The sequence below is a fragment of the Klebsiella sp. JB_Kp042 genome (assembly GCF_040065275.1).
Lineage (GTDB): Bacteria > Pseudomonadota > Gammaproteobacteria > Enterobacterales > Enterobacteriaceae > Klebsiella > Klebsiella quasipneumoniae.
In genome coordinates this window covers 1-57,671 of sequence record NZ_JBEAJL010000093.1, presented here as the reverse complement: position 1 = coordinate 57,671, position 57,671 = coordinate 1, and the positions used below count along the sequence as shown (strand labels likewise).

The 57,671-nt window shown below is 61.3% G+C and carries 51 protein-coding genes and 1 other annotated feature (1 of these 52 running past the window's edge); of the genes, 31 read left to right on the top strand and 20 right to left on the bottom strand.

Going from position 1 to position 57,671, the window contains the following annotated elements:
* On the bottom strand, positions 1–42 hold the 5' portion of the coding sequence (locus tag ABLV54_RS17815; protein WP_049013771.1) for an HPP family protein. The gene continues 690 nt to the left of window position 1, outside the view; 42 of the gene's 732 nt are visible here — the first part of the coding sequence; its start codon is at positions 40–42; the stop codon falls past the left edge of the window.
* Positions 43–241: 199 nt separating this feature from the next.
* Between ABLV54_RS17815 and ABLV54_RS17810 the strand changes: the two genes are divergently transcribed.
* Entirely contained in the window at positions 242–1,351 is a 1,110-nt protein-coding gene (locus ABLV54_RS17810) for an adenosylhomocysteinase (RefSeq protein ID WP_004203536.1), read from the top strand.
* 44 nt (positions 1,352–1,395) lie between these two features.
* On the opposite strand, the gene cobT is transcribed toward ABLV54_RS17810, so the two are convergent.
* The 6 genes from cobT to dacD all read right to left on the bottom strand — a co-directional run bounded on the left by cobT (position 1,396) and on the right by dacD (position 7,013).
* A complete protein-coding gene (cobT, locus tag ABLV54_RS17805) occupies positions 1,396–2,463 on the bottom strand; it encodes a nicotinate-nucleotide--dimethylbenzimidazole phosphoribosyltransferase (RefSeq protein ID WP_044524049.1) in 1,068 nt (355 codons plus the stop codon).
* Between the two features lie 27 nt (positions 2,464–2,490).
* Positions 2,491–3,231, bottom strand: coding sequence for an adenosylcobinamide-GDP ribazoletransferase (gene cobS / locus ABLV54_RS17800; protein ID WP_248860775.1), 741 nt, complete (start codon positions 3,229–3,231; stop codon positions 2,491–2,493).
* A 311-nt stretch (positions 3,232–3,542) separates the two neighbouring features.
* On the bottom strand, positions 3,543–3,866 hold the full coding sequence (locus ABLV54_RS17795; RefSeq protein WP_002911883.1) for a DUF496 family protein: 324 nt from the start codon (positions 3,864–3,866) through the stop codon (positions 3,543–3,545).
* Positions 3,867–4,033: 167 nt separating this feature from the next.
* Positions 4,034–5,092 carry an FUSC family protein gene (locus ABLV54_RS17790; protein WP_004203544.1) on the bottom strand — a complete coding sequence of 353 codons (1,059 nt, stop codon included), beginning with the start codon at positions 5,090–5,092 and terminating at the stop codon, positions 4,034–4,036.
* Between the two features lie 98 nt (positions 5,093–5,190).
* A complete protein-coding gene (sbmC, locus tag ABLV54_RS17785) occupies positions 5,191–5,664 on the bottom strand; it encodes a DNA gyrase inhibitor SbmC (RefSeq protein WP_048336055.1) in 474 nt (157 codons plus the stop codon).
* Between the two features lie 185 nt (positions 5,665–5,849).
* Positions 5,850–7,013, bottom strand: a complete 1,164-nt coding sequence (gene dacD, locus ABLV54_RS17780) for a serine-type D-Ala-D-Ala carboxypeptidase DacD (protein ID WP_050533861.1) — start codon at positions 7,011–7,013, stop codon at positions 5,850–5,852.
* Positions 7,014–7,193: 180 nt separating this feature from the next.
* Between dacD and sbcB the strand changes: the two genes are divergently transcribed.
* Together sbcB and ABLV54_RS17770 are read left to right on the top strand one after the other, a co-directional pair.
* Positions 7,194–8,618, top strand: coding sequence for an exodeoxyribonuclease I (gene sbcB, locus ABLV54_RS17775; protein ID WP_248860774.1), 1,425 nt, complete (start codon positions 7,194–7,196; stop codon positions 8,616–8,618).
* Positions 8,619–8,747 (top strand): hypothetical protein, encoded by a 129-nt coding sequence (locus tag ABLV54_RS17770; protein ID WP_256555546.1) that lies wholly within the window; start codon positions 8,619–8,621, stop codon positions 8,745–8,747.
* A 221-nt stretch (positions 8,748–8,968) separates the two neighbouring features.
* Here ABLV54_RS17770 and fusA read toward each other — a convergent pair whose 3' ends face one another.
* A complete protein-coding gene (gene fusA, locus ABLV54_RS17765; protein WP_032453436.1) occupies positions 8,969–11,071 on the bottom strand; it encodes an elongation factor G in 2,103 nt (700 codons plus the stop codon).
* 240 nt (positions 11,072–11,311) lie between these two features.
* On the opposite strand from fusA, the gene ABLV54_RS17760 reads away from it, so the two are divergent.
* Positions 11,312–11,620 carry a helix-turn-helix domain-containing protein gene (locus tag ABLV54_RS17760; protein ID WP_023290335.1) on the top strand — a complete coding sequence of 103 codons (309 nt, stop codon included), beginning with the start codon at positions 11,312–11,314 and terminating at the stop codon, positions 11,618–11,620.
* A 19-nt stretch (positions 11,621–11,639) separates the two neighbouring features.
* Here ABLV54_RS17760 and nifJ read toward each other — a convergent pair whose 3' ends face one another.
* Positions 11,640–15,152 (bottom strand): pyruvate:ferredoxin (flavodoxin) oxidoreductase, encoded by a 3,513-nt coding sequence (gene nifJ, locus ABLV54_RS17755; protein WP_248860773.1) that lies wholly within the window; start codon positions 15,150–15,152, stop codon positions 11,640–11,642.
* A gap of 403 nt (positions 15,153–15,555) precedes the next feature.
* On the opposite strand from nifJ, the gene nifH reads away from it, so the two are divergent.
* The 14 genes from nifH (at position 15,556) to nifM (ending at position 29,212) form a co-directional block, all read left to right on the top strand.
* Positions 15,556–16,437 carry a nitrogenase iron protein gene (nifH, locus tag ABLV54_RS17750; RefSeq protein ID WP_004203553.1) on the top strand — a complete coding sequence of 294 codons (882 nt, stop codon included), beginning with the start codon at positions 15,556–15,558 and terminating at the stop codon, positions 16,435–16,437.
* 16 nt (positions 16,438–16,453) lie between these two features.
* The gene (gene nifD, locus ABLV54_RS17745) at positions 16,454–17,902 is read left to right on the top strand and encodes a nitrogenase molybdenum-iron protein alpha chain (RefSeq protein ID WP_023290337.1); all 1,449 of its coding nucleotides are present in this window, start codon (positions 16,454–16,456) and stop codon (positions 17,900–17,902) included.
* Between the two features lie 55 nt (positions 17,903–17,957).
* Positions 17,958–19,520: a nitrogenase molybdenum-iron protein subunit beta gene (nifK, locus tag ABLV54_RS17740; RefSeq protein ID WP_048297850.1), complete on the top strand. Its 1,563-nt coding sequence runs from the start codon at positions 17,958–17,960 to the stop codon at positions 19,518–19,520.
* A 39-nt stretch (positions 19,521–19,559) separates the two neighbouring features.
* Positions 19,560–19,778 (top strand): putative nitrogen fixation protein NifT, encoded by a 219-nt coding sequence (gene nifT / locus ABLV54_RS17735; protein ID WP_004203557.1) that lies wholly within the window; start codon positions 19,560–19,562, stop codon positions 19,776–19,778.
* Positions 19,779–19,788: 10 nt separating this feature from the next.
* Positions 19,789–20,451 (top strand): NifB/NifX family molybdenum-iron cluster-binding protein, encoded by a 663-nt coding sequence (locus ABLV54_RS17730; RefSeq protein ID WP_087848922.1) that lies wholly within the window; start codon positions 19,789–19,791, stop codon positions 20,449–20,451.
* Positions 20,452–21,076: 625 nt separating this feature from the next.
* Positions 21,077–22,450, top strand: coding sequence for a nitrogenase iron-molybdenum cofactor biosynthesis protein NifE (gene nifE, locus ABLV54_RS17725; protein ID WP_032454924.1), 1,374 nt, complete (start codon positions 21,077–21,079; stop codon positions 22,448–22,450).
* Positions 22,451–22,459: 9 nt separating this feature from the next.
* Positions 22,460–23,845: a nitrogenase iron-molybdenum cofactor biosynthesis protein NifN gene (gene nifN, locus ABLV54_RS17720; RefSeq protein WP_248860772.1), complete on the top strand. Its 1,386-nt coding sequence runs from the start codon at positions 22,460–22,462 to the stop codon at positions 23,843–23,845.
* Positions 23,832–24,302 (top strand): NifB/NifX family molybdenum-iron cluster-binding protein, encoded by a 471-nt coding sequence (locus ABLV54_RS17715; protein WP_248860771.1) that lies wholly within the window; start codon positions 23,832–23,834, stop codon positions 24,300–24,302. The genes nifN and ABLV54_RS17715 overlap by 14 nt, the downstream gene beginning before the upstream one ends.
* A 194-nt stretch (positions 24,303–24,496) precedes the next feature.
* Positions 24,497–25,336, top strand: coding sequence for a Fe-S cluster assembly protein NifU (gene nifU / locus ABLV54_RS17710; RefSeq protein WP_032454927.1), 840 nt, complete (start codon positions 24,497–24,499; stop codon positions 25,334–25,336).
* A gap of 15 nt (positions 25,337–25,351) precedes the next feature.
* Positions 25,352–26,554, top strand: coding sequence for a cysteine desulfurase NifS (nifS, locus tag ABLV54_RS17705; protein WP_044524059.1), 1,203 nt, complete (start codon positions 25,352–25,354; stop codon positions 26,552–26,554).
* Between the two features lie 15 nt (positions 26,555–26,569).
* Positions 26,570–27,712, top strand: coding sequence for a homocitrate synthase (nifV, locus tag ABLV54_RS17700; RefSeq protein WP_065812882.1), 1,143 nt, complete (start codon positions 26,570–26,572; stop codon positions 27,710–27,712).
* Positions 27,713–27,714: 2 nt separating this feature from the next.
* On the top strand, positions 27,715–27,972 hold the full coding sequence (locus tag ABLV54_RS17695) for a nitrogenase-stabilizing/protective protein NifW (protein WP_023290346.1): 258 nt from the start codon (positions 27,715–27,717) through the stop codon (positions 27,970–27,972).
* Positions 27,969–28,412 (top strand): nitrogen fixation protein NifZ, encoded by a 444-nt coding sequence (locus ABLV54_RS17690; RefSeq protein WP_023290347.1) that lies wholly within the window; start codon positions 27,969–27,971, stop codon positions 28,410–28,412. The genes ABLV54_RS17695 and ABLV54_RS17690 overlap by 4 nt, the downstream gene beginning before the upstream one ends.
* Complete coding sequence (gene nifM, locus ABLV54_RS17685; protein WP_286129641.1) at positions 28,412–29,212, top strand: nitrogen fixation protein NifM; 801 nt, start codon at positions 28,412–28,414, stop codon at positions 29,210–29,212. Before ABLV54_RS17690 ends, nifM begins: the two co-directional genes overlap by 1 nt.
* A 22-nt stretch (positions 29,213–29,234) precedes the next feature.
* On the opposite strand, the gene ABLV54_RS17680 is transcribed toward nifM, so the two are convergent.
* Entirely contained in the window at positions 29,235–29,765 is a 531-nt protein-coding gene (locus ABLV54_RS17680; RefSeq protein WP_023290349.1) for a flavodoxin, read from the bottom strand.
* Positions 29,766–30,084: 319 nt separating this feature from the next.
* On the opposite strand from ABLV54_RS17680, the gene nifL reads away from it, so the two are divergent.
* From nifL to ABLV54_RS17660, 4 genes are all read left to right on the top strand, one after another.
* A complete protein-coding gene (nifL, locus tag ABLV54_RS17675) occupies positions 30,085–31,569 on the top strand; it encodes a nitrogen fixation negative regulator NifL (protein ID WP_193125616.1) in 1,485 nt (494 codons plus the stop codon).
* Positions 31,566–33,140: a nif-specific transcriptional activator NifA gene (gene nifA, locus ABLV54_RS17670; protein ID WP_004203574.1), complete on the top strand. Its 1,575-nt coding sequence runs from the start codon at positions 31,566–31,568 to the stop codon at positions 33,138–33,140. The genes nifL and nifA overlap by 4 nt, the downstream gene beginning before the upstream one ends.
* 164 nt (positions 33,141–33,304) lie before the next feature.
* Positions 33,305–34,711, top strand: coding sequence for a nitrogenase cofactor biosynthesis protein NifB (gene nifB / locus ABLV54_RS17665; protein ID WP_248860769.1), 1,407 nt, complete (start codon positions 33,305–33,307; stop codon positions 34,709–34,711).
* Positions 34,711–35,226, top strand: coding sequence for a nitrogen fixation protein NifQ (locus tag ABLV54_RS17660; protein WP_248860768.1), 516 nt, complete (start codon positions 34,711–34,713; stop codon positions 35,224–35,226). The genes nifB and ABLV54_RS17660 overlap by 1 nt, the downstream gene beginning before the upstream one ends.
* Before the next feature lie 1,297 nt (positions 35,227–36,523).
* Here ABLV54_RS17660 and plaP read toward each other — a convergent pair.
* The 3 genes from plaP to ABLV54_RS17645 form a co-directional block, all read right to left on the bottom strand.
* Positions 36,524–37,882 (bottom strand): putrescine/proton symporter PlaP, encoded by a 1,359-nt coding sequence (gene plaP / locus ABLV54_RS17655; RefSeq protein WP_004203583.1) that lies wholly within the window; start codon positions 37,880–37,882, stop codon positions 36,524–36,526.
* A gap of 288 nt (positions 37,883–38,170) precedes the next feature.
* Entirely contained in the window at positions 38,171–39,061 is an 891-nt protein-coding gene (locus ABLV54_RS17650; RefSeq protein ID WP_248860767.1) for a LysR substrate-binding domain-containing protein, read from the bottom strand.
* A gap of 38 nt (positions 39,062–39,099) precedes the next feature.
* Positions 39,100–39,924 carry an SDR family oxidoreductase gene (locus ABLV54_RS17645; RefSeq protein ID WP_004152513.1) on the bottom strand — a complete coding sequence of 275 codons (825 nt, stop codon included), beginning with the start codon at positions 39,922–39,924 and terminating at the stop codon, positions 39,100–39,102.
* A 176-nt stretch (positions 39,925–40,100) separates the two neighbouring features.
* Between ABLV54_RS17645 and hisL the strand changes: the two genes are divergently transcribed.
* The 9 genes from hisL (at position 40,101) to hisIE (ending at position 47,337) form a co-directional block, all read left to right on the top strand.
* The gene (gene hisL, locus ABLV54_RS17640; protein ID WP_004899375.1) at positions 40,101–40,151 is read left to right on the top strand and encodes a his operon leader peptide; all 51 of its coding nucleotides are present in this window, start codon (positions 40,101–40,103) and stop codon (positions 40,149–40,151) included.
* Positions 40,127–40,249: a sequence feature (His leader region), on the top strand. Its footprint overlaps the gene before it by 25 nt.
* A 47-nt stretch (positions 40,250–40,296) precedes the next feature.
* Positions 40,297–41,196 (top strand): ATP phosphoribosyltransferase, encoded by a 900-nt coding sequence (gene hisG / locus ABLV54_RS17635; protein WP_023290356.1) that lies wholly within the window; start codon positions 40,297–40,299, stop codon positions 41,194–41,196.
* A gap of 39 nt (positions 41,197–41,235) precedes the next feature.
* A complete protein-coding gene (gene hisD, locus ABLV54_RS17630) occupies positions 41,236–42,540 on the top strand; it encodes a histidinol dehydrogenase (RefSeq protein ID WP_248860766.1) in 1,305 nt (434 codons plus the stop codon).
* Positions 42,537–43,598: a histidinol-phosphate transaminase gene (hisC, locus tag ABLV54_RS17625; RefSeq protein ID WP_248860765.1), complete on the top strand. Its 1,062-nt coding sequence runs from the start codon at positions 42,537–42,539 to the stop codon at positions 43,596–43,598. The genes hisD and hisC overlap by 4 nt, the downstream gene beginning before the upstream one ends.
* Positions 43,595–44,662 carry a bifunctional histidinol-phosphatase/imidazoleglycerol-phosphate dehydratase HisB gene (gene hisB, locus ABLV54_RS17620; RefSeq protein WP_017899706.1) on the top strand — a complete coding sequence of 356 codons (1,068 nt, stop codon included), beginning with the start codon at positions 43,595–43,597 and terminating at the stop codon, positions 44,660–44,662. Before hisC ends, hisB begins: the two co-directional genes overlap by 4 nt.
* The gene (gene hisH, locus ABLV54_RS17615) at positions 44,662–45,252 is read left to right on the top strand and encodes an imidazole glycerol phosphate synthase subunit HisH (RefSeq protein WP_002912227.1); all 591 of its coding nucleotides are present in this window, start codon (positions 44,662–44,664) and stop codon (positions 45,250–45,252) included. Before hisB ends, hisH begins: the two co-directional genes overlap by 1 nt.
* Positions 45,252–45,989, top strand: coding sequence for a 1-(5-phosphoribosyl)-5-[(5-phosphoribosylamino)methylideneamino]imidazole-4-carboxamide isomerase (hisA, locus tag ABLV54_RS17610; protein WP_032453443.1), 738 nt, complete (start codon positions 45,252–45,254; stop codon positions 45,987–45,989). The genes hisH and hisA overlap by 1 nt, the downstream gene beginning before the upstream one ends.
* Complete coding sequence (gene hisF, locus ABLV54_RS17605) at positions 45,971–46,747, top strand: imidazole glycerol phosphate synthase subunit HisF (protein WP_248860764.1); 777 nt, start codon at positions 45,971–45,973, stop codon at positions 46,745–46,747. Before hisA ends, hisF begins: the two co-directional genes overlap by 19 nt.
* Positions 46,741–47,337 (top strand): bifunctional phosphoribosyl-AMP cyclohydrolase/phosphoribosyl-ATP diphosphatase HisIE, encoded by a 597-nt coding sequence (gene hisIE, locus ABLV54_RS17600; RefSeq protein ID WP_023290360.1) that lies wholly within the window; start codon positions 46,741–46,743, stop codon positions 47,335–47,337. Before hisF ends, hisIE begins: the two co-directional genes overlap by 7 nt.
* A gap of 38 nt (positions 47,338–47,375) precedes the next feature.
* On the opposite strand, the gene wbdC is transcribed toward hisIE, so the two are convergent.
* The 7 genes from wbdC to rfbK all read right to left on the bottom strand — a co-directional run.
* Positions 47,376–48,491, bottom strand: coding sequence for an N-acetyl-alpha-D-glucosaminyl-diphospho-ditrans,octacis-undecaprenol 3-alpha-mannosyltransferase WbdC (gene wbdC, locus ABLV54_RS17595; RefSeq protein ID WP_044524108.1), 1,116 nt, complete (start codon positions 48,489–48,491; stop codon positions 47,376–47,378).
* Positions 48,492–48,500: 9 nt separating this feature from the next.
* Positions 48,501–49,646 (bottom strand): glycosyltransferase family 1 protein, encoded by a 1,146-nt coding sequence (locus ABLV54_RS17590; protein WP_080819959.1) that lies wholly within the window; start codon positions 49,644–49,646, stop codon positions 48,501–48,503.
* 46 nt (positions 49,647–49,692) lie between these two features.
* Entirely contained in the window at positions 49,693–52,215 is a 2,523-nt protein-coding gene (gene wbdA, locus ABLV54_RS17585) for a polymannosyl GlcNAc-diphospho-ditrans,octacis-undecaprenol 2,3-alpha-mannosylpolymerase WbdA (RefSeq protein WP_049014735.1), read from the bottom strand.
* A gap of 10 nt (positions 52,216–52,225) precedes the next feature.
* Complete coding sequence (locus tag ABLV54_RS17580) at positions 52,226–54,352, bottom strand: methyltransferase domain-containing protein (RefSeq protein WP_060590469.1); 2,127 nt, start codon at positions 54,350–54,352, stop codon at positions 52,226–52,228.
* Positions 54,353–54,371: 19 nt separating this feature from the next.
* Positions 54,372–55,667: an O9 family O-antigen export ABC transporter ATP-binding subunit gene (gene wzt / locus ABLV54_RS17575; protein WP_050533857.1), complete on the bottom strand. Its 1,296-nt coding sequence runs from the start codon at positions 55,665–55,667 to the stop codon at positions 54,372–54,374.
* A 2-nt stretch (positions 55,668–55,669) separates the two neighbouring features.
* Complete coding sequence (gene wzm / locus ABLV54_RS17570) at positions 55,670–56,455, bottom strand: O9 family O-antigen export ABC transporter permease subunit (protein ID WP_004203602.1); 786 nt, start codon at positions 56,453–56,455, stop codon at positions 55,670–55,672.
* A gap of 5 nt (positions 56,456–56,460) precedes the next feature.
* Positions 56,461–57,671: O9 family phosphomannomutase RfbK (gene rfbK, locus ABLV54_RS17565; protein ID WP_348814206.1), on the bottom strand; the 1,211-nt coding region annotated here is incomplete at its 5' end.

The window sequence follows — 57,671 nt, the reverse complement described above, 5'->3', positions numbered from 1 at the left end:
CCGCAGCCGTGAAAACAGGCCTGCGGGAATAACACTCAACATCGCTTTATCGCTCAGATCATAGGAGTTACTTATATTTTATTTTCTTTTTTTAACCTTACATTAACAACCCTGTATTTAGCAGGGGATCGCGCGGGCGGCGATTTCCGGGCGGCGCAGGGCTGTGAATTCTCGCCCGGGCTGATAGAATCCCTTTTCTGTCAGGGGGATACCCCTTTTGCGAACTGAAGGTCATAACCCAGTGAATAATAAAATCTCTTTAGCGAAAGAAGTGGCATGGGCCAGCCAGAATATGCCGCGTACCCTGCGTCAGGTCGCCGCCCTGCCCGACCTCAGCGGCGTCCGCCTTGCCTGCTGTATGCACCTCGACATGAAAATGATCCCGCTGGTGCAGGGGATCCTCGACAAGGGCGCTCAGGTCTTTTTAACCACCTGTAACCCCACCACCGTGCAGGACGACGTGGTGGCCTGGCTGGTGGAGCGCGGCGCCGAGGCCTGCGCCTGGCGCAATATGAGCGATGCCGACTGGCAACAGTCGTGGGAAAAAGCGATCGCCTGGCAGCCCACTCACCTGTGCGAAATGGGGGCCGATATCACTACCCTCCTCCACCAGCGCGGCGAGTTCGGCAACATCGTGGCGGGTCTGGAAGCCACCGGCTCCGGCGTCAATCGGCTGGGGGATATTCAGCCCGGCTATCCGATCTTTAACTGGGACGATCTGCCGGTCAAAGAGGGGCTGCATAACCGCCATATGGTCGGACTCACCGCCTGGCACACCTTCTTCCAGACCACTCATCTCACCCTGCATGAGAAAAAAGTGCTGGTGATCGGCTACGGCCTGGTTGGCCAGGGCGTCGCGGCGGCGGCAAAAGCCTTTGGCGGCCAGGTGATGGTGGCGGAGATCGATCCTGCCCGTCGGCTGCAGGCGGCCTATGACGGCTGGCACGTGGTCGATCTCCAGGAGGCTATCGCCTCGGCGGACGTGGTAGCCACCGCGACAGGCGGTAAAAACGTGGTTAATCGCCAGGCGCTGGACCGGGCGAAAGCGGGCGTGTTTATCCTTAACGTCGGCCACGTGGCGGAAGAGATCGACGGCGAGTACCTGCGCCAGTACCCTCAGGAAGAGGTGATGCCGTATATCAACGCCTACCGCATGGCTGACAAAACCGTCTACCTGATGGCCAATGGCTCGATGCTCAACCTGACCGCCGGCTTCGGCGACAGCCTTAACGCCTTTGACGTCACCCTGGCGGTGATGGCCAGCGGTATCGGCCATATTGTCAGCGACGGTATGCGCGCCCCGGCGCAGGTTTACCTGCTGCCGCAGGCGGTCTGGCAGCAGGCGCTGTAAACCCGGCGCACCGTCCCCCTTCCTCGAGACGATGCGCTTTATCATCAGGACGCTGGCGCGCTGTCGGGCAGCACAATGTTGCTCTGCGCCAGGGTCCCCATCTGGTGGTACATCGCGCTGGCGGCATCCAGCAGGTGCATGGCCAGCGCGGCGCCGCTGCCCTCCCCCAGGCGCATGTCCATATCGAGATACGGGCGCAGACCCAGCGCGTCGAGGGCGATCCGCGCCCCTTTCTCCGCCGACAGGTGCGAAGGGATAAGATACGGGTGCGCCGCCGGGGCCATGCGGCAGGCCGCCAGAGCCGAAGCGTAGGAGAGGAAGCCATCCAGCACCACCGGCAGGCCGCAGGAGGCCGCGCCGAGGATCACCCCGGTCATACCCACCAGATCAAAACCGCCCACCTTCGCCAGCACGTCCAGCCCGTCCGCCGGGTTCGGCTGGTTATGAGCGATCGCCTGGCGCACCACCGCCACCTTATGGCCCCGCTGCGCCAGCGGCAGATTGGCCCCGCAGCCCACCACCGCGTCGGGGTCGCTGCCGGTCAGGACGCTGATCGTCGCAGCGGCCGGGGTGGTATTGGCCATCCCCAGCTCCCCCACGCCAAAGACGTTCACCCCGTCGGCGGCGAGCTGGCGGGCGAAACGCATGCTGGCCAGCAGCACCGTCTCCGCCTGCTGACGGCTCATCGCCGCCGTCCGGGCGATATTCCCGCTGCCGCGGGCCACCTTGAGGTTGATCAGGCCCGGCAGCGGCTCGGCGTCGATGCCGACATCCACCACCTCCACTCTCACGCCAGCCTGCGCCGCCAGCACGCAGACGCCGGTATTGCCCCGCACCATATTGCCGGCATGAATGGCCGTCACCGCCTGCGGGGAAGGGGTCACGCCTTCATGCCAGACGCCGTGGTCGGCGCACATGACCACGATGGCTTTTTCAGTCAGCGCCAGCTGCCCCTGCAGCCCCGGCAGACCGGCCAGCTGTACCGCCAGGCTCTCCAGACGGCCAAGGCTGCCGGGCGGCTTTAACAGGCCATCAATATGCTGCTGCGCGCGCGCCATGCCCGTCACATCGGGCTGCGGAATGGCAGCCAGTAACGCCGAAAGTGTTTCCATTCTGTTCCTCACCGTTGATGCCAGGCCTTACAGTAGCGCCAGTAAAAAGAGTAATTCACCCAGCTCGATCGCCGCTCCGAGGGTATCCCCGGTCTGTCCGCCGAGGGTTCGCTTCAGCGCCCACCCCAGACCCCAGATCAGCACCAGGGCAATCAGCGCGGCGCGCAGCCCCTGCAGCCCCAGCAGGGCGGTGGCCAGCGCGATCGCCAGCGCCATCGTCACCAGCGTCTGCTGCAGGCTAATTTTGCCAATAAACAGATTGCCCAGCCCTTTTTCCCGCGCATAGCGATGGCGATACATCAGCAGCACCGCCATTCCGCGACCGACGGCGCAGGCCGCCGCCAACGCCGCGATGGGGTTGACATCGCGCAGTAGCAGTTCGCCGACCACCAGCACCTTCGCCACCAGCACAAAAATCAGCGCCAGCCCGCCGTGGGTACCCAGCCGGCTGTCGCGCATGATCTCCAGCATTCGATCGCGGGTGCGGGCGGAGAAGATGCCGTCGCAGGTATCGGCCAGCCCGTCAAGGTGAAATCCGCCGGTGAGCAGCGCCAGCGCCAGCACGCCGAACAGCGCCGCCAGCGGGACGCCGCACCACGGCTGCAGGAGGTACACCACCGCGCCGGCGATGGCGCCGAGCAATAAACCGACCAGCGGGAAGGTGACGATACTGCGCTGGTACTGTTCGATCTCCAGGCCCTGAGATAACCGCGCCGGGACCGGCAGACGGCTGATAAACGAGAGTGCGGCAAAGAATGACTTAATCACGTGGGGTTGACTCCTGTCGGCGAAAGCAGCGGAAGAGATTCTGTCGCGCCCGGTCAGCACCTGAGTTTGTCTTCTGGCGAATCGATCGTCGGAGAGGTGAGAGGTGTTGAGATATCGCCCTGACGCCGCTGCGTCAGATGCCCGGCCAGGATGAGAGAAACCTTTCCGATATCAATACGTTTTCGCGGGGCAGTATAGCAAAGAGTCGGTGCAGAGAGGCAGTTGCCGGGACAAAGTTTTCGCAGAAAAAGAGACGGGAGGTGGTAGTGCAGAACAGCCCGGCGACGCTGACCGCCGCCGGACAGCTGGGATTAGCCTTCGACTTTGGCTTCACCCATCACTTTCAGTTTTTTAGAGATGTCGCGGCGCTCTTTGGACAGCTCGGCATTCTTGATGATGTAGTCATCAACGCGGTCTTCATAATCGCTCTTCATGCTGGCGATGATGCCCTGGATAGCTTCCACGCTCATGCCCGGTTTGATGTAGTCGCTGAGGTTGTCCAGCAGCAGAACGCGCTTCTGGTTATCACGGATCTTTTTCTCAACGTCCTGAATTTCACGCTGCAGTTTGTTCTTACGACGGTACAGACGAACAAACTCCAGTACGTCCTGGAAAGAAGGCTTAGTTGTTTCCATTTTTACACCCCTAATAATTGAGATTCGGATTCGTAAAGCGACTGCGTTATAGGGCTAACATAACTGCTAGCAGTCGCTGATGACAATGTTTTTTCCTTTGCGTTTATCATAACCCTAAACGCTGCTGAATCGAAACAACCCATGCAGTTACCCGGTGCATCTGGTGCTTATTTGCGCAACGCGCGGCAGATCAGATGCGACAGCAGCTCCAGCTGGCGCGCCAGTTCAATAGAGAGCCAAACATAGCCATGGATCGGGGTTTCCGCCAGGCTATCGTCACCCTGCTCTTTCATCAGCTGGCGCAGTTCGAGAACGATTTCATTCAGCTTTTCATTGTTGGCGCGCACAGGCTGAGGGTTCCCTTCATACAAGGCGTGGGCGATGGCCAACAGCGTCTGCTGGGTCATCTGCTGCGTCTCCCGCAGAGTGTGCGCGTTCAGCATGACGAAGTGGCCCGGACGGGTTGCCCACCAGGCGTTGATCTGCAGCTCCAGCATGCACACGAGGTTGCGGCTGACGGTCTGGATAGCCTCGAAGATCGCCTTCTGGATGTGCGTCTCTTTGCTGGCGGGGGTGATTAGCCCGCGCATTTTGACGACGTCGTTGAGCGCCTGTTGGAGATGCTTTTCCAGCCGCGGCCGATCCACCAGATTTGGCGAGAAGCCGGCCTGGTAGAGGCGGTTGAAGTTGGTGACATAGCTGGCCATCTGGATGCGCCAGTGGATAAACGCCCGCTGCGGCCAGATACCGGTAAACAGCATCGCCAGCAGCGAGCCGAAGATCACGTCGCCGCTTCGCCACAGGGCGGTATGCATATCGCCCGGCGGCGCCCCGACCACCACCGACAGGGTGATGCCGATCAGCAGCGCCTGATAGGGTTTCTTGCCCAGCGCCAGCCAGCCGCAGAGGAACATCGCCGCCGCGCACCAGAGGACCATCAGCGGCAGGGAGATAAGCTCAAGCTTGAGCGCCACCAGCCCCAGCGCCGAGCCGAGGATCGTGCCGCCGATGCGCTGAAACGCCCGCGGCACGACGTTGCCCCAGAAGGAGATCGGCCCCATTACCACCACCAGGGTGATGAGAGGCCAGGTCCCCTCAGGCACGTTCAGCAGCCGCACCAGCAAAAAGGTGAGCACAAAGGCCAGCGCAATCCGCACACCATGCACCACACGATAATGGCGATACAAGCGGATCTCAAATGGCTTGAGTGATTTATCAGCGCGCACAACCCTCTCCGGCAAAACGAAAAGGCCAATTGTAACTGCTTTTTCGCCCGGAGCGTGCCGGGAATGTAAAAATCCTTGTCCGGAACAGGGGTAAATCGCTACGACGCGACGCGGGCGACGGGAACATACATGTCGATATCCCAGTAGCCGTCGTGGTTGCCGTCGTTAAGATAGACCTCAAAGCAGGGCTGAGGGGCGATGCGATACGCCGTGCTCTGCAGCAGGCTGTCGAAAAACTGCCTCCACGGGGTGGCGAAGTCGTGATCCACCACCCGCGCGCGGGCGCAGGCGTAATCCCCGCCGGCAATCGCCGTTATGATCACCCCTTCGCTGTTGGCGGGAATGACGTAATCCTCGTCAACGGCGACCACGGTGGCGCAGCGCAGTTTTTCCGCCGGCACGTCCTCCGGGTTATCGTAGTAGACGGCAAGCCACTCGCGGGCGGGCACCTGCCGGCCCTCAACCCACATCATCAGTTGCTCAAACCCCTGCCTGACGGTTTGATCCCAGGGCCCGACCAGATGGAAACCGGCAATGGTTTTCTTGCCGAGGGGGGTGACGCTGTAGTTCATCTTGCCTCCTTTGGAGATAAATGACTGTATGAATATACAGTTAATTTAACAGGAGATCCCCCCTCAGTATGTGCGCGAATTCACAGAGTCGCCATTGCGGCTGATGAAAAAAACGGCGATGTTGTCGCCGCGTCTGCCGGGCGGCAGGCGAAAAAAAACCGCCTGCAAAGAGGCGGTTGGCGTGGTTACAGCTCGTGGTGCAGGTAATCGCTCATTCGCGAGAACACCCCGCCTTTATTAATGCTTTCGAGGGTGACCAGCGGATAGTGGCCCACGATCTTGTCGCCGTCATACAGCGAAATCTCGCCGACCCGCTGGTTGGCGGCGATCGGCGCCTCCAGATCCTTTTTATCCAGCACGTATTTCGCCTTAATCCGCGACACTTCCGCCTTCGGCAGCGCTAACCAGAAATCCTGATCGGTGCCGAGCTTAATCTGCTCTTTATCGCCGTACCAGATGCGCTCGCTGCCGACCTTCTGCCCCTTCTGCAGCACCTGCACGGTGTCGAAGTTTTGCTGCCCCCAGTGCAGCAGTTTCGCGGCCTGCTGCTCGCGGCCTTTCGGGCTGTCGGCCCCCATCACCACGGCGATCAACCGACGCTGGCCATCCACCGCCGAGGCGATCAGGTTGAACCCGGCGCCCGACGTGTGTCCGGTTTTCAGGCCATCGACGTTCAGGGTTTTATCCCACAGCAGACCGTTACGGTTTTGCTGGGTAATGCCGTTCCACGTTAGGCTTTTCTGGCTGTACATGTGGTAGACGTCAGGCTCGCCATGGATAATCGCCCGCGACAGCACCGCCAGGTCATAGGCCGAACTGTGCTGGCCCGGGGCATCGAGGCCGTGGACGGTTTCGAAATGGGTATCCTGCAAATGCAGTTTTTCGACATACTGATTCATCAGGGCGACAAACTGCGGCTGACCGCCGGCGACATAGTCGGCCAGCGCGACGCAGGCGTCGTTGCCGGAGTCGACAATCAGCCCGCGGCTGAGGTCGCGGACGCTGACGCGATCCCCTGGCTTTAAGAACATCAGGGATGACCCGTCGAACACCGGGTTGCCCTTCGCCCAGGCGTCTTTCCCCACGGTGACGATATCGTCAAAGGTGATACGATGGCTGTCGATGGCGCGATCGACCACGTAGCCGGTCATTAATTTGGTCAGGCTGGCAGGATTGCGCTGCTGATGTTCGTTACCCGCGGTCAGTACCTGACCGGTGGTGTAATCCATCAGCACCCAGGAGCCAGCCTGAATGGAAGGCGGCGCGACCGTAGCAGGTAAGTCGACGGCAAATGCGCAGGAAACGCTCGAAGCGAGCAAAGATACAGCAATAAACAAACGGCCTTTCAACGGCATATCCTCTAGATTTACAGATCCGCCGTCCTTTTTACGGAACTTCGCGTTTCATATCAGGGTTTAATTGCAAGAAAATATGACACGGCGGAGGATGTTGCTTGCCGTTACCCTTCTGATGACCGGGCAAATCGTTTACCATACCGGTCGCACGCCACCACGGATAATGAACAGACTATGCAAGACAGCGTCAACCAGCCCGGATTTTTATTCCACGATTATGAAACCTTCGGCACCAGCCCTTCCCTTGACCGGCCGGCGCAGTTCGCCGCCATCCGCACCGACGCGGAGCTGAACGTGCTGGGCGAGCCCGAGGTGTTTTACTGCAAGCCCGCTGACGATTACCTGCCGCAGCCGCAGGCGGTAATGATCACCGGGATCACCCCGCAGGAAGCGCTGGCCAAAGGGGATAACGAGGCCGCGTTTGCCCGCCGCATCCACGATCTGTTCACGGTGCCGCAAACCTGCATCGTCGGCTATAACAATGTGCGCTTTGATGACGAAGTGACGCGGAATATCTTCTATCGCAACTTCTATGACCCTTATGCCTGGAGCTGGCAGCACGATAACTCGCGCTGGGATCTGCTCGACGTGATGCGCGCCTGCTATGCCCTGCGTCCGGAAGGGATCGCCTGGCCGGAAAATGACGAGGGTCTGCCGAGCTTCCGCCTTGAACATTTGACCGTCGCCAACGGTATTGAACACCAGAACGCCCATGACGCGATGGCCGACGTGTACGCCACCATCGCCATGGCGAAGCTGGTGAAAACCCGGCAGCCGCGGCTGTTTGACTATCTCTACAGCCACCGCAATAAGCGCAAGCTGGCGACGCTCATCGACGTACCGCAGATGAAGCCGCTGGTGCATGTCTCCGGCATGTTCGGCGCCGCGCGCGGCAACACCAGCCTGGTGGCGCCCCTGGCCTGGCATCCGGAAAACCGCAATGCGGTGATTATGGTCGATCTGGCGGGGGATATGGCGCCGCTCCTGGAGCTGGATGCGGACGCCCTGCGCGAGCGGCTTTACACCCCGCGCGCCGAGCTTGGCGATCTGCCGGCGGCGCCGATCAAGCTGGTGCATCTCAATAAATGTCCGGTGCTGGCTCAGGCCAATACCCTGCGCCCGCAGGATGCCGACCGGCTGGGGATCTCCATTCAGCGCTGTCTGGAGAATGCCCAGCTGCTGCGGGCGAATCCGCAGGTGCGGGAGAAAGTGGTGGCGGTGTATGCCGAAGCCGAGCCGTTCGTGCCGTCCAAAAACGTCGACGCCCAGCTTTACAATGGGTTCTTTAGCGATGCCGACCGCGCGGCGATGAAAATCGTGCTGGAAACGGAACCGCGCAATCTGCCGGCGCTGGATATCACCTTCGCCGACAAGCGCATCGAACGCCTGCTGTTTAACTATCGGGCGCGCAACTTCCCCGGCACGCTCGATGAAGCCGAGCAGCAGCGCTGGTTAGAGCACCGTCGTCAGGTATTTACGCCTGAGTTTTTGCAGGCCTATGCCGATGAACTGCAGATGCTGTATCAGCAGTATGCGGATGATAAAGAGAAGCTGGCGCAGCTGAAGGCGCTGTGGCAGTACGCACAGGATATTGTCTGATTGGCTGAAATTCCCGGGTTGCGGCTAACGCCTTACCCGGGCTACAAACTGTATCAGCTGTATGCGGATGATAAAGAGAAGCTGGCGCAGCTGAAGGCGCTGTGGCAGTACGCGCAGGATATTGTCTGATTGGCTGAAATTCCCGGGTTGCGGCTACCGCCTTACCCGGGCTACAAACGATGACCGGGGAGGACACCTGACCGTAGGCCCGCGCAAGCGCAGCGCCGCCGGGCATTGCATCCCCGGTTCGTGCTTACCTTTTTGCCCGGGGGCGGCTTCGCCTTACCGGGCCTGGGCGCTGGTACCAGAGTAGCCCGGGTAAGGCGAAGCCGCTACCCGGGATGACTGGCTTAACTTTTCGCGCGGCTGGCGATGATTTCATCCGCTACGTTGCGCGGCGCTTCCGCGTAGTGGTGGAACTCCATGCTGTAGGTTGCTCGTCCCTGAGACATCGAGCGCAGCGTGGTGGAATAACCAAACATCTCCGCCAGCGGCACATCGGCGCGGATGATCTGGCTGCCGAAGCGCTCTTCCATTCCCTGCACCATCCCGCGACGGGAAGAGAGATCGCCCATGATATTCCCGGCGTACTCTTCCGGCGTTTCCACCTCCACGTGCATCACCGGCTCAAGGATCACCGGGTCCGCTTTGCGCGCCCCTTCGCGGAAGCCGAAGATCGCCGCCATACGGAACGCCATCTCCGAGGAGTCCACATCGTGGTACGATCCGAAGGTCAGGGTCGCTTTCACGTCAACCACCGGATAGCCCGCCAGCACGCCGGTGCCCATCGCTTCGCGCAGCCCTTTCTCCACGGAAGGGATGTACTCGCGCGGCACTACCCCGCCTTTGGTGGCGTCCTCGAAGACGAAACCGCTGCCCGGCTCCAGCGGCTCAAGGGTCAGCACGACGTGCCCGTACTGTCCTTTACCGCCGGACTGGCGCACAAATTTGCCCTCCACGTCCGTCACTTTCTTGCGCAGGGTTTCGCGGTAGGTGACCTGCGGACGACCAATGTTGGCTTCGACGTTAAACTCGCGCTTCATCCGGTCGACAATGATCTCCAGATGCAGCTCGCCCATGCCGGAGATAATCGTCTGGCCGGACTCTTCATCGGTATGCAGACGGAACGACGGATCTTCCGCCGCCAGCCGCTGCAGCGCGATGCCCATTTTCTCCTGGTCCGCTTTGGTCTTCGGCTCAATCGCCAGCGAAATCACCGGCTCCGGAAACTCCATCCGCTCAAGGGTAATCACCGCATCCGGGTCGCATAACGTATCGCCGGTAGTGACATCCTTCAGCCCAACGCAGGCCGCGATATCCCCGGCGTGCAGTTCGTCCACTTCGTGGCGATCGTTGGCCTGCATCAGGACGATACGCCCGATGCGCTCTTTCTTGCCCTTCACCGGATTCCACACCGCATCGCCTTTCTTCAGCGTCCCGGAGTAGACGCGGATAAAGGTCAACTGGCCGACGTAGGGATCGGTCATCAGTTTGAACGCCAGCGCCGACAGCGGCTCATCGTCGCTCGGATGGCGCTCCGCCGGCTGGCCTTTCTCATCCACGCCCTGTATCGCCGGAATATCCAGCGGCGACGGCATCAGCTCCACCACCGCGTCGAGCATGCGCTGCACGCCTTTATTTTTAAAGGCGCTACCGCAGAGCACCGCCTGGATTTCACCCTTCACCGTGCGCTGGCGCAGACCGGCGACGATCTCCGCCTCGTCCAGCTCGCCGGTTTCGAGGTATTTATCCATCAGCGCGTCGCTGGCCTCCGCCGCCGCCGAGACCATTTTCTCCCGCCACTCGCGGGCCGTCGCCAGCAGATCGTCAGGGACCGGTCCGTAGCTGAAGGTCATGCCCTGGGTGGCGTCATCCCACAGGATGGCGCGCATTTTCACCAGGTCGACGACGCCGGTGAAATGCTCTTCGGCGCCAATGGGGATGACAATCGGCACCGGGTTGGCCTTCAGGCGGTCGATCATCATCTGCACCACGCGGAAGAAGTCCGCGCCGGGGCGGTCCATCTTGTTGACGAAGGCCAGCCGCGGGACATGGTATTTATTCGCCTGGCGCCAGACGGTCTCCGACTGGGGCTGCACCCCGCCGACGGAGTCATACACCATCACCGCGCCGTCGAGCACGCGCATGGAACGTTCCACCTCAATGGTGAAATCCACGTGCCCCGGGGTGTCGATGATATTGATCCGGTGCGGCTCGAAGCTGCGGTCCATACCCGGCCAGAAGCAGCTCACCGCCGCCGAGGTAATGGTGATCCCGCGCTCTTGCTCCTGGGCCATCCAGTCGGTGGTTGCCGCGCCATCGTGTACTTCACCCAGCTTATGGCTCATCCCGGTGTAAAACAGGATGCGCTCGGTGGTGGTGGTTTTACCGGCATCGATATGCGCGGAGATACCGATGTTGCGATAACGTTCGAGGGGGATGGGTCGGGGCATGATGCGTCCTTAGTCGTTTTGACTGTCAGTCTGCGGTCGGAATGATCCGCAGTTCATTTTACTGCCGCTTATGATAGTACAATTGTACGAGTATATTCGAACTGTTTTTACTATTATTATGATTGGTCAGGTTGCGGCGGCGCGCGTGGCATGAGAACAGGAGTTTGGGTATAGTAGCCGCCAGCCGCCGATACGGACTGCGACCGCCATGCGCCGCGCCACCGCCGACACAGGATTATTATGATCGCCAATCACCCTGAACGAGAACAAATTCGCCTGGAAAATGTCCTTTCCGCGCTCGGCAACCCGCTGCGACTGGAGATCATCCGCACGCTGGCCGACGGCAGCGAGCAGAGCTGTAACGCTCTGCGTCAGGAAGAGGTGGCCAAGTCCACCATGACCCACCACTGGCGCGTCCTGCGCGACAGCGGTGTGATCTGGCAGCGGCCTCAGGGACGGGAGAATATGATTTCGCTGCGCCGGGAAGATCTGGACGCCCGTTTTCCCGGCCTGCTGGATACGCTGCTGAACGTGATGCAGCAGTCGTGAATCGCTAACCTGCTGCCTGCTACTCCCCCGCCAGCCGCTGGTACTGCCTGAAACGGGCCCGGGCATCCTCCTCCGTTTGCCGGAACAGCGCGTCCGCCAGATCCGGGGTGGTTTTGTGCAGCGCGGCATAGCGCACCTCGCCAAGCAGAAAGTCGCGGAAGCTCTCTTCCGGCTCTTCGGAGTCCAGTATAAACGGCGTTTTGCCCTCGGCTTCGCGCTGTGGATGGTAGCGCCACAGGTGCCAGTATCCCGCCTCCACCGCCCGCTTCGCCTCGCGCTGACTGCAGCGCATCCCGGCTTTCAGGCCGTGGTTGATACAGGCGGCGTAGGCGATCACCAGCGACGGTCCCGGCCAGGCTTCAGCCTCGGCGATGGCCCGCAGGGTCTGATCTTTATCAGCGCCCATGGCGATCTGCGCAACGTAAACATTACCGTAGCTCATCGCCATCATGCCGAGATCTTTTTTCCGCGTGCGTTTCCCCTGGGCGGCAAACTTGGCGATCGCCGCCACCGGGGTCGATTTGGACGACTGGCCGCCGGTGTTGGAGTAGACCTCGGTATCGAACACCAGAATATTGACGTCTTCCCCGCTGGCCAGCACATGATCGAGACCGCCGAAGCCAATATCGTAGGCCCAGCCGTCGCCGCCGAAGATCCACTGCGAACGCCGGACGAAATAGTCACGGTTCTGCCAGAGCTGCTCCAGCAGCGGAACCCCCTCTTTTTCCGCCGCCAGCAACGCACTGAGGCGGTCTGCACGTTCGCGGGTCCCCTCCCCCTCGTCCTGCTGCGCCAGCCATTGCCGCATCGCGGCGTGAAGCGCGTCGCTGACCGGCAGCGCCAGGGCGCGAGTCATCTCCCCGGCGATCTGTTGGCGGATCGCCTGGCCGCCGAGCATCATGCCCAGCCCGAACTCGGCGTTGTCCTCAAACAGCGAGTTTGCCCAGGCCGGCCCGTGGCCGCGGTGGTTGGTGGTATAGGGCATCGAAGGCGCGCTGGCGCCCCAGATCGAAGAGCAGCCGGTGGCGTTGGCGATCAGCATCCGGTCGCCAAACAGCTGGGTGATCAGCCGGGCATAGGGCGTTTCGCCACAGCCCGCGCAGGCGCCGGAAAACTCCAGCAGCGGCGTTTCGAACTGGCTGCCTTTGACCGTCGTTTTGCGAAACGGGTTATCTTTTGGCGCCAGCCCCAGCGCGTAGTCCCAGACCGGGGCCATCGCGCGCTGGCTGTCGAGGGAGGCCATCTGCAGCGCCTTGCCGCGCGACGGGCAGCTCTCCACGCAGTTGCCGCAGCCGGAGCAGTCCAGCGGTGAGATAGCCAGATGATAGTGGTAGTCTTTGGCCCCCTGGGCCGGTTTGCTCAGCAGCCCGGCGGGCGCCGTATCCTGCTCTTCCGCGTTCAGCAACGCCGGGCGGATCGCCGCATGCGGGCAGACGAAGGCGCACTGGTTACACTGAGTGCAGCCGTCGGGCTGCCAGACCGGCACCTCCAGGGCAATGCCGCGCTTCTCCCAGGCGGCGGTGCCGGAGGGAAAGGTGCCGTCTTCCATCCCGGCGAAGGCGCTCACCGGCAGCAGATCGCCGCGCTGGCGGTTCATGGGCTGCAGAATATCGCGGATGAAGTCCGGCATCAGGGTTGTCGCCTGCGGCGCCGGCGCCTCGAGGGTCGCCCAGTGGGCGGGAACCGTCACCCGACGCAGCGCCGCCATCCCCAGCTCGATCGCCCGCTGGTTCATCTCAATGACGCTCGCCCCTTTGCTGCCATAGCTTTTCTCCACCGCCTGCTTGAGATAGTCCGCCGCGGTTTGCGGATCGATAATCGCCGTCAGCTTAAAGAACGCCGCCTGCATCAGCATGTTAAAGCGCCCGCCGAGGCCCAGCTCGCGGGCGATGTCCACGGCGTTGAGGGTATAAAAGTCGATCTTTTCCTGCGCCAGATAGCGCCGGACGCTGACCGGCAGGTGCTGCTCCAGCTCCGCCTCGGACCAGCTGCAGTTGAGCAAAAAGGTGCCTCCCGGCTTCAGCCCCTCCAGCAGGTCGTAGCGGTCGACATAGGATTGCTGAGAGCAGGCGATAAAATCGGCCCGGTGGATCAGGTAGGGCGAGGTGATTGGCCGGTCGCCAAAGCGCAGGTGCGAGACGGTGATCCCCCCGGACTTTTTCGAGTCGTAGGAAAAGTAGGCCTGAGCATAGAGCGGCGTGTTATCGCCGATGATCTTAATGGCGCTTTTGTTCGCCCCGACGGTGCCATCCGAGCCCATGCCCCAGAATTTGCAGGCGGTGATCCCGGCGTGGGAGACCGCCAGCGGCACCTGCCGGGCGGGCAGCGAGGTAAAGGTGACGTCATCGACAATGCCCAGGGTAAACCCGTCCTTCGGCAGCGGCTGCCGAAGATTGTCAAACACCGCGGCGATATCGTTGGGCAGTACATCCTTACCGCCGAGGGCGTAGCGGCCGCCGACAATCAGCGGCGCATCGTCGCGTTGATAGAAAGCGTTTTTGACGTCGAGGCACAGCGGTTCCGCCTGCGCCCCCGGCTCTTTGGTGCGGTCAAGGACGGCAATGCGCTGCACGCTGGCGGGCAATTGCGCGAAGAAGTGCGCCAGCGAGAACGGCCGATAGAGATGAACGCTGAGCAGCCCCACCTTCTCCCCCGCCGCATTCAGCGCATCCACCACCTCCTGGACGGTGTCGCACACTGAGCCCATGGCGATTATCACCCGCTCGGCGTTCGGCGCGCCGTGGTAATTAAACAGGTGATATTCCCGCCCGGTAAGCGCGGTGATCTTCGCCATATAGCTTTCCACCAGATCGGGCAGCGCGAGGTAGAAGCGGTTACCGGCCTCCCGCTCCTGGAAGTAGATATCCGGGTTTTGCGCGGTGCCGCGGATCACCGGGTGATCCGGATGCAGCGCCTGACGACGAAAGCGCTCCAGCGCCGGGCGGTCCAGCAGCGCCGCCAGTTGCTCATACTCCAGCACCTCGATCTTCTGTATTTCGTGCGAAGTGCGAAAGCCGTCGAAGAAGTTGATAAAGGGTATCCGCCCGGCGATCGCCGCCAGATGCGCCACCGCCGACAGGTCCATCACCTGCTGAACGTTATTCTCCACCAGCATGGCGCAGCCGGTCTGGCGCACCGCCATCACATCCTGATGGTCGCCAAAAATATTCAGCGAATTGGTCGCCAGCGCCCGGGCGCTAACGTGAAAGACGCCCGGCAGCAGCTCCCCGGCAATTTTGTACAAATTGGGGATCATCAGCAGCAGCCCCTGCGACGCGGTGTAGGTGGTGGTGAGCGCCCCCGCCTGCAGCGCGCCGTGCACCGCCCCGGCGGCGCCGGCTTCAGACTGCATCTCCATCAGGCGCACCGGCCGACCAAAGAGGTTCTTTTTCCCCTTAGCGGCCCATTCATCGACATTCTCCGCCATCGGGGTGGAGGGGGTAATGGGATAGATGGCCGCCACGTCGGTAAAGGCGTAGGAGATCCAGGCCGCCGCCGCGTTGCCATCCATTGTTTTCATGTTTCCGGACATCGTTCAATCCTCGAAGGTGAGCGTTCTCTTTACCGCGACAGCCCGCGGCAAACCCTGTTTCCTCTTCAAGCACAGCCTGTGCCAGCTCGCGGATTGCCGCCTGTCGCTTATTAATTCAACAGGTTAAGGGAAGAGAGGCGCAGGTCCGTCCGGCGGAATTGCGGGGAATAAGACACAGGGCGCGACAAGCTGTTGAACAGGCGACAAAGCGCCGCGCCGGGCCGGTGGCGGGAAATTGTTCTGTTTCGCACATTTGGTGGCGTTATTGTGCCGTTTGCGCAGGCCCCCGGCGCGGCCGGTTTACAGAAAATACTTATTTATCAAATAACTGCATAAAAAATCACAGCTGGTATGTTCCCTGCACTTCTCTGCTGGCAAACACTCAACAACAGGAGAAGTCACCATGACCATGCGTCAATGCGCTATCTACGGTAAAGGCGGTATCGGTAAATCCACCACCACCCAGAATCTCGTCGCGGCCCTCGCCGAGATGGGTAAGAAAGTAATGATCGTCGGCTGCGATCCGAAGGCGGACTCCACCCGTCTGATCCTCCACGCTAAAGCCCAGAACACCATTATGGAGATGGCGGCGGAAGTGGGCTCGGTCGAGGATCTGGAGCTCGAAGACGTGCTGCAAATCGGCTATGGCGATGTACGTTGCGCCGAATCCGGCGGCCCGGAGCCAGGCGTTGGCTGCGCCGGGCGCGGGGTGATCACCGCCATCAACTTCCTCGAGGAAGAAGGCGCCTATGAAGAAGACCTGGATTTCGTCTTCTATGACGTCCTCGGCGACGTGGTCTGCGGCGGCTTCGCCATGCCGATCCGCGAAAACAAAGCCCAGGAGATCTACATCGTCTGCTCCGGGGAGATGATGGCGATGTATGCCGCCAACAATATCTCCAAGGGGATCGTGAAGTACGCCAAATCCGGCAAGGTACGCCTCGGCGGCCTGATCTGTAACTCGCGCAAAACCGACCGCGAAGACGAGCTGATCATCGCCCTGGCGGAAAAGCTCGGCACCCAGATGATCCACTTTGTTCCCCGCGACAACATTGTGCAGCGCGCAGAGATCCGCCGAATGACGGTGATCGAGTACGACCCGACCTGTCAGCAGGCCAACGAATATCGTCAGCTGGCGCAGAAGATCGTCAATAACACCAAAAAAGTGGTGCCGACCCCCTGCACCATGGACGAGCTGGAGTCGCTGCTGATGGAGTTCGGCATCATGGAAGAAGAAGACACCAGCATCATTGGTAAAACCGCCGCTGAAGAAAACGCGGCCTGAGCACAGGATCCTCACCATGACCAACGCAACAGGCGAACGTAACCTTGCGCTCATCCAGGAAGTTCTGGAGGTGTTTCCCGAAACCGCGCGCAAAGAGCGCAGAAAGCACATGATGATCAGCGATCCGCAGATGGAGAGCGTCGGCAAGTGCATTATCTCGAACCGTAAATCGCAGCCCGGGGTGATGACCGTGCGCGGCTGCGCCTACGCCGGCTCGAAAGGGGTGGTGTTTGGGCCGATTAAAGACATGGCCCATATCTCGCACGGCCCCATCGGCTGCGGCCAGTACTCGCGCGCCGGACGGCGCAATTACTATACCGGCGTCAGCGGTGTCGACAGCTTCGGCACCCTGAACTTCACCTCAGATTTTCAGGAGCGCGATATTGTCTTCGGCGGCGATAAAAAGCTGAGCAAACTGATTGAAGAGATGGAGCTGCTGTTCCCGCTGACCAAAGGGATCACTATTCAGTCGGAGTGCCCGGTGGGCCTGATCGGCGATGACATCAGCGCCGTGGCCAACGCCAGCAGCAAGGCGCTGGATAAACCGGTGATCCCGGTGCGCTGCGAAGGCTTTCGCGGCGTCTCGCAGTCGCTGGGCCACCATATCGCCAACGACGTGGTGCGCGACTGGGTGCTGAACAACCGCGAAGGGCAGCCGTTTGCCAGCACCCCGTATGATGTCGCCATCATTGGCGATTACAACATCGGCGGCGACGCCTGGGCCTCGCGCATTCTGCTGGAAGAGATGGGGCTGCGCGTAGTGGCGCAGTGGTCCGGCGACGGCACCCTGGTGGAGATGGAGAACACCCCGTTCGTTAAGCTAAACCTCGTCCACTGCTACCGTTCGATGAACTATATCGCCCGCCATATGGAGGAGAAACATCAGATCCCGTGGATGGAATATAACTTCTTCGGCCCGACCAAAATCGCCGAATCGCTGCGCAAGATCGCCGATCAATTTGATGACGCCATTCGCGCCAATGCGGAAGCGGTGATCGCCAAATATGAGGGGCAGATGGCGGCCATCATCGCCAAATATCGCCCGCGGCTGGAGGGGCGCAAAGTGCTGCTGTACATGGGGGGGCTGCGGCCGCGCCACGTCATCGGCGCCTATGAGGATCTCGGGATGGAGATCATCGCCGCCGGCTACGAGTTTGCCCATAACGATGATTACGACCGCACCCTGCCGGACCTGAAAGAGGGCACTCTGCTGTTTGACGATGCCAGCAGCTATGAGCTGGAGGCCTTCGTCAAAGCGCTGAAGCCCGACCTCATCGGCTCCGGGATCAAAGAGAAATATATCTTCCAGAAAATGGGGGTGCCGTTCCGCCAGATGCACTCCTGGGACTATTCCGGCCCCTATCACGGCTATGACGGCTTCGCCATCTTTGCCCGCGATATGGATATGACCCTGAACAATCCGGCGTGGAACGAACTGACTGCCCCGTGGCTGAAGTCTGCGTGATTGCCCCTTCACTGTCCCGTCAGTCCACCGATTTGTGGCGCGGGAGGAGAACACCATGAGCCAAACGATCGATAAAATTCACAGCTGTTATCCGCTGTTTGAACAGGATGAATACCAGACCCTGTTCCAGAACAAAAAGAGCCTTGAAGAGGCGCACGACGCGCAGCGCGTCCAGGAGGTATTTGCCTGGACCACCACCGCCGAGTATGAAGCGCTGAACTTCCAGCGCGAGGCTTTGACCGTCGACCCGGCCAAAGCCTGCCAGCCGCTCGGGGCGGTGCTCTGCGCGCTGGGGTTCGCCGGCACCCTGCCCTACGTCCACGGCTCTCAGGGCTGCGTCGCCTATTTCCGCACCTACTTTAACCGCCATTTTAAGGAGCCGGTGGCTTGCGTCTCCGACTCAATGACCGAGGACGCGGCGGTGTTCGGCGGCAACAACAACATGAATCTGGGCCTGCAGAATGCCAGCGCGTTGTATAAACCCGAGATTATCGCCGTCTCCACCACCTGCATGGCCGAGGTGATCGGCGACGATCTGCAGGCGTTTATCGCCAACGCCAAAAAAGAGGGATTTGTTGACGACAGTATCGCCATTCCTTACGCCCATACCCCCAGCTTTATCGGCAGCCATGTCACCGGCTGGGACAATATGTTCGAAGGGTTCGCGAAGACCTTTACCGCTGACTACGCCGGGCAGCCGGGCAAACTGCAAAAGCTCAATCTGGTGACCGGATTTGAGACCTATCTCGGCAACTTCCGCGTGCTGAAGCGGATGATGGCGCAGATGGATGTCCCCTGCAGCCTGCTCTCCGACCCTTCAGAGGTGCTCGACACCCCCGCCGACGGCCATTACCGGATGTACGCCGGCGGCACCAGCCAGCAGGAGATCAAAACCGCGCCGGACGCCATTGACACCCTGCTGCTGCAGCCGTGGCAGCTGGTGAAAAGCAAAAAGGTGGTTCAGGAGCTGTGGAATCAGCCCGCCACGGAGGTGGCCGTTCCGTTGGGTCTGGCCGCTACCGACGCGCTGCTGATGACCGTCAGTCAGCTGACCGGCAAACCGATCGCCGACGCCCTGACCCTTGAGCGCGGCCGGCTGGTGGACATGATGCTGGACTCCCACACCTGGCTGCACGGCAAAAAATTCGGCCTCTACGGCGATCCGGATTTCGTGATGGGCCTGACGCGCTTCCTGCTGGAGCTGGGCTGCGAGCCGACGGTGATCCTCAGCCATAACGCCAATAAACGCTGGCAAAAGGCGATGAAGAAAATGCTCGACGCCTCGCCGTACGGCCAGGACAGCGAAGTATTCATCAACTGCGACCTGTGGCACTTCCGGTCGCTGATGTTCACCCGTCAGCCGGACTTTATGATCGGTAACTCCTACGGCAAGTTTATCCAGCGCGATACCCTGGCGAAGGGCAAAGCCTTCGAAGTGCCGCTGATCCGTCTCGGCTTTCCGCTGTTCGACCGCCATCATCTGCACCGCCAGACCACCTGGGGCTATGAAGGCGCGATGAACATCGTCACGACGCTGGTGAACGCCGTGCTGGAAAAACTGGACCACGACACCAGCCAGCTGGGCAAAACCGATTACAGCTTCGACCTCGTTCGTTAACCATCAGGCGCCCCGCCGCAGGCGGGGCCAGGAGGGAGTATGCCCATCGTGATTTTCCGTGAGCGCGGCGAGGCGCTGTATGCCTATATCGCCAAACAGGATCTGGAGGCCCGGGTGCTTCAGGTCGAACATGACGAGACGGACCGCTGGGGCGGCGCGATTGCCCTTGAAGGGGGACGTCGCTACTACGTCAATCCGCAGCCGGGGCGGCCGGTCTTTCCGATAAGCCTGCGCGCCACCCGCAGCACGCTGCTATAAGGAGCTGGAAATGTCCGATAACGATACCCTTTTCTGGCGTCTGCTGGCGCTGTTCCAGACGCTGCCGGAGCTGCAGCCGGTGCAAGTCGTCGACTGGCTGGCGCAGGAGTGCGGCGAAACCTTGACCCCGGAACGGTTAACCACCCTGACGCAGCCTCAGCTGGCCGCCAGCTTTCCTTCGGCGACGGCGGTGATGTCCCCGGCCCGCTGGGCGCGGGTCATCGCCTGCCTGCAGGGGGCGCTGCCCGGCCATTTGCGCATCGCCCGGTCACCCCAGCGGACACCGCAGCTGCGGGTCGCCTTCTGTTCACAGGATGGCCTGGTCATCAATGGTCATTTTGGCCAGAACCGGCTGTTTTTTATCTATGCCTTCGATGACCAGGGCGGCTGGCTGGCGGATCTGCGCCGCTATGCCTCCCCTTCGGCGACGTCTGACGCCAGCGAGATGCGCGCCAGGCTGCTGGAGGATTGCCATTTGCTGTTTTGCCAGGAGATTGGCGGGCCTGCCGCCGCGAGGTTGATCCGCCATCAGATCCATCCGATGAAAGCGCCGCCGGGCACGACGATCCAGGCCCAGTGCGAGGCGATTAATACGCTGCTGGCCGGTCGGCTGCCGCCGTGGCTAGCGAAGCGCCTCAACCGGGATAACCCTCTGGAGGAACGTGTTTTTTAATCGTTGTGTTGTGCTTGTTGCCCGCCGACCCCGCGGGCCTTTTTTTGCCCCTGCAGGGGACATCCTTTCTTTCAGCCAGACAAGCGCCTGAGGACAGGGACATCCTTTCTTTCAGCAAGGCAAGCGCCGCAGGACAGGGACAAAAGTGACAGCGGGGGGTTAGGCGCATCAGGAAAATTGGCGAGAACGCAGGCGCGCATCCAGGACTGGCCGCCAGGACGGCGGCCAGAGGGCGGTCGAGACAGGGATGTCGAGTCCGCCCGTTCCGCCAGATGAAGCCGGAGTGGAGCGGACCGCGCAGCGGCAATTTTCAGCGCCATGCGGGGGGTCATGGGGGGCGGGCGAAACGCCCCCCATGCCGTTCACCCGCAGAGGGCGCGATGAAATAGAGAGGAAGGTTGGTGAACGGAATATTCCACCTTATCGACGCTTCCCGTCATTCGCCAATATGCGGCAATACTGTCACGGTAAATCCAGTCATCAGGGGATAATCCACGCCTCCCCCCTGTCTGATTGTTGCCTTTGTCGCAAAGCCCACAACCCTTTTTCCTTAAAAATCAACCCCCCTCTCCCTGGAGCGCGAATTGCATCACCTCCCCGGTCTCCCACCGTCAACGAGGTCACTATGAAGGGAAAGGAAATTCTGGCGCTGCTGGACGAACCCGCCTGCGAGCACAACCAGAAGCAAAAATCCGGCTGCAGCGCCCCTAAGCCCGGCGCCACCGCCGGCGGCTGCGCCTTCGACGGCGCGCAGATAACGCTCCTGCCCATCGCCGATGTCGCGCACCTGGTGCACGGCCCTATCGGCTGCGCGGGAAGCTCGTGGGATAACCGCGGCAGCGTCAGCGCCGGCCCGGCCCTCAACCGGCTCGGCTTTACCACCGATCTCAACGAACAGGATGTGATTATGGGCCGCGGCGAACGCCGCCTGTTCCATGCCGTCCGTCACATCGTCGACCGCTATCGCCCGGCGGCGGTCTTTATCTACAACACCTGCGTACCGGCGATGGAAGGCGATGACATTGAGGCGGTGTGCCAGGCCGCGCAGACCGCCACCGGCGTCCCGGTCATCGCCATTGACGCCGCCGGCTTCTACGGCAGCAAAAATCTTGGCAACCGGATGGCGGGCGACGTGATGCTCAGGCAGGTGATTGGCCAGCGCGAACCCGCCCCATGGCCGGACAACACGCCCTTTGCCCCGGCTCAGCGCCACGATATCGGCCTGATTGGCGAATTCAATATCGCCGGCGAGTTCTGGCAGGTCCAGCCGCTGCTCGACGAGCTGGGGATCCGCGTCCTCGGCAGCCTCTCCGGCGACGGCCGCTTTGCCGAGATCCAGACCCTGCACCGGGCGCAGGCCAATATGCTGGTGTGCTCGCGAGCGCTGATCAACGTCGCCCGGGGGCTGGAGCTACGCTACGGCACGCCGTGGTTTGAAGGCAGCTTCTACGGGATCCGCGCCACCTCCGACGCCTTGCGCCAGCTGGCGGCGCTGCTGGGGGATGACGACCTGTGCCGCCGCACCGAGGCACTGATCGCCCGCGAGGAGCGAGCAGCGGAGCAGGCGCTAGCGCCGTGGCGCGAGCAGCTCCGCGGGCGCAAAGTGCTGCTCTATACCGGCGGCGTGAAATCCTGGTCGGTGGTCTCGGCCCTGCAGGATCTCGGCATGACCGTGGTGGCCACCGGCACGCGGAAATCCACCGAGGAGGACAAACAGCGGATCCGGGAGCTGATGGGCGACGAGGCGGTGATGCTTGAGGAGGGCAACGCCCGCACCCTGCTCGACGTGGTGTACCGCTATCAGGCGGATCTGATGATCGCCGGCGGACGCAATATGTACACCGCCTGGAAAGCCCGGCTGCCGTTCCTCGATATCAATCAGGAGCGGGAGCACGCCTACGCTGGCTACCAGGGCATCATCACCCTCGCCCGCCAGCTCTGTCTGACCCTCGCCAGCCCCGTCTGGCCGCAAACGCATGCCCGCGCCCCGTGGCGCTAGGAGAACACCATGGCAGACCTTATCCGTAGCGAAAAACCGCTGGCGGTGAGCCCGATTAAAACCGGGCAACCGCTCGGGGCGATCCTCGCCAGCCTTGGGCTGGCCCAGGCCATCCCGCTGGTCCATGGCGCCCAGGGCTGCAGCGCCTTCGCCAAAGTTTTCTTTATTCAGCATTTTCATGACCCGGTGCCCCTGCAGTCGACGGCCATGGATCCGACCGCCACGATCATGGGCGCCGACGGCAATATCTTCACCGCGCTCGACACCCTCTGCCAGCGCCACAGTCCGCAGGCCATTGTGCTGCTCAGCACCGGACTGGCGGAGGCGCAGGGCAGCGATATCGCCCGGGTGGTACGCCAGTTTCGCGAGGCGCATCCCCGCCATAACGGCGTGGCGATCCTCACCGTCAACACCCCGGATTTTTTTGGCTCCATGGAAAACGGCTACAGCGCGGTGATCGAGAGCATCATCGAGCAGTGGGTGGCGCCGACGCCGCGTCCGGGGCAGCGGCCCCGGCGGGTCAACCTGCTGGTCAGCCACCTCTGTTCGCCAGGGGATATCGAATGGCTGAGCCGCTGCGTGGAGGCCTTTGGCCTGCAGCCGGTGGTCCTGCCGGACCTCTCCCTGTCGATGGATGGCCACCTGGGTCAGGGGGATTTTACGCCCCTGACCCAGGGCGGCGCCTCGCTGCGCCAGATTGCGCAGATGGGCCAGAGTCTGGGCAGCTTCGCCATCGGCGTGTCGCTGCAGCGGGCGGCATCGCTCCTGAGCCAGCGCAGCCGCGGAGAGGTGATCGCCCTGCCGCACCTGATGACCCTCGACCACTGCGATACCTTTATCCATCAGCTGGCGAAGCTGTCCGGGCGCCGCGTACCGGCCTGGATTGAGCGCCAGCGCGGCCAGCTGCAGGACGCGATGATCGACTGCCATATGTGGCTGCAGGGCCAGCGCATGGCGATGGCCGCGGAGGGCGACCTGCTGGCGGCCTGGTGTGATTTCGCCCGCAGCCAGGGGATACAGCCCGGCCCGCTGGTCGCCCCCACCAGCCACCCCAGCCTGCGCCAGCTGCCGGTCGAGCGGGTGGTGCCGGGGGATCTGGAGGATCTCCAGCAGCTGCTGAGCCACCAACCCGCCGATCTGCTGGTGGCTAACTCTCACGCCCGCGATCTGGCGGAGCAGTTTGCCCTGCCGCTGATCCGCGTCGGCTTTCCCCTTTTCGATCGGCTCGGCGAGTTTCGCCGGGTTCGCCAGGGGTACGCCGGCATGCGCGACACGCTGTTTGAACTGGCCAATCTACTGCGCGACCGCCATCACCACACCGCCCTCTACCGATCGCCGCTTCGCCAGGGCGCCGACCCCCAGCAAGCTCCAGGAGACGATTATGCCGCCCATTAACCGTCAGTTTGAGATGGTCGACGCCGACGAGTGGTCGATGAAAGTCGCCTTCGCCAGCTCCGATTACCGTCATGTCGATCAGCATTTTGGCGCCACGCCGCGGCTGGTGGTCTACGGCGTCAAGGCGGATCGGGTCACCCTGCTGCGGGTGGTGGAATTCCCGGTCGTCAGCGGCCATCAGACCGAGAAAATTGCCGAGCGCATCCACGCCCTGGAGGATTGCGTCACCCTGTTCTGCGTGGCGATTGGCGAGGCGGTTTTTCGCCAGCTGCTGCAGGTGGGCGTCCGCGCCGAACGGGTTCCCGACCAGACCACCATCCTCGGCTTACTGCAGGAGATCCAGCTCTCCTGGCATGAAAAAGCGCAGCGCCGCAGCGCGCGGCAACGCGATCCGCAGCGCTTTAACCGCCTGCTGGAAGAGCAGACGTGGCGGGAGGAGCCCGACCCGCAGCCCTGAGCCTGTCGTTTATGTGACAAAGCCCACAAAACGCCACAACAGTGTCGGCTCTGTCGGGGGCGGTTAACCCGCCAGGTCATTAACAAATAAGGTTTTTATGCGTTGGTACCGCAATTGCTTGGGGAACAGTACCACCGCCAGTCTACGGTGCACCGCGCCCCGGCGTTTTCGTCATCATCCCTGGAGCTGACAGCATGTGGAACTACTCCGAGAAAGTGAAAGACCATTTTTTTCATCCCCGCAACGCGCGCGTGGTCGACAACGCCAACGCGGTGGGCGATGTGGGTTCATTAAGCTGCGGCGATGCGCTGCGCCTGATGCTGCGGGTTGATCCGCACACCGAGATCATCGAGGAGGCCGGCTTCCAGACCTTCGGCTGCGGCAGCGCCATCGCCTCCTCTTCCGCGCTGACGGAGCTGATTATCGGCCACACCCTGACCGAAGCCGGGCAGATCACCAACCAGCAGATCGCCGACTACCTCGACGGCCTGCCGCCGGAGAAAATGCACTGCTCGGTGATGGGCCAGGAGGCGCTGCGTGCGGCTATCGCCCATTTTCGCGGCGAAAGCCTTGAGGAGGAGCATGAGGAGGGCAAGCTGATCTGTAAATGCTTCGGCGTCGACGAAGGACATATTCGCCGGGCCGTGGTGAACAACGGCCTGACCACCCTCGAGGAGGTGATCAACTACACCAAGGCCGGCGGGGGCTGTACCGCCTGCCATGAAAAAATTGAGCTGGCGCTGGCGGCGATCCTCGCCCAACAGCCGCCCGCCCCCCTGCCGGCGGAGACGGCCCACGATGCGCAGTGGCAAAGCGTGGTCGATACCATCAACGAGCTGCGCCCGCACATTCAGGCCGACGGCGGCGACATGACGCTGGTGAGCGTCACCCCGCGCCAGGTCACCGTCAGCCTCTCCGGCAGCTGCAGCGGCTGCATGATGACCGACATGACCCTCGCCTGGCTGCAGCAAAAGCTGATGGAGCGCACCGGAAGTTACATGGACGTGGTGGCGGCCCCGGCCGCGGTTAACTAACCCCAGGGGGACACAATGAAACCTGTTTATCTCGATAACAACGCCACCACCCGTCTCGACCCGATGGTTCTCGACGCGATGATGCCCTTTTTGACCGACTTTTACGGCAATCCCTCGTCGATTCACGATTTTGGTCTGCCGGCGCAGGCCGCCCTTGAACGGGCGCACCAGCAGGTGGCCGCTCTGCTCGGGGCCGACTACCCCAGCGAGATCATTTTTACCTCCTGCGCCACCGAGGCCACGACCACCGCCATCGCCTCAGCGGTGGCCCTGATGCCGGAGCGGCGCGAGATCATCACCAGCGCGGTCGAACATCCCGCCACCCTGGCGGTGTGCGAACAGCTGGAGCGCCAGGGATACCTGATCCACCGTATCGCCGTGGATCGGCAGGGCGCTCTGGATATGGCGCAGTTTCGGGCGGCGCTTAGCCCACGCGTGGCGCTGGTCAGCATCATGTGGGCCAATAACGAAACCGGCGTCATGTTCCCGGTGCCCGAGCTGGCGGAGCTGGCCCATGAGCAGGGCGCGCTGTTTCACTGCGACGCCGTGCAGGTGGTGGGCAAAATCCCGATGGCGCTCAGCCAGACGCGGATCGATATGCTCTCCTGCTCGGCGCATAAATTCCACGGCCCCAAAGGGGTGGGCTGCCTCTGGCTGCGGCGGGGAACGCGTTTTCGCCCGCTGCTGCGCGGCGGCCACCAGGCGCATGGCCGGCGGGCCGGGACGGAAAATATCAGCGGCATTGTCGGCATGGGCGCCGCCAGCGAGCTGGCGCAGGTTCACCTCCCGGGCATGGCGCAGATCAGCCAGCTGCGCGATCGCCTTGAACATCATCTCCTGAGCGCCATTCCGGCGGTAACGGTGATGGGCGGCAGCCAGCCGCGGGTGCCCGGCACGCTTAATCTGGCCTTCGAGTGCATTGAAGGCGAGGCGATCCTGCTGCTGATGAATCAGGCCGGGATCGCCGCCTCCAGCGGCAGCGCCTGCACCTCCGGCTCGCTGGAGCCGTCACACGTCATGCGGGCGATGAATATCCCTTACACCGCGGCCCACGGCACCGTTCGCTTCTCCCTCTCGCGCTACACCCGGGAAAAAGAGATCGACTATGTCATCGCCGCCCTGCCTCCTGTTATCGACCGGCTGCGCGCCCTGTCGCCCTACTGGCGAAACGGCCAGCCGCTCCTGCAGGATGGCGCCTTCGCGCCGGTCTTCGGTTAAGACGGAGAGACGACAATGGGACGCGTACTGATCAATGACACCACCCTGCGCGATGGCGAACAGAGTCCCGGCGTGGCCTTCCAGGCCAGCGAAAAAATCGCCATCGCCGAGGCGCTGTACGCGGCGGGGATCGAGGCGCTGGAGGTCGGCACCCCGGCGATGGGCGAGGAGGAGTGCGCCCGTATCCGGCTGGTGCGCCGTCAGCTCCCGGGCGCCACGCTGATGACCTGGTGCCGGATGCAGGCCGGCGAAATTCGCCTGAGCGCCGAGCTGGGCATGGACTGGGTGGATATATCCATCCCCGCCTCCGACAAGCTGCGGCAGTACAAACTGCGCGAGAGCTTACCGCTGCTGCTGGAGCGGCTGACGGGTCTGATCCACCTCGCCCATACCCTTGGCCTGAAGGTCTGCATTGGCTGTGAGGACGCCTCGCGGGCCAGCGACGCGACGCTACGGGATATTGCCCGGCAGGCCGGCGAGGCGGGGGCTGCCCGTCTGCGCTATGCCGACACCGTCGGTATCCTCGACCCGTTTACCACCGCGGCGCAGATCGCCGCCCTGCGTAACGTCTGGCCCGGCGAACTCGAGATGCACGCCCATAACGATCTCGGGCTGGCCACCGCCAACACCCTCGCGGCGGTACGCGCCGGGGCCACCAGCGTGAACACCACCGTGCTGGGCCTGGGCGAACGGGCGGGCAACGCGGCGCTGGAAACGGTGGCGCTTGGGCTGGAGCGCTGCCTGGGCGTCGAGACTGGGGTGCGTTTCACCGCCCTGCCGGCGCTGTGCGAACAGGTGGCCCTCGCCACCCGCCGCCCTGTCGATCCCCAGCAGCCGCTGGTGGGCGAGCTGGTTTTTACCCATGAGTCCGGCGTGCACGTCGCGGCGCTGCTGCGCGACAGCGAGAGCTATCAGGCGATCGACCCCGCCCTGCTGGGCCGCGGCTATCGGCTGGTGCTGGGCAAACACTCCGGTCGCCAGGCGGTTAACGGCGTCTTCGACCGGATGGGCTATCACCTGACGTCAGCGCAAATTGACCAGCTGCTGCCGGCGCTCCGCCACTTTGCGGAAACCGGCAAACGCAGCCCGCGGGATGAAGAGCTGGCGGCAATCTATCACGCGCTCTGCGGCGCCGAAACGCTGCAGGCCAGGGGGTAAGCATGGAGTGGTTTTATCAGATCCCCGGCGTAGACGACCTGCGCTCCGCCGACGCCTTCTTTCAGTTTTTCGCCGTTCCCTACCAGCCCGAGCGTCTGGCCCATTGCAGCCTGCCGGTGCTGGCCGCCTTTCACCGCAAGCTGCGGGCGGAAGTGCCCCTGCTCAACCAGCTGGAGGAGAACCCGCGCGCCCACTGGCTGCTGGCGCGCCGGCTGCTGGCGGAGAGTTATCAGCAGCAGTTCGAGGAGAACACGCCATGAGACCCACATTTACCTTTAGCGAAGCGGTCCGCGTCGTGCGCGCCATCCGTAACGATGGCACCTATGCGGGCCTGCCGTCCGGCGCCCTGCTGGTGCGCCGGGGCAGCATCGGCTATGTCCGCGACTGGGGGGTATTCTTGCAGGACCAGGTCATCTACCAGGTCCACTTCCCGGAGAGCGACCGGATCGTCGGCTGCCGCGAACAGGAGCTGATTGCCGGCGATCGTCCCTGGCTGGCGGGGAATCTGCAGTATGGCGATAACGTCACCTGCCAGACGGCGCTGACGTTGCAGGGCGAAGTGGTGGTCAACGTCGGTCAGCAGGGGCGTATTGAGGCCACCGATCGGGGCGAGCGCGGGGACGGCTATATCGTCGACTTCGGCGGCCGCTGGTTCCAGGTTCCGGTGACCGCGCTGGCCCTGGCAGAGGAGGAAGAATAATGCAGCCATGGCAACGATTTGGCCGGCGGCGGCTGGCGCAGAGCCGCTGGAACTGCGAACCGGCGGCCATCGCCGCGGCGGACCGGGAGGCCTTCGAGGCGGCCTGGCAGCGTCAGGCCCGCGTGGAGCAGGCGCTGGTCGCCGAGGTCGCGGCGGAGGCGATCCCCGCCGCGCTACGGGAAGGCCTCGCCGCTTCGCTGCGCCTCTGGCTGGATGAGGGCGGATTTACGCCGCCGGAGCGGGCGGCGATCGTCCTGCACCATGCCCGGCTGGAAACCGCCTTCGCCGGGATTGCCAGCCAGGCGCCGCTGCCGGATCCCGCCGCGGTGCAGGCGTGGTATCTGCGGCATCAGGCGCAGTTTATGCGCCCGGAACAGCGGTTGACCCGCCATCTGCTGCTCACCGTCGATGGCGATGAGCAGGCGGTTTACTCGCGCATCCACGCGCTTCATGGGCAAATCGCGGCCTCCCGCGAGGCGTTTGCGCCGCTGGCCCAGCGACACTCCCACTGCCCGAGCGCGCTGGACGGCGGGCGACTGGGGTGGATCGGGCGGGGGTTGCTCTATCCGCAGCTGGAGGAGGCCCTGTTTGCGCTGACGGAAAATGCGCTGAGCGCGCCGGTGGCCAGCGAGCTGGGCTGGCACCTGGTATGGTGCGAAGCCATCCGCCCCGCCGCGCCGATGACGCCTGAACAGGCGCTGGAAAGCGCCCGCGATTACCTTAATCAACAGAGCCAGCGCCGCCACCAGCGCCAGTGGCTGGCTGAGATGTTAGCGCGCCAGCCGGGGCTGTGCGGGTAGCCGACAGGCCACCCGCCAGCGTCTACAGCAAGTGCGGTTTGATCTCCTCAAGCCAGGTCGCCAGACGCGTTTCGGTCTCGTCGAACTGGTTATCCTGGTCCAGCACCAGCCCGACAAACCGCTCCCCCTCCAGCGCCGATGAGGCGCTGAACTCATACCCCTCGTTCGGCCAGCTGCCGATCATCGTCGCCCCGCGAGCGCGCAGGGCGTCGTACAGCGGCCGCAGCCCGCTGGCGAAGTTATCGGGATAGCCGCGCTGATCGCCGAGGCCAAACAGCGCCACCGTTTTTCCCTGCAGGCTGACGTCGCCGAGGTTGCGGATAAACTCGGCCCACGACTCGCTCTCGCCCCCGGCCTCAAGGCCCGGCAGCTGGCCGTCGCCCAGCGTCGGCGTGCCCAGCAGCAGGGCCGGGTAGGCCAGCAGGTCCGCCAGCGTGGCGCGGTTAATATTGACCGGGGCGGCGGCGGCCTCCCCCAGCTGCTTGTGGATCAGTTTCGCGATCTTGCGGGTTTTACCGGTATCGGTGCCAAAGAAAATGCCAATGTTCGCCATAGTACGCTCCTGTCGGAATGGTGTCGGAAATAGGGATTACCGCAGGGGTATTGCGAAGGCTGTGCCAGGTTGCCCTGCACCGTGACGGCCCATCCCTGCCCCATCAGGATCGCTTCCCGCCGCCGCAGCGCCCGCGCAAGGCGCCCCCGGCGGGCCGAAAGGTAAAAATCAGCGGATTTTCCCCCTGTCGGATCAATGTTTCGTTCGGTCGTTTCGATAAGGGCGCACCGTTTGCATGGTTATCCGGGTTCGGCTCAGCCCGCCGCGATCCGCGCAGGGTGTCGGACAATTTGTCATAACTGCGACACAGGAGTTTGCGATGACCCTGAATATGATGCTCGATAACGCCGCGCCGGAAGCCATCGCCGGCGCGCTGACTCAACAACATCCGGGGCTGTTTTTTACCATGGTGGAACAGGCCTCAGTGGCGATTTCCCTCACCGACGCCAGCGCCAGGATCATCTACGCCAACCCGGCGTTTTGCCGCCAGACCGGCTATTCGCTGGCGCAATTGTTAAATCAGAACCCGCGCCTGCTGGCCAGCAGCCAGACGCCGCGCGAGATCTATCAGGAGATGTGGCATACCCTGCTCCAGCGTCAGCCGTGGCGCGGCCAGCTGATTAACCAGCGGCGGGACGGCGGCCTGTACCTGGTGGAGATTGACATCACTCCGGTGCTCAGTCCGCAAGGGGAACTGGAGCATTATCTGGCGATGCAGCGGGATATCAGCGTCAGCTATACCCTGGAGCAGCGGCTGCGCAACCATATGACCCTGATGGAGGCGGTGCTGAATAATATTCCCGCCGCCGTGGTGGTAGTGGACGAGCAGGATCGGGTGGTGATGGACAACCTTGCCTATAAAACCTTCTGCGCCGACTGCGGCGGCCGGGAGCTGCTCACCGAGCTGCAGGTCTCCCCAGGCCGGATGACGCCAGGCGTGGAGCAGATCCTGCCGGTGGCGATCCGCGGGGCCGCGCGCTGGCTGTCGGTGACCTGCTGGCCGCTGCCCGGCGTCAGCGAAGAGGCCAGCCGCTACTTTATCGACAGCGCCCTGGCGCGAACCCTGGTGGTGATCGCCGACTGTACCCAGCAGCGCCAGCAGCAGGAGCAGGGCCGCCTCGACCGGCTGAAGCAGCAAATGACCGCCGGCAAGCTGCTGGCGGCGATCCGCGAGTCGCTGGACGCCGCGCTGATCCAGCTGAACTGCCCGATTAACATGCTGGCGGCGGCCCGTCGGCTGAACGGCGAGAGCAGCGGCAACGTGGCGCTGGAGGCCGCCTGGCGCGAAGGGGAAGAGGCGATGGCCCGGCTCCAGCGCTGTCGCCCGTCGCTGGATCTCGAAAACCCCGCCGTCTGGCCGCTGCAGCCCTTTTTCGACGATCTGTGCGCCCTCTACCGCACCCGCTTCGATGCCGAGGGGCTGCAGCTGGACATGGCCTCGCCGCATCTGATCGGCTTTGGCCAGCGCACTCAGCTGCTGGCGTGCTTAAGCCTGTGGTTCGACCGCACCCTGGCCCTCGCCGCCGAGCTGCCTTCCGTCCCGCTGGCGATGCAGCTCTATGCCGAGGAAAACGACGGCTGGCTGGCGCTGTACCTGACCGACAACGTGCCGCTGCTGCAGGTGCGCTACGCCCACTCCCCCGACGCGCTGAACTCGCCGGGCAAAGGCATGGAGCTGCGGCTGATCCAGACCCTGGTGGCGCACCATCGCGGGGCCATCGAGCTGGCTTCCCGGCCGCAGGGCGGCACCTGCCTGACCCTGCGTTTCCCGCTGTTTAACACTCTGACCGGAGGTGAAGCATGATCCCCGAATCCGACCCGGACACCACCGTCAGACGCTTCGATCTCTCTCAGCAGTTCACCGCCATGCAGCGGATAAGCGTGGTGCTGAGCCGCGCCACCGAGGCCAGCAAAACGCTGCAGGAGGTGCTCAGCGTATTGCACAACGATGCCTTTATGCAGCACGGGATGATCTGTCTGTACGACAGCGAGCAGGAAATCCTCAGTATCGAAGCGCTGCAGCAAACCGAGCAGCAGACTCTCCCCGGCAGCGCGCAGATCCGCTATCGTCCCGGCGAGGGGCTGGTGGGGACGGTGCTGGCCCAGGGGCAATCGCTGGTGCTGCCCCGGGTCGCCGACGATCAGCGTTTTCTCGACCGCCTGAGCCTCTACGATTACGATCTGCCGTTTATCGCCGTGCCGCTAATGGGGCCCAACGCCCGGCCCATGGGCGTGCTGGCGGCCCAGCCGATGGCGCGCCAGGAAGAGCGGCTGCCGGCCTGCACCCGCTTTCTCGAAACCGTCGCCAACCTCATCGCCCAGACCATCCGGCTGATGATCCTCCCGGCCTCCGCCACCCTGCCGGGCCGCCAGCCGCCGAAGGTGGAACGGCCGCCGGCCTGCTCGTCGTCGCGCGGGGTGGGCCTTGACAATATGGTCGGCAAGAGCCCGGCGATGCGCCAGATCGTGGAGGTGATCCGCCAGGTTTCGCGCTGGGACACCACTGTGCTGGTACGCGGCGAAAGCGGCACCGGGAAAGAGCTGATCGCCAATGCCATCCACCACCATTCCCCGCGGGCTGGCGCCGCCTTCGTCAAATTTAACTGCGCGGCGCTGCCGGACAACCTGCTGGAAAGCGAACTGTTCGGCCATGAAAAAGGCGCCTTTACCGGGGCGGTGCGCCAGCGTAAGGGGCGTTTTGAGCTGGCGGATGGCGGCACCCTGTTCCTCGACGAGATTGGCGAAAGCAGCGCCTCGTTCCAGGCTAAGCTGCTGCGCATCCTGCAGGAGGGAGAGATGGAGCGGGTCGGCGGCGATGAGACCCTGCGGGTGAATGTCCGCATCATCGCCGCCACCAACCGCCACCTGGAGGAGGAGGTCCGGTTGGGCCACTTCCGCGAGGATCTTTACTATCGCCTGAACGTGATGCCCATCGCCCTGCCTCCGCTGCGCGAGCGTCAGGAGGACATCGCCGAGCTGGCGCACTTTCTGGTGCGCAAAATTGGCCAGCATCAAGGGCGCACGCTGCGGATCAGCGAGGGGGCGATCCGTCTGTTGATGGAGTACAGCTGGCCGGGCAATGTTCGCGAACTGGAGAACTGCCTCGAACGATCGGCGGTGATGTCCGAGAGCGGCCTGATCGATCGCGACGTGATCCTCTTCACCCACCAGGAACGTCCGGCCAAAGCCCTGCCCGCCAGCGGGCCGGCGGAAGACAGCTGGCTGGACAACAGCCTGGACGAACGCCAGCGGCTGATCGCCGCGCTGGAAAAAGCCGGCTGGGTGCAGGCCAAGGCGGCGCGGCTGCTGGGGATGACGCCGCGCCAGGTCGCCTACCGGATCCAGATCATGGATATCACCCTGCCGCGTCTGTAAGCCACGGTGTCAGGTTCAGGACATTGTCGCCTGCGCGGCGGGAACGCGACAATATTTTGCCGCAGGGATGCGGAATAACACCTTTCTTTTCAGCATGATAAAAAATCCCTCTCTGGTATGCCCTTTGCAGCAGGAAGGTATCGCCCAACCAAGAAGGTACGACCATGACTTCCTGCTCTTCTTTTTCCGGCGGCAACGCCTGTCAGTCGGCGGACGCCAGCGCGTTAGCGCCGCGGGTGGCCGATAAGGTCGCCGCGCACCCCTGCTACTCCCGCAGCGGGCACCACCGTTTCGCCCGGATGCATCTCCCGGTCGCTCCGGCCTGCAATCTGCAGTGCAACTACTGCAACCGTAAATTCGACTGCAGCAATGAATCCCGCCCCGGGGTGTCTTCGACACTGCTGACCCCCGAGCAGGCGGTGCTGAAAGTGCGCCAGGTGGCCCAGGCCATCCCGCAGCTGTCGGTGGTCGGCATTGCCGGGCCCGGCGATCCGCTGGCCAATATGACCCGCACCTTCCGCACCCTGGAGCTGGTCCGCGATCAGCTTCCGGACCTGAAATTATGCCTGTCGACCAACGGGCTGATGCTGCCCGACGCGGTGGATCGCCTGCTGGAGGTCGGTGTGGATCACGTTACGGTGACCATCAATACGCTGGATGCCGGCATCGCCGGGCAAATCTACGCCTGGCTGTGGCTCGACGGCGAACGCTACCGCGGGCGGGAAGCCGGGGAGATCCTGATAGCCCGCCAGCTGGAGGGGGTCCGCAGGCTGACCAACGCCGGGGTACTGGTCAAGATAAACTCGGTGCTGATCCCGGGGATCAACGACAGCGGCATGGCCGAGGTCAGCCGTTGTTTGCGGGAAAGCGGCGCGTTTATTCACAATATTATGCCGCTGATTGCCAGACCGGAGCACGGCACGGTCTTTGGCCTCAACGGCCAGCCAGAGCCGGACGCCGGGATGCTCGCCGCGATCCGCAGCCAGTGCGGGGCCGCGATGCCGCAGATGACGCATTGCCACCAGTGCCGCGCCGACGCCATCGGCATGCTGGGCGAAGACCGCAGCCAGCAGTTTACCCAGCTGCCGGACCCGGACAGCCTCCCCGACTGGCTGCCCATCCTCCATCAGCGCGCCGAACTTCATGCCAGCCTCGCCACCCGGGGAGAGTCGGAGGCCGATGATGCCTGCCTGGTGGCCGTGGCCTCCAGCCGCGGCGAGGTGATTGATTGTCATTTTGGCCATGCCGACCGCTTCTCGATCTACAGCCTGTCTGCCGCCGGCATGGTGCTGGTGAGCGAGCGCTTTACGCCAAAATATTGCCGCGGCGCGGAGGAGTGCGGGCCGCAGGAGAACGAAGCCAGACTGGCGGCGCTTCTCGCGCTGCTCGCCGACGTGAAAGCGGTGTTCTGCGTGCGTATCGGCCATACGCCATGGCAACAGCTCGAGCGACAGGGCATTGAGCCGCAGGTGGACGGCGCGTGGCGGTCGGTCGCCGAGGTGCTGCCCGCCTGGTGGCAGCGGCGGCGACAGAGCCTGGCGGCATCGCGCCTGCGTCAGGGGGTCGCCTGATGGCGCCGGTCGACTGGTTGACCCGCCTGTGGCGACGGTATCACGCCGGAAAAGGCTGCTTTCCGCTGCGCATGGGGCTCAGCGTCGAGGCGTGGCTGGCCCTGCAGCAGCGGCTGGGCGAGGTGGCGACGCCGCTGGACAGCGAGGCGCTGAGCCGCCGCCGGCTGATGACGGAGCTGAATGCCACCCGCGACGAAGAGCGCCGCCAGCTGGCGCGATGGCTGGCGGAGTGGATCGCGCCGGGAGCCGAACCGATGGCGCCGATCGTCGCCGGGGTGGCGCTGGCGTTTAATCATCTATGGGAGGATCTGGGTCTGGATTCGCGGGCGGAACTGGGCCGGCTGATGAGCGACTGCTTTCCGCAGCTGGTGGCGCAGAACGTCCATCATATGCGCTGGAAGAAGTTCTTTTATCGCCAGCGCTGCCTGCAGTCGCAGGGGGAAATCGTCTGCCGCTCGCCGAGCTGCGACGAATGCCTGGAGCGTAGCCTCTGCTTCGAACCGCCGCCGCAATAAACACCCCGCAGGTGCCCCTGCGGCTGCCCCAAAAATGCCCCTGTTTAACCGCTTTACGCGGATTTCTGCCGGGTGGCGCTTCGCTTACCCGGCCTACAAAACCATCTACCTATCAGAAGGTTACTCAACACCCTACGCCTGGCAAGCGCCGCCGCCGGGCAAGGACAGCGGGCGCGGTGCCGCTTCTGTGCCGGGTGGCGCTTCGCTTACCCGGCCTACAACGCCATTTACCTATCAGAAGGTTACTCAACACCCCAGGTCCGGCAAGCGCCGCGCCGCCGGGCAAGGACAGCGGGCGCGGTGCCGCTTGTGTGCCGGGTGGCGGCTACGCCTTACCCGGCCTACAACGCCATTTACCTATCAGAAGGCTACTCAACACCCCAGACCCGGCAAGCGCCGCCGGGCAAGGACAGCAGGCGTGGAGCCGCTTGTGTACCGGGTGGCGCTTCGCTTACCCGGCCTACAAAGTCATTTACCTATCAGAAGGCTGCTCAACACCCCAGACCCGGCAAGCGCCGCGCCGCCGGGCAAGGACAGCGGGCGCAGTGCCGCTTGTGTGCCGGATGGCGGCTGCGCCTTACCCGGCCTGGAGTTCGTGCGACCTGTCGTTAATTTTTTCATCAGCCTTGCTGAAACTGCCGGTGCTGGCGGCCTCAAAATCGCTGAGACGTTCCCGGAAGGCCGGGGCAGCCCGCATGGATGCGGGCTGAGGGCCGTGTTTTGCACGGACGCTGCCTCGGCCCGACCCGAAGCCTGCAGGGATAAGTCGAAGGGACCGCGTAGCGGCGATTTTGCTGGCCGGAGCCCGGGGGTACAGGGGGCGGCGGCGACTGGCCGCCCCCTGTGCGCTCCCTGTGCGGTGTGAGACATAACGCAGAAAGCTAACCGGGAGCGCAATGTGCGCTGAAGCCACAGATAACATAAATGACCACACGGCGTTGCGTCCCCTCACCCTGGCCCTCTCCCCAAGGGAGACGGAACTGTCCGGCCATCGTTTCCGTGGCCAACATATTGCCGGGTGGCGGCTGCGCCTGACCCGGCCTACGGAGTCTGAGAACGTGGTAAACCGATAACGGTCCCCACCGCCGCCGGGCAATACATCAGGCTCCGTGCCCAATATGTTGCCGGGTGGCGCTTCGCTTACCCGGCCTACATAACCATTAAATTTCAGAAGGTTAACCATCACCGTAGGCCCGCGCAAGCGCAGCGCCGCCGGGCAAAAGGTATCGCACCGGGCCAAACGAAAAAAAAGCCGGAGGTTTCCCTCCGGCTTTTCTCATTCACATCACGCTACGCCTTACGCCACGTCTTCGTACTGCGGCACCGGGTTGCGGAAGCTTTTGGTCACGCAGGCCAGATAGACCAGACCGATACCGGCCCAGATCAGGCCCAGAATCATCGAGCTCTCTTCCAGGTTGACCCACAGCGCGCCGACGGTCAGGGCGCCGCACATCGGCAGGAACAGATACTGGAAGTGGTCTTTCAGCGTCTTGTTGCGTTTCTCACGGATCCAGAACTGCGAAATCACCGACAGGTTAACGAAGGTAAACGCCACCAGCGCACCAAAGTTAATCAGCGCCGTCGCCATCACCAGGTCGAAGTTAATCGCCAGCAGGGCGATAGCGCCGACCAGGATGATGTTCATCGCCGGGGTGCGCCAGGTCGGGTGCACATAGCCGAAGAAGCTTTTCGGGAACACGCCGTCACGGCCCATCACGTACATCAGACGCGCCACGCCAGCGTGCGCCGCCATACCGGACGCCAGTACGGTAATGGTGGAGAAGATCAGCGCGCCAACCTGGAAGGCTTTACCTGCCACGTAGAGCATAATTTCCGGCTGTGACGCATCCGGATCTTTAAAGCGCGAGATATCCGGGAAGTACAGCTGCAGGAAGTAGGTGGCAAAGATGAAGATCAGGCCGCCGATCAGCGCGGTCAGGAAGATCGCGCGCGGAATGACGCGCTCTGCATCTTTGGTCTCTTCAGACAGGTTGCTGATGCCGTCGAAGCCGGTAAACGAGAAGCACAGGATTGTCGCCCCGGTAATCATCGGGATCACGTGCGCGTCACCGGACCAGAACGGACGGCTGCTGGCCAGCGTACCGGCGCCTTCGCCGCCAAACACGCCATAAATCACCATGCCGAGGATAACGGCAATCAGCACCACCTGCAGCACCACGATCACGGTGTTGAAGTTGGCCACGGATTTAATGCTGCGCAGGTTAAAGGCGGTCATAAAGGCGACCAGCGCGATAACAAACACCCACGACGGAATCGAAGGCACCAGCGCTTCAAAATAGATTTTCGCCAGCAGAATGTTGATCATCGGCGCGAACAGGTAGTCGAGCAGCGAGGACCAACCCACCATAAAGCCAACGGTCGGGCTGATGGATTTCTGCGCATAGGTATACGCCGAGCCGGCGGACGGGTAACGACGTACCAGCTTGCCATAGCTCAGGGCAGTAAACAGGATAGCGATTAACGCAAAGGCGTAGGCCGTCGGCACGTGACCGTCGGTCATACCAGAGACGATACCAAACGTATCGAACAGCGTCATCGGCTGCATATAGGCCAGGCCCATCATTACAACCGGAACTAGCGTAAGTGTTTTACGTAATTCCACGCGAGAGGTATTTGGAGTAGCGTTATGCGACATAGTTATCCCCTTTTACGGTGAACGCCAGCGCGTAAGCAAAAAATTGCCCCATTTCTTTCTATTCCTCAGCGACAACGACTGTCGGTTTTTAGTAAATATCTATCCGGTACGAAGCCCGGCCTCTTGGTATTGAATGATGTGTCTTTCGACCAAAAAAATAACCGACACTTTAAAAAAAGCGTCGGCTAGTCTCTGGTTTTCAGGCCGCATATTTTGCAACAATATCAACGGCGTTGACAAGATGTTATGAAGTTCATTGCGTGAGCATAATTTTTAACATGCTAATATCTATACGATTTCTGTATGATAAATTGTAAAAATAGCACTATTTGCTAATAGCGATTCGCGCCACCATTTCCCGGCCAAACCGCAGGCGGCGTCATTCCAGGCGATCCACGCGCGCTGACGAGGCGACAGCCCGCGCACGACCAGGCTGACCAGCTCGCCGCTCTCCAGCAGCCCCTGCACCTGATAACGCGGCAGGCAGCCCCACCCCAGCCCCATGCGCAGCAGCGCCAGCTGCTGCGCGGCGTCACACACCGTCAGGGTCTCCTGATCGGCGAGCAGCGCCCCACCCTCGCCGGTGGCCACCGCGCGGTAACGCCGCAGGGTTCGCCAGCTCAACGGGGCGCGGCGCGCCGCCAGAGGATGCTGCGGGGAGACCACCAGCAGCAGCTCCAGCTCGCCAAGCGGAAGATAATCATAGCCGCTCAGCCGCGGCGGCTCGCCGAGCGCCCCCAGCAGGAGATCGGCCTGCCCTTCCGTCAAGGGCCGCCAGTCCAGCAGCGAGGGGGTCAGCGTAAAGCGCAGCCGGGTGAGCGGCTGCTGTTGATAAAAGGCGGCGATCAACGACGAGAGTTGCGCCACGGGAAAGGTGCTGTCCACCGCCAGGCGTAGGGTATGTTCCCACCCCTGCTGCAGCTTAACCGCCCGGATCTCCAGTTCACGGGCGATGTGCAACACTTCCCGCCCTTTCTCCAGCAGCATCTGTCCGGTGGGGGTAAAGCGCGCGCGGTGGCCGCTGCGGTCGAGCAGTTGAATATTGAGATCGCTTTCCAGCCGGTGAATGGTGTAGCTCAGCGCCGAGGGCGTTTTAAAGAGCTTTGCCGACGCCGCGGCAAAGCTCCCCTCTTTTTCCAGCGCGTCGAGGATCACGAGGACATCCAGCAGTGGTTTCATCGCTACCCCCTTACGGTATGCGAATCACCGCTGGCGGATCACTCCATCGGCATCACCAGCGGATCGGGGTACTGGTACTCAAACCCCAGCTCATTGCAGATACGATTGCCATCCACAATCTTGCCCTGGCCGCCGTCCGGGCTGTCGCTGAAGACCGGCGGCGGCAGCCCCAGCTCGCGGGCCATCTGCGGATAAAAGAGGCCGCGCGCCGGATGGCGGGGCGCACATAGATTATAGATGTGCCCGCCCTTCGGAGCCTGCAGCAGCAGTTCGATAGCGGCCACCACATCCTGCAAATGCACCAGGTTGACCACGTGCTGGCCATCCGGCGCCGACTTGCCGGCGAAAAAACGCCCCGGATGGCGGGACGGCCCCACCAGCCCGGCCAGGCGCAGAATATCCACCGAGGTCCCCGGCAGATTGTGCAGCCAGTCCTCCAGCTCCTTGAGCACCTGCCCGCTGGCGGTTTGCGGCAGGCGCGGGGAGTTCTCTTTCACCGTACCGTTGACGTTGCCATACACCGAGGTGGAGCTGGTGAAGACGATCCGCGGAATATGGTACGCCAGCGCGGTATCGACGATCTCTTGCACCGCCTGCAGATAAAACCCTTCCCCCGCCCCGGTCCGCCGGGCCGGCAGCGTGATCACCAGCGCATCGACGTTCATCAGCGCGTCGAGGTCCTCGGTATCACAGACCAGCTGCGGCTCCAGGCGCAGCGGATAGCTGTCGATCCCGCACATCCGCGCCGCCTCCACGCCATCCTGCGTGGTTTTACTGCCGGTGACCTGCCAGCCTCGCGCCGTCAACGACAGCGCCAGCGGCATCCCCAGCCATCCCAAACCGACTATCGCGACCTTTTTCATCCCAGGCTCCTGACTCTTTCGCTGTGCTGATTACAGGCTACGCCAGCCAGCGGCAACTGACAATTTCTTCGCTCAATGTGAAATGAATTAATGATAGAAAAAAGCCCTTGCTTTCTGCGGCGAAAGTGGTTTAGGTTAAAGGACATCAAATGCATAGTCATTCACAGAGAATTTTTATGAACCGCGTTCAATTTAAACACCACCATCATCACCATCATCCTGACTAGTCTTTCAGGCGATGTGTGCTGGAAGACATTTGGATCTTCCAGTGGTGCATGAACGCGCAGAGAGCCCCCGGAAGATTCACTTCCGGGGGCTTTTTTTTGGACCAAATTCGGACAGATTCAGACAGGTATTCAGAGGAAAAGAACAATGTTAGACAACACCCGTTTACGCATAGCTATTCAGAAATCAGGCCGTTTAAGCGAAGATTCACGCGAATTACTCAGCCGCTGCGGCATTAAAGTCAATTTGCACACCCAGCGTCTGATTGCGCTGGCGGAAAATATGCCAATCGACATTCTGCGCGTGCGTGATGACGATATCCCGGGCCTGGTGATGGACGGTGTTGTCGACCTCGGCATTATCGGCGAAAACGTGCTGGAAGAAGAGCTGCTCAGCCGCCGCGCCCAGGGCGAAGACCCGCGCTATTTCACCCTGCGTCGCCTGGACTTCGGCGGCTGCCGCCTGTCGCTGGCGACCCCGGTGGATGAAGCCTGGAACGGCCCGGCGGCGCTGGACGGCAAACGTATCGCCACCTCTTACCCGCACCTGCTGAAGCGTTACCTCGATCAAAAAGGTATCTCCTTTAAATCCTGTCTGCTGAACGGCTCCGTGGAAGTGGCGCCGCGCGCCGGCCTCGCCGACGCCATCTGCGACCTCGTCTCCACCGGCGCCACCCTGGAAGCCAACGGCCTGCGCGAAGTGGAAGTGATCTACCGCTCCAAAGCCTGTCTGATCCAGCGCGACGGCGAAATGGACGACGCCAAACAGCAGCTGATTGACCGCCTGCTGACCCGTATTCAGGGCGTGATCCAGGCCCGCGAGTCGAAATACATCATGATGCACGCCCCGACCGAACGTCTGGAAGAAGTGGTTGCCCTGCTGCCGGGCGCCGAACGGCCAACCATTCTGCCGCTGGCGGGCGACAAGCAGCGCGTGGCGATGCACATGGTCAGCAGCGAAACCCTGTTCTGGGAGACCATGGAAAAACTGAAGGCGCTGGGCGCCAGCTCCATTCTGGTGCTGCCGATTGAGAAGATGATGGAGTAATCGGCCAGCCGGTCACGGGACACACAGGGGAAAACAATCATGAGCTTCAACACAATCATCGACTGGAACGGCTGTAGCGCAGACCAACAGCAACAACTCTTAACGCGCCCGGCGATTTCCGCCTCCGACAGCATCAGTAAAACGGTGGCGGAGATCCTCGATAACGTCAAAGCCAACGGCGACGCGGCGCTGCGCGAATACAGCGCGAAGTTTGATAAAACCACCGTCGCCGCGCTGCAGGTGAGCGAGGCGGAGATCGCCGCCGCCGGCGAGCGCCTCAGCGACGAGCTGAAGCAGGCGATGGCGGTGGCGGTGCAAAACATCGAGACCTTCCACAACGCGCAACAGCTGCAGGCGGTGGATGTCGAAACGCTGCCGGGGGTGCGCTGCCAGCAGGTGACCCGCCCTGTCGCCTCCGTCGGGCTGTATATTCCGGGCGGCTCGGCGCCGCTGTTCTCCACGGTGCTGATGCTGGCGACGCCGGCGCGCATCGCCGGCTGTCAGCAGGTGGTGCTCTGCTCGCCGCCGCCGATCGCCGATGAGATCCTCTACGCCGCGCAGCTGTGCGGCGTGAAAACCATCTTTAACGTCGGCGGCGCGCAGGCCATCGCCGCCCTCGCCCTCGGTACCGAGTCGGTGCCGAAGGTGGATAAAATCTTTGGCCCGGGTAACGCTTACGTCACGGAAGCCAAACGCCAGGTCAGCCAGCGTCTGGACGGCGCGGCCATCGATATGCCGGCCGGCCCGTCGGAAGTGCTGGTGATCGCCGACAGCGGCGCCAACCCGGACTTTGTCGCCTCCGACCTGCTTTCCCAGGCGGAACACGGCCCGGACTCGCAGGTGATCCTCCTGACCCCGGACGCCGGGATGGGCAGCCGCGTCGCCGAGGCCGTGGAGCGCCAGCTGGCCGCCCTGCCTCGCGCCGAAACCGCCCGCGTGGCGCTCTCCGCCAGCCGCATCATCGTGGCCCGCGACCTGGCGCAGTGCGTGGCTATCTCCAACCAGTATGGCCCGGAACACCTGATCATTCAGACCCGTCAGGCCCGTGAGCTGGTGGACAGCATCACCAGCGCCGGTTCGGTTTTTCTTGGCGACTGGTCGCCGGAATCCGCGGGCGACTACGCCTCGGGCACCAACCACGTCCTGCCGACCTATGGCTATACCGCCACCTGTTCGAGCCTCGGCCTGGCCGACTTCCAGAAGCGGATGACCGTGCAGGAGCTGTCGCGCGATGGCTTTGCCGCCCTCGCTTCGACGATTGAGATTCTGGCCGCCGCCGAGCGCCTTGACGCCCACAAAAACGCCGTAACGCTGCGCGTTGCCGCCCTGAAGGAGCAAGCATGAGCATTGAAGATTTAGCCCGCGCCAACGTCCGCGCGCTGACCCCGTATCAATCCGCTCGCCGCCTGGGCGGGAAAGGCGACGTCTGGCTGAACGCTAACGAATTCCCCACCGCCGTGGCCTTCCAGCTGACCGAGCAGACGCTGAACCGCTACCCGGAGCCGCAGCCGAAGGCGGTGATTGAGAACTACGCCCGCTACGCCGGGGTTAAACCGGAGCAGGTGCTGGTCAGCCGCGGCGCCGACGAAGGCATTGAGCTGCTGATCCGCGCCTTCTGCGAGCCAGGCGAAGACGCGGTGCTCTACTGCCCGCCCACCTACGGCATGTACAGCGTCAGCGCCGAGACCATCGGCGTCGAATGCCGCACCGTGCCGACCCTCGCCGACTGGCAGCTCGACCTGCCGGGCATTGAGGAAAAGCTGGACGGGGTGAAAGTGGTCTTCGTCTGCAGCCCGAACAACCCGACCGGGCAGATTATCGACCCGCAGTCGATGCGCGACCTGCTGGAGATGACCCGCGGCAAAGCCATCGTGGTGGCCGACGAAGCCTATATTGAATTCTGCCCGCAGGCGACGCTCGCCGGCTGGCTCAGCGACTACCCGCACCTGGTGGTGCTGCGCACGCTGTCCAAAGCCTTTGCCCTCGCCGGCCTGCGCTGCGGCTTCACCCTCGCCAACGCCGAGGTGATTAACGTGCTGCTGAAAGTGATCGCGCCGTACCCGCTCTCCACGCCGGTGGCCGATATCGCCGCCCAGGCGCTGAGCGCGGAAGGGATCGCCGCGATGCGTCAGCGCGTGGCGCAGATCCTCGACGAGCGCCGCTACCTGGTGGAACAGCTGCGCGGCATCGCCTGCGTGGAGCAGGTCTTCGATTCCGAGACCAACTACGTCCTGGTGCGGATAACCGCCTCCAGCGCAGTGTTTAAATCTTTGTGGGATCAGGGCATTATCTTACGTGACCAGAATAAACAACCTTCATTGAGCGGCTGTTTGCGTATCACTATCGGTACCCGTGCCGAGAGCCAGCGCGTGATTGACGCCTTGACTGCGGAGAAAGTATGACCCAGAAGTATCTCTTTATTGACCGTGACGGCACCCTGATTTCCGAACCGCCGGTAGATTTCCAGGTGGACCGTTTCGACAAGCTGGCGTTTGAGCCGCAGGTGATCCCGGCGCTGCTGAAGCTGCAGCAGGAAGGCTATAAGCTGGTGATGATCACCAACCAGGACGGTCTGGGTACCGACAGCCTGCCGCAGGAGGCGTTTGATGGCCCACACAATCTGATGATGCAGATCTTCGCCTCGCAGGGCGTTAACTTTGAGGAAGTGCTGATTTGTCCGCACTTCCCGGGCGACAACTGCGCCTGCCGCAAGCCGAAAACCCAGCTGGTACTGCCGTGGCTGGAAGAAGGCGTGCTGGATAAAGCCCACAGCTACGTGATTGGCGACCGGGCCACCGACCTTGAGCTGGCGGATAACATGGGGATTATCGGTCTGCGCTATGACCGCGAGACCCTGAACTGGCCGACCATCTGCGAGCAACTGACCCGCCGCGACCGCTATGCCCACGTCGAGCGCATCACCAAAGAGACCCAGGTGGATGTGAAAGTGTGGCTGGACCGCGAAGGCGGCAGCAAGATCCATACCGGCGTCGGCTTTTTTGACCATATGCTCGACCAAATCGCCACCCATGGCGGCTTCCGCATGGAGGTCAACGTCGGCGGCGATCTGTACATCGACGATCACCACACGGTGGAAGATACCGGCCTGGCCCTCGGCGAAGCCCTGAAGCTGGCGCTCGGCGACAAGCGCGGCATCAACCGCTTCGGCTTCGTGCTGCCGATGGACGAGTGTCTCGCCCGCTGCGCGCTGGATATCTCCGGCCGTCCGCACCTGGAGTATAAGGCGGACTTCACCTATCAGCGCGTCGGCGATCTGAGCACCGAGATGGTGGAACACTTCTTCCGCTCGCTCTCTTACACCATGGCGGTGACGCTGCACCTGAAAACCAAGGGCAAGAACGATCACCACCGCGTGGAGAGCCTGTTCAAAGCCTTTGGCCGTACGCTGCGCCAGGCGATCCGCGTCCAGGGCGATGCCCTGCCGTCTTCCAAAGGGGTGCTGTAATGAATGTGGTGATCCTTGATACCGGGTGCGCCAACCTCAATTCGGTGAAATCAGCGATTGGCCGCCACGGCTATGAGCCGGTGGTCAGCCGCGATCCGGAGGTGGTATTGCGTGCCGATAAACTGTTTCTTCCCGGCGTCGGCACCGCCCAGGCGGCGATGGACCAGCTGCGCGACCGCGAGCTGATCGACCTGATCAAAGCCTGTACCCAGCCGGTGCTGGGTATCTGCCTGGGCATGCAGCTGCTCGGCAAGCGCAGCGAAGAGAACAACGGCGTCGATCTGCTGGGCATTATCGAGGAAGAGGTGCCGAAGATGACCGACCACGGTCTGCCGCTGCCGCACATGGGCTGGAACCGGGTGTATGCCAAAGCGGGCGATCGTCTGTTCCGCGGCATTGAAGAAGGCGCGTATTTCTACTTCGTCCACAGCTACGCCATGCCGGTCAACCCGTACACCATCGCCCAGTGCAATTACGGCGAGGCGTTTACCGCCGCGGTGCAGAAAGATAACTTCTTTGGCGTGCAGTTCCACCCGGAGCGCTCCGGGAGCGCCGGGGCGCAGCTGCTGAAAAACTTCCTGGAGATGTGATGATTATTCCTGCGTTAGATTTAATCGACGGCACCGTCGTTCGTCTCCACCAGGGCGATTACGGCCAGCAGCGCGACTACGGCAGCGATCCGCTGCCGCGCCTGCAGTCCTATGCCGCTCAGGGGGCGGAAGTCCTGCACCTGGTCGACCTGACCGGGGCGAAGGATCCGGCGAAGCGCCAGATCCCGCTGCTGAAATCGCTGGTCGCCGGCGTTGACGTCCCGGTGCAGGTCGGCGGCGGCGTGCGGACCGAGGCGGATGTCGCGGCCCTGCTTGACGCCGGCGTCGCCCGCGTGGTGGTCGGCTCCACCGCGGTGAAATCCCCGGAGGAAGTGAAAGGCTGGTTTAAACGCTTTGGCCCTGAACGGCTGGTGCTGGCCCTCGACGTGCGTATCGACGCCGACGGCAATAAGCAGGTGGCGGTCAGCGGCTGGCAGGAGAACTCCGGCGTGACCCTGGAGGAGCTGGTGGAGAGCTATCTGCCGGTCGGCCTGCAGCATGTGCTGTGCACCGATATCTCCCGTGACGGCACGCTGGCGGGCTCCAACGTCTCGCTGTATGAGGAAGTCTGCGCCCGCTACCCGCAGGTGGCGTTTCAGTCATCCGGCGGCATCGGCGATCTCAATGATATTGCCGCCCTGCGCGGCACCGGGGTGCGCGGCGTGATTGTCGGTCGCGCGCTGCTGGAAGGTAAATTCAACGTAACGGAGGCCATTCAATGCTGGCAAAACGGATAATCCCCTGCCTCGACGTCCGCGACGGCCAGGTAGTGAAAGGCGTGCAGTTCCGTAATCACGAGATCATCGGTGATATCGTCCCGCTGGCCAAGCGCTATGCCGACGAAGGCGCCGACGAGCTGGTGTTCTATGATATCACCGCCTCCAGCGACGGCCGGGTGGTCGACAAGAGCTGGGTGTCGCGGGTGGCGGAAGTGATTGATATTCCTTTCTGCGTGGCGGGCGGGATCAAGTCGCTGGAAGACGCGGCGCAGATCCTCTCCTTCGGCGCCGATAAGATCTCGATTAACTCCCCTGCCCTCGCCGACCCGACGCTGATCACCCGCCTTGCCGACCGCTTTGGCGTGCAGTGCATTGTGGTGGGGATTGATACCTGGTTTGATGCAGAGACCGGCAAGTATCACGTCAATCAGTACACCGGCGACGAGAGCCGCACCCGGGTGACGCAGTGGGAAACCCTCGACTGGGTGGAGGAAGTGCAGAAGCGCGGCGCGGGCGAGATCGTCCTCAATATGATGAACCAGGACGGGGTGCGCAACGGCTACGATCTGCAGCAGCTGGCGAAGGTTCGCGCAGTGTGCCATGTGCCGCTGATCGCCTCCGGCGGCGCGGGCACCGTGGAACACTTCCTTGAAGCCTTCCGCGACGCCAACGTTGACGGCGCGCTGGCGGCCTCGGTATTCCACAAACAGATTATTAATATTGGCGAACTGAAAGCGTACCTGGCGGCACAGGGCGTGGAGATAAGGGTATGTTGACTGAACAGCTGGACTGGGAAAAAACGGACGGCATGATGCCGGCCATCGTGCAGCACGCCGTATCCGGCGAAGTGCTGATGCTGGGCTACATGAACAAGGAGGCGCTGGAGAAAACCGAAGCCACCGGCAAGGTCACCTTTTACTCACGCACCAAACAGCGGCTGTGGACCAAGGGTGAAACCTCGGGCCATGTCCTCAACGTAGTGAGCATCACGCCGGACTGCGACAACGATACGCTGCTGGTGCTGGTGAATCCGATCGGGCCGACCTGCCACAAAGGCACCACCAGCTGCTTCGGCGACGCCGGCCACCAGTGGCTGTTCCTCTATCAGCTGGAGCAGCTGCTGGCCGAGCGTAAGCACGCCGACCCGGAGAGCTCCTACACGGCGAAGCTGTATGCCAGCGGTACCAAGCGTATTGCGCAGAAAGTGGGGGAAGAAGGCGTGGAGACCGCGCTGGCCGCCACGGTGAACGACCGCTTCGAGCTGAAGAATGAGGCGTCGGACCTGATGTATCACCTGCTGGTGCTGCTGCAGGACCAGGGGCTGGATCTCGGGGAAGTGATTGATAATCTGAAGAGTCGTCACTAACGCGTTGACCCCCGCCGCAACGGCGGGGGTAGCTGGCCTCAGGATTTGCTTTCCAGCAGCGTAGTGTAGAGATTGACGTAAGCGTCAATCATATGGTCGGCAGTAAACATCTCTTCAAAACGACGACGCGAGTTTTCGCCATAGCGGCTGGCGGTTTCATCGTTATGCCAGAGCTCATTCATCGCCTCCACCAGCGCCTGGCTGTCATTCGGCGGGATCACGCAGCCATTCACTTTGTCCTGGTTAATGAACGAGGTCCCGGTGCCGATCTCGCAGGAGATCAGCGGCCTGGCGAAGCGCGCGCCTTCCAGTAACGTAATGCCAAACGCCTCGGAGCGCAGATGCGAGGGGAAGACCACGCCACGGCAGAGCTGGAAGAGAATGTATTTATCTTCGTCGTTGAGCATGCCGGTAAACACCACATTGCTCAGCCCGCGCTGCTGCGCTTCACGACGCACTTCCGCCTCCAGCGGCCCGCCCCCGACAATCACCACCGGCAGCCGGCTACGCTCGGCGGCATCCAGCAGAATGTGCAGCCCTTTGTAGTAGCGGAAAGCGCCGACGAAAAGGAAGAAGTTATCGCCGACGGTTTCCCGCCAGTGCGCCACCCGCTGCGGATCGTGCTGCACGTCGTGCTGTTCCAGACCAAACGGGATCACCACGGTTTTATCCTGATATTTTTTCAGGGTCTGGCTGGAGGCCACGTAGTTGGGCGACGAGGCGACAATGCAGTCTACGCTGGCGAGGAATCGCTCCTGCAGCGGCTGGTACAGCTTCATCAACCGTTTTTGTTTCACAATATCAGAATGATAGGTCACCACCGTTCTGGCGTCAGGCCGCGCCGAGAGATGCAACATATCCATGAATGGAAACGGAAAATGGTAGTTGATGATGTCGTAATCATCTTTAATCTGCTTAAAACGCTTTAACGCTCTCAGCGAAAACGGCGTGGAGGCAATTTCAAAAAGCTGCTTATTATAAATGACCCGATGGTCTTCGTAGGCGACAGGTCCTGTCTCTTTGTCCGGGCTAAAAGTAAATACATCGGCTGCGATTCCCCGGCGGGCGCAGCCCTGACTGAGCTGATAAATGACCTGCTCAATACCGCCGTAGGTATCGGGATAGTAGGTCTTATAGACGTGTAGAACTCTCAACTGACACCCTTAGAGTAATTTATAGGCGTTAATGGTCTGGGTCGTACAGTTCTCCCACGAAAACTGTTTCGCCTGGGCAAGACCGCGCGCGGTGGCGATTTCCCGCCAGCTATCATCCTGCAGGCTCTGCAAAATATGCGCGCTAATCGCGTCTACATCATTAGGATCGGCAACGAGGCCGGCATCGCCAACCACCTCAGGCAAAGAAGTGACATTGGAACATACTACCGGCACACCGCAAGACATCGCTTCAAGAATAGGTAAACCGAATCCCTCATAGTAGGAGGGATAAACAAAGGTTCTGGCCGCGGCGTACAGATAAGGCAGGTCTTCATCCGGGACATAGCCCAGGTAACGGATCCACCCTTCCCGCGTACCGCGCTCGACTAACTGCCACAGCACATCGTCTTCCCAGCCGCGATAACCGCTGAGGATCAGCGGGTAGCGCATGCGGGTCTCCATCGGCAGCAGCTGATAGGCCTGCAGCAGACCGCGGATATTTTTACGCGGCTCCATGGTGCCGATATACAACGCGTAGCCCTGCCACGCCAGCTGATATTTCTGCAGGACCGGCAGGCACTCCGCCGGGCTGCGCGGAATATAGTCGCTGCTGCAGGCCAGCTTGGTGGTGACGATCCGATCCGCCGGATAGTTGAACAGGCGGATGATTTCACTGCGCGAGAAGTCAGAGACGGTCAGGATCAGCTTTGCCGAATCGAGGCTCTCGTGCAGGGACTTCTCCATATAGCGAACCCGATCTTTTGGATGATATTCCGGGCAGGTAAAAATGGAGATGTCATGAAACGTGGTCACAGCGCGTTCCAGGCGATGCGGCAGATAAAAATTGGGACCATGGTAGATGTAATCTTTATAGTCGCGCAATGCCCATGCCTGGCGCCGCGGGTGCAGCAGGCGATACGCCTCAATCAGCAGCGGCTGGCGGCGCAGAAACGCTGACAGACGACCATGATTGCTGGCTTTGGTATCGCTTTTATTCTCAACCTGGGGGATCTGATCGATAAACGACGCGCCGTGAAACAGCTTCAGCTCTTCGATTTCGCGAGCGACCGCCAGCCGCTTAACCAGCTCCAGGGAATACCGACCGATGCCCGTTAATGGGTATTTAATTGGCTCAGTAGCAAAAATAATTTTCATAACGAACTCATCACAAGGGCCACCGGGGCGGCCCTGTTGATAGCGATTATTGCTTCGCGGCTGGCGCGATAATCGGCAGGTTTTTCAGGAGAAATTCCGCGCTCTGCTTCCAGGTTAACCAGTTGATATTTTCGGAGCGAGGATGCGCGTTTTGCTCATACAGGGCTAACCAGTCTTCGACGGCCTTCGCGATGTCGGCCGGCGCTTCCCCGGAGAAATACCAGGCATGTTCCTGAGCAATCTCTTTAAACACCGGGATATCGCGGATAATCACCGGCAGCTTTTTCTGCGCCGCTTCAATCAACGGCAGGCCAAAGCCCTCCCCCTGCGAGGCAAAGATCAGCGCGCGTGAACGAGCATATAGCTCGGCCAAAAACTCGTCGCTGATATTCTGCAGCCAGAACAGCTTTTTGTTCAGCTGCGGATGATGGCGTAATTTTTCGCACAAGCTGTCAACGTTCCAGCCCTGTTTGCCGACGATAAACAAGTTGTACTCTTTGCCCTCGCGCCACAGCTCCTCGAAGGCGGCCAGCGTCTGGGCGTGGCCTTTGCGCGGCTCCATGGTGCCAACCATGATAAATGAAGGGGCTGCGGCCATCGTGGCTAACAGCGCCTGTGCATTGTCCGGCATACCAGTGGACGGTACACTGGCATCGAGGTCGGCGCCCAGATGGAAGTTGCTGACGGTCAGCAGCGGATTCGGTTTCACCCAATGGCTATTTTCCGCAATCCACGCTTTCACATCCTCGGCGACGCTGGCAGAGACGCAGATCAGCCGGTCGGCATGCTCTGCGAGGCAGGACAGCCAGATCGGGAATTCACGCTGAATGCCTTCGATACTCCACTCCGGGCGACGTAATGGTAAAATATCATGCACCACGAAGCAGGCGAACGCCCCGGCGGCGCGCATGCTGTCAATTTGCGTCACCACCTCCGGGAAGAGATGCGCGGTCAGATCGGTGGCGATCAGAATATCATCTTTGCTGAACAGCACCGGCTCGTCGGCACCATATTCGCCCGGGAAGTTACTGGACAGATATTGGTTAGCGTAGCGATAACACTCGCCAGGGGTGTAGTAGACGGCGGAAACCTCATAACCCGGCACGCCGGATTTCAGTAATTCGCTAAGAATACTGCGCGAGACGCGCTGGATCCCGGTCTTCGCGTCATGCTTCGCCAGAACCGAAATATCCACCAGCAGCTTGCGGGTATGGCGCTTAAAGCCGTTGCGCGCAACCGCCCACGCCAGACCCAGACGGTCGACTTCGCTCAGCGCATCAATTTTCTGCATCGTCTGAATGCGCGAGGCGGTCACGCCTTCCACCTGCCCGGCATGCGCCTCTTTGGACGACTGCAGCAGGCGAGTGAAACCATCGATCGCCAGATGGGCGGTGTTGGCCCAGGAGAATTTGGCTGACTGCGTCAGGGCATGCGCCTTCAGCTCACGGTAAAACGCCTCATCGGTCAGCGCCTTCTCCATTACCCGGCGAATATCCTGCACGTCATGCGGATTGAACATGGCATCTTCCCAGCCAATGACTTCCGGCAGGCTGGTAATGTTTGAACCTAAGGTCGCCGCCCCGCAGCGCATCGCTTCCAGCGGCGGCAGGCCGAAACCTTCATGCAGCGACGGGAACACAAACAGTTTGCACAGGTTGTACAGAGCAATCAGATCGTCGTCGGTCAGGAAGCCGGTAAAGATAAGCTGGCTGCGTGACAGGCCATAGCTTTCCGCCAGACGCAGAATCCGCTCCAGATCCTCCGGGTGCACCTTATACGCCAGCACCATCGGATAGCGCTGCTGCAATTCGGCAGGCAGCATGCTATAGGCGTGAATAAGCGCTTCGATGTTTTTCCGCGGCTCGATCATCGCCAGCGTCAGAATAAACTCATCGGGCAGGCTGTATTTGTCTTTTAAAGACTGAATACGCTCGGCGGAATAGTCGATAACCGCAAACTCTTCACCCACCGCCGAGGAGATGTTCAGCACTCGATCGCTGGCGATGTCGGTATATTCGATCACTTCCTGGGCCGCCGACTGCGAAATAGCGAAGATCGCGTCCGCCCGCTCAAACTCCGCCAGCTTGTTCATATAAAACTCGCGGAAATTCGGATCGCCGAGATAACGCTCTTTATTTAACAGCGGGATCAGATCGTGGCATACGCACACTGTCTTCCACGGCACATTGTCCGCCGGAATGGACACGGTATAACTATCCCCATGGCCTTCGAAGAAGCTAATAACATAGACAATATCAGGCGCGATATTGGCGATAGCGATATCGCGGGCCGCCTGGGCGGCTTTGCTACGGCCGTGGTTATCAATATTGCAATAGGCCGTTGGCGCAACGGCGGAGAAGATGAACATATCCTCGTCCGCCAGCAGGTCCCGATAGGCCATTTTTACATCATTAATATTGTCAATGGGATACATACCATTGATCAGAATACTGACGCGATGCTCGCCGGCATTTTCAATAATGGCGCGGCTCATGGCCAGGGTACTGCGACCGATACCGCGGAATTTACTTTCCGACTGGTAACCCTGGACATCAATCAAAATATGCAAGTTAATCTCCTTATTTATTTTTCGTTAGTTTGAGATAAATTTCATAAACCTCCGGAGGTAAAAGCTCCGGATGCATCACTTGCAGCTCAGTCTGCGATAAAATTTGCGCATCAGCCTGATACTGGCTGTGCGGCAGCGGATTCATACGACGATACAAACGGTAGGCCGGCTGATAAAGGCCCAGCTTATGTAACCCATTTACCGCGGTATGTTTTACCTTCGGATGTTTTCTCATAAACGAGAAAACAAACCGCAGGACGCGTTTAATAAAATGTTTACAACGCTGCACGAAACCATACTGTCTCAGCAAATGGATCTGCAGTCCAAGATAACGATAACCCTTGGTCATTCTCCAGGAACGGCTGCGATGGATTTTTTCAATTTCCTGGCGAAGCTGCTGGTTTTCGTTATGTAAATGGTGAATCTCCCGGTTAGCGGCTTCCAGTCGCTGGAGGAGCTCAGCGGTTTCCGGCGGCAGCTCGGGCTGAATGTCAGCCTGGGCGTGCGCTTGTGCCGACTCCAGCAGCGCGGTCAGCTGCGCCATATTCTCAGTCAGCCAGCTCAGCTCATGGCTGACTTCCACTGGCTGTTGCGCTTTCTCGACTAACGCATCCTGTGCCGCCTGCAGCTGAACGATCTGTTGCTCCAGGGCATGGATTTCACCACGCATCGCCTCCGAGCCGGCGCTTTCATTGCGCACCCGGGACTGAAGCTCCAGCAGCACCGTCTCCTGAGCGATGATCCACTGCTCCGTCGCCCCACGCTGCTGTTCAGCTGAAGGCAGTTTCGCTTTCTTGTCGAACAGCGCTAACAGCAGGGCAAAGTTCCAGCTGTCAACCGGCTCCTGCCAGACCGCATACAGCCAGTTTGACCACGGCTGCGGCAGGTTGAACGGATGCACGGGCGCCGAGCGCCAGAAACCGTTTATGTTTTTGTTTTCGGCAAACAGCTCGTTCACAAACACGAAAAACGACTGGACAAGGTTTGTCGGCCAGCTGCAGTCCTGTGGGGTGGTGACGATAGAACCGAAGTCGATTAAGCGGGCATGCTGCCGGGCATCGACCATCACGTTCCATGGGCGCACATCGTCATGCCAGAACCCTTGCTTCTCCAGCGCCGCTAAGGAACGGAGCAAGGTGCCAAGGATTTTTTCACGATCGATCTCTTCCCCGGCCGCCAGCATATCGCTCAGCAAGCTACCCGGGAGCTTTTCCATCACCAGCCAGCCAGACTGGGCGTTTTCGCCGTGGGCCAGTAATGCCGGCGCGTCAAAGCCCGCTGGCGGTTGCGCCAGGAACTTTATTTCATTATGCAGTTCATGTTTATTACGCTGGCTCTCTTCCGCCGTCAGGATGCCGTGGGGCATGTCGTAATAGAAAAACTTGCACACATAATCTTCGCCAAAGAAGTAGCGACGGCTGCGCTTATGCGCCAGGCCGGCCCCGGCATAGGGCTGATTTTGCCAGTGCTGGAACGGCTGATTAAAATCGTTGAGCAGCACCCGGTGGTTGCTGACCAGGTACATCGGGCGCGGAACGGGGGATAAATGGGTATCAAACTCGCCAATCAGGCGATAAAACGCGCACTGCTCAATCAGTTCGCGCGGATCGTCCGGCTGAGAAACGCCCCAGTAGAGCGGTTCTTCTTTCACCGCCAGCTCAAGGATCACCGCCTGGGTGACATCCGCCAGGCGCGAGAGCAGACGTTTAACTTCATCGATACCATGAAGATGAACAATATGGTGAAACACGCTTAAGCCAATGGCCAGATCAAACTCGCCCTCTTCCAGCGCGGCGATCACCTCTTCAATTCTGCCTACCCGAAATTCGGCGGCAAAGTCGGGGTTTTCTTCGGCCAGCGCGCGGCACACGTTAATATTTTCCTGCTGGAAATCGATACCAACGATAGTCGCGCCTTTGCTTGCCAGGCTCAGGCTGAAAAAGCCCTGAGCGCAGCCCAGATCGAGAACTTTAAGCGGGCGGCCCAGCGCGCGGGATAAGTTATCGTACTGTTCGGTAATCAAATCGAGACGTTGATTACAATCGCGAGCGGCGTCGCCATCCCACTCGGGATGGCCAAAAATAGTTTGATAAATCTCAGGTAATTCGCTAACCAGCGTGTTTAAGTTTTTAGTCATGGAATCGTTTTTCTCAACGTCATTGGTAGCTAGTAAAGGACGACTTAAGATCGATGACACCCCAAAAATCCATGCTCTTGGTCACATGTAAAATAATGGAGTCGTAACGTCTGTCCAGCGGCGTCATATCCGTCTGCGGGTTGCCGGCAGAGATACCAAATGACAGCAGGTAATCGCCACTGTTTAAATCCACCGGAAGGCTAAATTTAAACACCCGAACATCGCCGCGGGAAACCGAAATATTCTCGCGCCCTTCTGAGGCGAGGAAAGAGTTGGTTCCGTAGAGGAATAAGCCATCGAGGGTCTTAATCAGGATGCCTGGCACCACGCAATCAAAATCGTATTCAAACACGACCTTCATCAGAAAATCGGTCTGCTGATTGCCCGTCAGCGAAGGCGGAAAATCAACCCCGGCGCTCTGAATATGGTAATCGATGATTTTCGCGCCGCCCTGCCCCCAGCGGTACTCTTCCGGACGGTAGCCTGGTCGCGTGTGGTACACATCTTCAATCTCATCAAGCGACATCTGGCTTTCGCCACTGGCTGACGAGGTAGCCGTTTCGCTTTTCCTGGCGCTGTCTTTATCAGGTTTGCCAAACAACTCATCCAGGTAACGGTTAGTCACGTCACGGGCGGTGCCGTCCATGCAGATGTCACCATTTTTGAGGAAGATGGCGCGGTCGCAGTGTTTGACGATATCCCCGGCGCTGTGGGAAACCAGCAGCAGCGTGGTGCCCTGCTTTTTGAAGTCCGCAATGCGGGCGTAGCACTTCGCCTGAAAGCGGGAGTCGCCAACGGAGAGCGCTTCATCGACGATCAGAATATCCGGGCGAGAAGCGGTGGCCACGGCGAACGCCAGGCGCATTTGCATGCCGCTGGAATAGATGCGCACCGGCTCTTCAATGTAGTCGCCGATATCCGCAAAGGCTTCGATCTCCGGCATTAAGCGCTCGATCTCTTCCCGGCTCAGGCCCATCATTAGCCCGGACATATACACGTTCTGCCGGCCGGTAAAGTCGGGATGGAAACCCATGCCCAGCTCCAGCAGCGCAGCGACGCGCCCCTGGATCTCAATGCTGCCTTTGGTGGGCTGGGTGGTGCCGGTCAGCAGCTTCAGCAACGTACTTTTACCTGCGCCGTTCACCCCGACAATACCGACTGCTTCACCGGGTTCAATGCTGAAATTGATGTCTTTTAACACCCATTTTTTGCTGTGCCGCGGCTTATCGCCCGGCAGCAGTTTCTCGATGACCCGGTTCCATTTGGATGGGTAATATTTATACGCCTTGCCGACGTGCTGAACTTTGATACTCATGATTAAATCTCGTCCACAATATCAGCGGCATGTTTTTTAAATAAACGCCAGGCAAATAAAAACAGAATGACCGACACCACCGTGACCGGAAGCAGCGCCATCCAGTCTGGGCTCTGGTGATAGAGCATCACGTTCTGATAGGAACCGATAATGGTCGCCATCGGGTTATAGGCCAGCAGGCCTGATACCCATTCCGGCAGCGTTTTGGACACGTAAACAATAGGCGTAAACCAGAACCAAAACTGCAGCAGAATATTGACGAACTGGCCGATGTCGCGGACAAAAACGTTCAGCACGCCGAGGATAATCCCCAGGCCCAGGGTGAACAGCATCTGGACGATCAGTACCGGAATGATTTCAAAGAAAATCATGCCCGGGAAATTGCCCGTGACGATCAGAAACAGCACAAACAGACCGAAAATGATCAGAAAGTTAATGAACGCCGAAGCGGTGACGATGATCGGTAAACAGATCCGCGGAAAGCTGAGCTTTTTAAGAATATTGGCGTTGGTCAGAAAAACGTTGACCAGACTGTTGAGCGTTTCCGTGAACAGCCCCCAGGTTAACACCCCGGAACAGAGGTAGATGCTATAGGCAAAAGGGCCGTCCATGCCCGCCAGGCGGGCACGCATTAATTCAGAAAAGATTAATGTATAGACGGAAATCATGGCGATCGGCTGCAAGATCAGCCATGCCGCGCCTAAAAAGCTGGTCTGGTAACGGGACTGAAAGTCCCGTTTAACGCTGTCAATAATAAAGCCACGGTAGCGATAGATCGCTGAAAACATAGGACTCAAAGCGATTCCTCTTTTAACAGGTTGAGCAGCTCGGCGGTTTTCTCGTTCATCAACGCCGTATCCGCTCTGGACTCAACGTTCAGGCGCACCACCGGCTCCGTGTTGGATGTGCGCAGGTTAAAGCGCCACTCAGGGTATTCAATACTGATACCGTCCGTTGTGTCGATGTGTGCGGCCGCCGGCTCATACTGCGCCCGGATGCGCGCGATCGCCTCCGCCGCATTTCCCAGCTTGCGGTTGATCTCCCCCGACGCCGGGAACGCCGCCTGGCGGTCCGCCACCAGCGATTTCAGCGAGCTGTTCTTCAGGCACAGCAGCTCCGCCACCAGCAGCCACGGGATCATCCCGCTGTCGCAGTAGGCGAAGTCGCGGAAGTAGTGGTGCGCGCTCATCTCCCCGCCGTAGATGGCGTCTTCCTGGCGCATCCGCTCCTTGATGAACGCATGCCCGGTCTTCGACATCACCGGCTGCCCGCCGCTGCGGGTCACGATGTCCACCGTGTTCCACGTCAGGCGCGGGTCGTGAATGATTTTCGCCCCCGGCTGCTTCTGCAGGAACGCTTCCGCCAGCAGGCCGACAATGTAGTACCCCTCGATAAACGACGCCTCGTCATCGAACAGGAAGCAGCGGTCGAAGTCGCCGTCAAAGGCGATACCCATGTCTGCCTGATGCGCACGCACCGCGTCGGCGGTGTCCTGGCGGCACTCCGGCAGCAGCGGGTTCGGGATACCGTTCGGGAAATGGCCGTCCGGCTGATGATGCACCTTGATAAAGGTCACCGGCGCCCCGGCCGCCGCAAAGCGTTTCTCCACCTCATCAATCACGTGCCCCGCCGCCCCGTTGCCGGAGTTCACCACCAGCTTCAGCGGACGGGTGAAGTTCGCCAGGTCCACGTAGCCCATCAGGTGGTCAACGTACTCCTTCAGCACCGAAATCTGGCGCAGGGTGCCGCGACGCGCCGCATCCACCGGCGGGAACTGGTTTTCCTCCGCCAGGCGCTGGATGTCACGCAGGCCGGTGTCGCCGCTGATGGGCTTCGCGTTCTCGCGCACCAGCTTCATGCCGTTGTAGTTCATCGGGTTGTGGCTCGCCGTCACCTCGATACCGCCGTCCACCCCGAGGTGGAAGGTGGCGAAGTAAATCTCTTCGGTACCGCTCAGGCCGATATCCAGCACGTCGGTGCCGGCGTCCATCAGCCCGCGGGCCA

What these genes read in the sequence shown, in the direction of transcription:
- wzm (WP_004203602.1), bottom strand. Translation starts at nt 56,455, where the DNA reads ATGTTTTCAGCGATCTATCGCTACCGTGGCTTTATTATTGACAGCGTT.
- nifL (WP_193125616.1), top strand. Translation starts at nt 30,085, where the DNA reads ATGACCCTGAATATGATGCTCGATAACGCCGCGCCGGAAGCCATCGCC.
- ABLV54_RS17580 (WP_060590469.1), bottom strand. Translation starts at nt 54,352, where the DNA reads ATGACTAAAAACTTAAACACGCTGGTTAGCGAATTACCTGAGATTTAT.
- hisIE (WP_023290360.1), top strand. Translation starts at nt 46,741, where the DNA reads ATGTTGACTGAACAGCTGGACTGGGAAAAAACGGACGGCATGATGCCG.
- hisF (WP_248860764.1), top strand. Translation starts at nt 45,971, where the DNA reads ATGCTGGCAAAACGGATAATCCCCTGCCTCGACGTCCGCGACGGCCAG.
- ABLV54_RS17795 (WP_002911883.1), bottom strand. Translation starts at nt 3,866, where the DNA reads ATGGAAACAACTAAGCCTTCTTTCCAGGACGTACTGGAGTTTGTTCGT.
- nifD (WP_023290337.1), top strand. Translation starts at nt 16,454, where the DNA reads ATGACCAACGCAACAGGCGAACGTAACCTTGCGCTCATCCAGGAAGTT.
- sbmC (WP_048336055.1), bottom strand. Translation starts at nt 5,664, where the DNA reads ATGAACTACAGCGTCACCCCCCTCGGCAAGAAAACCATTGCCGGTTTC.
- nifJ (WP_248860773.1), bottom strand. Translation starts at nt 15,152, where the DNA reads ATGTCCGGAAACATGAAAACAATGGATGGCAACGCGGCGGCGGCCTGG.
- hisC (WP_248860765.1), top strand. Translation starts at nt 42,537, where the DNA reads ATGAGCATTGAAGATTTAGCCCGCGCCAACGTCCGCGCGCTGACCCCG.
- hisG (WP_023290356.1), top strand. Translation starts at nt 40,297, where the DNA reads ATGTTAGACAACACCCGTTTACGCATAGCTATTCAGAAATCAGGCCGT.
- ABLV54_RS17680 (WP_023290349.1), bottom strand. Translation starts at nt 29,765, where the DNA reads ATGGCGAACATTGGCATTTTCTTTGGCACCGATACCGGTAAAACCCGC.
- wzt (WP_050533857.1), bottom strand. Translation starts at nt 55,667, where the DNA reads ATGAGTATCAAAGTTCAGCACGTCGGCAAGGCGTATAAATATTACCCA.
- ABLV54_RS17645 (WP_004152513.1), bottom strand. Translation starts at nt 39,924, where the DNA reads ATGAAAAAGGTCGCGATAGTCGGTTTGGGATGGCTGGGGATGCCGCTG.
- ABLV54_RS17590 (WP_080819959.1), bottom strand. Translation starts at nt 49,646, where the DNA reads ATGAAAATTATTTTTGCTACTGAGCCAATTAAATACCCATTAACGGGC.
- nifE (WP_032454924.1), top strand. Translation starts at nt 21,077, where the DNA reads ATGAAGGGAAAGGAAATTCTGGCGCTGCTGGACGAACCCGCCTGCGAG.
- nifM (WP_286129641.1), top strand. Translation starts at nt 28,412, where the DNA reads ATGCAGCCATGGCAACGATTTGGCCGGCGGCGGCTGGCGCAGAGCCGC.
- hisA (WP_032453443.1), top strand. Translation starts at nt 45,252, where the DNA reads ATGATTATTCCTGCGTTAGATTTAATCGACGGCACCGTCGTTCGTCTC.
- hisD (WP_248860766.1), top strand. Translation starts at nt 41,236, where the DNA reads ATGAGCTTCAACACAATCATCGACTGGAACGGCTGTAGCGCAGACCAA.
- sbcB (WP_248860774.1), top strand. Translation starts at nt 7,194, where the DNA reads ATGCAAGACAGCGTCAACCAGCCCGGATTTTTATTCCACGATTATGAA.
- ABLV54_RS17650 (WP_248860767.1), bottom strand. Translation starts at nt 39,061, where the DNA reads ATGAAACCACTGCTGGATGTCCTCGTGATCCTCGACGCGCTGGAAAAA.
- nifT (WP_004203557.1), top strand. Translation starts at nt 19,560, where the DNA reads ATGCCCATCGTGATTTTCCGTGAGCGCGGCGAGGCGCTGTATGCCTAT.
- ABLV54_RS17715 (WP_248860771.1), top strand. Translation starts at nt 23,832, where the DNA reads ATGCCGCCCATTAACCGTCAGTTTGAGATGGTCGACGCCGACGAGTGG.
- nifA (WP_004203574.1), top strand. Translation starts at nt 31,566, where the DNA reads ATGATCCCCGAATCCGACCCGGACACCACCGTCAGACGCTTCGATCTC.
- ABLV54_RS17730 (WP_087848922.1), top strand. Translation starts at nt 19,789, where the DNA reads ATGTCCGATAACGATACCCTTTTCTGGCGTCTGCTGGCGCTGTTCCAG.
- ABLV54_RS17695 (WP_023290346.1), top strand. Translation starts at nt 27,715, where the DNA reads ATGGAGTGGTTTTATCAGATCCCCGGCGTAGACGACCTGCGCTCCGCC.
- ABLV54_RS17760 (WP_023290335.1), top strand. Translation starts at nt 11,312, where the DNA reads ATGATCGCCAATCACCCTGAACGAGAACAAATTCGCCTGGAAAATGTC.
- nifB (WP_248860769.1), top strand. Translation starts at nt 33,305, where the DNA reads ATGACTTCCTGCTCTTCTTTTTCCGGCGGCAACGCCTGTCAGTCGGCG.
- nifK (WP_048297850.1), top strand. Translation starts at nt 17,958, where the DNA reads ATGAGCCAAACGATCGATAAAATTCACAGCTGTTATCCGCTGTTTGAA.
- plaP (WP_004203583.1), bottom strand. Translation starts at nt 37,882, where the DNA reads ATGTCGCATAACGCTACTCCAAATACCTCTCGCGTGGAATTACGTAAA.
- fusA (WP_032453436.1), bottom strand. Translation starts at nt 11,071, where the DNA reads ATGCCCCGACCCATCCCCCTCGAACGTTATCGCAACATCGGTATCTCC.
- nifU (WP_032454927.1), top strand. Translation starts at nt 24,497, where the DNA reads ATGTGGAACTACTCCGAGAAAGTGAAAGACCATTTTTTTCATCCCCGC.
- cobT (WP_044524049.1), bottom strand. Translation starts at nt 2,463, where the DNA reads ATGGAAACACTTTCGGCGTTACTGGCTGCCATTCCGCAGCCCGATGTG.
- nifS (WP_044524059.1), top strand. Translation starts at nt 25,352, where the DNA reads ATGAAACCTGTTTATCTCGATAACAACGCCACCACCCGTCTCGACCCG.
- nifV (WP_065812882.1), top strand. Translation starts at nt 26,570, where the DNA reads ATGGGACGCGTACTGATCAATGACACCACCCTGCGCGATGGCGAACAG.
- nifN (WP_248860772.1), top strand. Translation starts at nt 22,460, where the DNA reads ATGGCAGACCTTATCCGTAGCGAAAAACCGCTGGCGGTGAGCCCGATT.
- ABLV54_RS17690 (WP_023290347.1), top strand. Translation starts at nt 27,969, where the DNA reads ATGAGACCCACATTTACCTTTAGCGAAGCGGTCCGCGTCGTGCGCGCC.
- ABLV54_RS17660 (WP_248860768.1), top strand. Translation starts at nt 34,711, where the DNA reads ATGGCGCCGGTCGACTGGTTGACCCGCCTGTGGCGACGGTATCACGCC.
- nifH (WP_004203553.1), top strand. Translation starts at nt 15,556, where the DNA reads ATGACCATGCGTCAATGCGCTATCTACGGTAAAGGCGGTATCGGTAAA.
- hisB (WP_017899706.1), top strand. Translation starts at nt 43,595, where the DNA reads ATGACCCAGAAGTATCTCTTTATTGACCGTGACGGCACCCTGATTTCC.
- hisH (WP_002912227.1), top strand. Translation starts at nt 44,662, where the DNA reads ATGAATGTGGTGATCCTTGATACCGGGTGCGCCAACCTCAATTCGGTG.